This window comes from Bacillus sp. PDNC022 (assembly GCF_016919285.1).
Lineage (GTDB): Bacteria > Bacillota > Bacilli > Bacillales > Bacillaceae > Bacillus > Bacillus safensis.
This window is the reverse complement of the sequence record NZ_CP070345.1, coordinates 3,684,524-3,742,194: the sequence shown is the minus strand read 5'-3', so window position 1 is coordinate 3,742,194 and position 57,671 is coordinate 3,684,524. Positions and strand designations below refer to the sequence as shown.

60 protein-coding genes and 1 pseudogene (1 of these 61 cut by a window edge) are annotated in these 57,671 nt (G+C 41.0%); 23 read left to right on the top strand and 38 right to left on the bottom strand.

The window, feature by feature from the left end; translation table 11 throughout:
• Nucleotides 1-205: 205 nt before the first annotated feature.
• The 5 genes from JVX94_RS19025 (at nt 206) to JVX94_RS19005 (ending at nt 6,496) form a co-directional block, all read left to right on the top strand.
• Nucleotides 206-1,288, top strand: a complete 1,083-nt coding sequence (locus tag JVX94_RS19025; RefSeq protein ID WP_095409457.1) for a BMP family lipoprotein — start codon at nt 206-208, stop codon at nt 1,286-1,288.
• 159 nt (nt 1,289-1,447) lie between these two features.
• On the top strand, nt 1,448-2,983 hold the full coding sequence (locus tag JVX94_RS19020) for an ABC transporter ATP-binding protein (protein WP_039181099.1): 1,536 nt from the start codon (nt 1,448-1,450) through the stop codon (nt 2,981-2,983).
• Nucleotides 2,976-4,022 (top strand): ABC transporter permease, encoded by a 1,047-nt coding sequence (locus JVX94_RS19015; RefSeq protein WP_095409459.1) that lies wholly within the window; start codon nt 2,976-2,978, stop codon nt 4,020-4,022. Before JVX94_RS19020 ends, JVX94_RS19015 begins: the two co-directional genes overlap by 8 nt.
• A complete protein-coding gene (locus JVX94_RS19010; RefSeq protein ID WP_048237319.1) occupies nt 4,023-4,982 on the top strand; it encodes an ABC transporter permease in 960 nt (319 codons plus the stop codon).
• A 176-nt stretch (nt 4,983-5,158) separates the two neighbouring features.
• Complete coding sequence (locus tag JVX94_RS19005; protein WP_024425937.1) at nt 5,159-6,496, top strand: sodium/malate symporter MaeN; 1,338 nt, start codon at nt 5,159-5,161, stop codon at nt 6,494-6,496.
• Between the two features lie 74 nt (nt 6,497-6,570).
• On the opposite strand, the gene JVX94_RS19000 is transcribed toward JVX94_RS19005, so the two are convergent.
• Nucleotides 6,571-6,786 (bottom strand): hypothetical protein, encoded by a 216-nt coding sequence (locus JVX94_RS19000; RefSeq protein WP_048237320.1) that lies wholly within the window; start codon nt 6,784-6,786, stop codon nt 6,571-6,573.
• A 219-nt stretch (nt 6,787-7,005) separates the two neighbouring features.
• Between JVX94_RS19000 and JVX94_RS18995 the strand changes: the two genes are divergently transcribed.
• Genes JVX94_RS18995 through mnhG form a run of 7 tightly spaced genes read left to right on the top strand, consistent with a single transcriptional unit; the run spans nt 7,006 to nt 12,776 of the window.
• The gene (locus JVX94_RS18995) at nt 7,006-9,411 is read left to right on the top strand and encodes a Na+/H+ antiporter subunit A (RefSeq protein ID WP_205184127.1); all 2,406 of its coding nucleotides are present in this window, start codon (nt 7,006-7,008) and stop codon (nt 9,409-9,411) included.
• A complete protein-coding gene (locus JVX94_RS18990; protein WP_024423315.1) occupies nt 9,408-9,839 on the top strand; it encodes a Na(+)/H(+) antiporter subunit B in 432 nt (143 codons plus the stop codon). Before JVX94_RS18995 ends, JVX94_RS18990 begins: the two co-directional genes overlap by 4 nt.
• The gene (locus JVX94_RS18985; protein ID WP_048237322.1) at nt 9,839-10,180 is read left to right on the top strand and encodes a Na(+)/H(+) antiporter subunit C; all 342 of its coding nucleotides are present in this window, start codon (nt 9,839-9,841) and stop codon (nt 10,178-10,180) included. The genes JVX94_RS18990 and JVX94_RS18985 overlap by 1 nt, the downstream gene beginning before the upstream one ends.
• Nucleotides 10,173-11,651, top strand: coding sequence for a Na+/H+ antiporter subunit D (locus JVX94_RS18980; protein WP_095409462.1), 1,479 nt, complete (start codon nt 10,173-10,175; stop codon nt 11,649-11,651). Before JVX94_RS18985 ends, JVX94_RS18980 begins: the two co-directional genes overlap by 8 nt.
• 6 nt (nt 11,652-11,657) lie before the next feature.
• A complete protein-coding gene (locus tag JVX94_RS18975; protein WP_024425941.1) occupies nt 11,658-12,137 on the top strand; it encodes a Na+/H+ antiporter subunit E in 480 nt (159 codons plus the stop codon).
• A complete protein-coding gene (locus JVX94_RS18970) occupies nt 12,137-12,418 on the top strand; it encodes a Na(+)/H(+) antiporter subunit F1 (protein WP_039181117.1) in 282 nt (93 codons plus the stop codon). The genes JVX94_RS18975 and JVX94_RS18970 overlap by 1 nt, the downstream gene beginning before the upstream one ends.
• Nucleotides 12,402-12,776 carry a monovalent cation/H(+) antiporter subunit G gene (gene mnhG / locus JVX94_RS18965; protein ID WP_024423320.1) on the top strand — a complete coding sequence of 125 codons (375 nt, stop codon included), beginning with the start codon at nt 12,402-12,404 and terminating at the stop codon, nt 12,774-12,776. The genes JVX94_RS18970 and mnhG overlap by 17 nt, the downstream gene beginning before the upstream one ends.
• A gap of 104 nt (nt 12,777-12,880) precedes the next feature.
• Here the strand turns inward: mnhG and JVX94_RS18960 are convergent, their stop codons facing one another.
• From JVX94_RS18960 to degQ, 6 genes are all read right to left on the bottom strand, one after another.
• Nucleotides 12,881-13,270 (bottom strand): hotdog fold thioesterase, encoded by a 390-nt coding sequence (locus JVX94_RS18960; protein ID WP_095409463.1) that lies wholly within the window; start codon nt 13,268-13,270, stop codon nt 12,881-12,883.
• Between the two features lie 23 nt (nt 13,271-13,293).
• Nucleotides 13,294-13,935 carry a two-component system response regulator ComA gene (gene comA / locus JVX94_RS18955; RefSeq protein ID WP_095409464.1) on the bottom strand — a complete coding sequence of 214 codons (642 nt, stop codon included), beginning with the start codon at nt 13,933-13,935 and terminating at the stop codon, nt 13,294-13,296.
• Nucleotides 13,936-14,015: 80 nt separating this feature from the next.
• On the bottom strand, nt 14,016-16,328 hold the full coding sequence (locus JVX94_RS18950; RefSeq protein WP_095409465.1) for an ATP-binding protein: 2,313 nt from the start codon (nt 16,326-16,328) through the stop codon (nt 14,016-14,018).
• Between the two features lie 53 nt (nt 16,329-16,381).
• On the bottom strand, nt 16,382-16,552 hold the full coding sequence (gene comX / locus JVX94_RS18945; RefSeq protein WP_189310220.1) for a competence pheromone ComX: 171 nt from the start codon (nt 16,550-16,552) through the stop codon (nt 16,382-16,384).
• Entirely contained in the window at nt 16,549-17,463 is a 915-nt protein-coding gene (locus JVX94_RS18940) for a polyprenyl synthetase family protein (RefSeq protein ID WP_095409467.1), read from the bottom strand. Before JVX94_RS18940 ends, comX begins: the two co-directional genes overlap by 4 nt.
• Before the next feature lie 151 nt (nt 17,464-17,614).
• Complete coding sequence (gene degQ, locus JVX94_RS18935) at nt 17,615-17,755, bottom strand: degradation enzyme regulation protein DegQ (protein WP_003213123.1); 141 nt, start codon at nt 17,753-17,755, stop codon at nt 17,615-17,617.
• Between the two features lie 505 nt (nt 17,756-18,260).
• Between degQ and JVX94_RS18930 the strand changes: the two genes are divergently transcribed.
• Complete coding sequence (locus JVX94_RS18930) at nt 18,261-18,617, top strand: YuzC family spore coat inner layer protein (RefSeq protein ID WP_205184124.1); 357 nt, start codon at nt 18,261-18,263, stop codon at nt 18,615-18,617.
• Between the two features lie 33 nt (nt 18,618-18,650).
• Here the strand turns inward: JVX94_RS18930 and JVX94_RS18925 are convergent, their stop codons facing one another.
• The 9 genes from JVX94_RS18925 to JVX94_RS18885 form a co-directional block, all read right to left on the bottom strand.
• Nucleotides 18,651-19,877: an EAL and HDOD domain-containing protein gene (locus JVX94_RS18925; RefSeq protein WP_095409469.1), complete on the bottom strand. Its 1,227-nt coding sequence runs from the start codon at nt 19,875-19,877 to the stop codon at nt 18,651-18,653.
• 137 nt (nt 19,878-20,014) lie between these two features.
• The gene (locus tag JVX94_RS18920; protein WP_203128793.1) at nt 20,015-21,487 is read right to left on the bottom strand and encodes a nicotinate phosphoribosyltransferase; all 1,473 of its coding nucleotides are present in this window, start codon (nt 21,485-21,487) and stop codon (nt 20,015-20,017) included.
• A 17-nt stretch (nt 21,488-21,504) separates the two neighbouring features.
• On the bottom strand, nt 21,505-22,056 hold the full coding sequence (locus JVX94_RS18915; protein ID WP_095409470.1) for a cysteine hydrolase family protein: 552 nt from the start codon (nt 22,054-22,056) through the stop codon (nt 21,505-21,507).
• Between the two features lie 60 nt (nt 22,057-22,116).
• The gene (locus JVX94_RS18910; RefSeq protein ID WP_203128794.1) at nt 22,117-22,524 is read right to left on the bottom strand and encodes a YueI family protein; all 408 of its coding nucleotides are present in this window, start codon (nt 22,522-22,524) and stop codon (nt 22,117-22,119) included.
• Between the two features lie 27 nt (nt 22,525-22,551).
• Nucleotides 22,552-22,800, bottom strand: coding sequence for a YueH family protein (locus tag JVX94_RS18905; RefSeq protein WP_024423330.1), 249 nt, complete (start codon nt 22,798-22,800; stop codon nt 22,552-22,554).
• A gap of 96 nt (nt 22,801-22,896) precedes the next feature.
• The gene (locus JVX94_RS18900) at nt 22,897-23,118 is read right to left on the bottom strand and encodes a spore germination protein (RefSeq protein WP_095410048.1); all 222 of its coding nucleotides are present in this window, start codon (nt 23,116-23,118) and stop codon (nt 22,897-22,899) included.
• Between the two features lie 99 nt (nt 23,119-23,217).
• The gene (locus JVX94_RS18895) at nt 23,218-23,439 is read right to left on the bottom strand and encodes a spore germination protein (protein WP_197197724.1); all 222 of its coding nucleotides are present in this window, start codon (nt 23,437-23,439) and stop codon (nt 23,218-23,220) included.
• A gap of 66 nt (nt 23,440-23,505) precedes the next feature.
• Nucleotides 23,506-24,609: an AI-2E family transporter gene (locus JVX94_RS18890; RefSeq protein WP_095409472.1), complete on the bottom strand. Its 1,104-nt coding sequence runs from the start codon at nt 24,607-24,609 to the stop codon at nt 23,506-23,508.
• Between the two features lie 183 nt (nt 24,610-24,792).
• Entirely contained in the window at nt 24,793-25,029 is a 237-nt protein-coding gene (locus JVX94_RS18885; protein ID WP_034282580.1) for a YuzF family protein, read from the bottom strand.
• A 176-nt stretch (nt 25,030-25,205) separates the two neighbouring features.
• Between JVX94_RS18885 and JVX94_RS18880 the strand changes: the two genes are divergently transcribed.
• Nucleotides 25,206-26,693 (top strand): esterase/lipase family protein, encoded by a 1,488-nt coding sequence (locus JVX94_RS18880; protein ID WP_240193788.1) that lies wholly within the window; start codon nt 25,206-25,208, stop codon nt 26,691-26,693.
• On the opposite strand, the gene JVX94_RS18875 is transcribed toward JVX94_RS18880, so the two are convergent.
• From JVX94_RS18875 to JVX94_RS18840, 8 genes are all read right to left on the bottom strand, one after another.
• On the bottom strand, nt 26,690-27,223 hold the full coding sequence (locus JVX94_RS18875) for an HD domain-containing protein (RefSeq protein ID WP_024425954.1): 534 nt from the start codon (nt 27,221-27,223) through the stop codon (nt 26,690-26,692). The genes JVX94_RS18880 and JVX94_RS18875 overlap by 4 nt on opposite strands.
• A 266-nt stretch (nt 27,224-27,489) precedes the next feature.
• Nucleotides 27,490-28,233 carry a (S)-benzoin forming benzil reductase gene (locus tag JVX94_RS18870; protein ID WP_240193848.1) on the bottom strand — a complete coding sequence of 248 codons (744 nt, stop codon included), beginning with the start codon at nt 28,231-28,233 and terminating at the stop codon, nt 27,490-27,492.
• 99 nt (nt 28,234-28,332) lie between these two features.
• Complete coding sequence (essA, locus tag JVX94_RS18865; RefSeq protein WP_205184117.1) at nt 28,333-28,818, bottom strand: type VII secretion protein EssA; 486 nt, start codon at nt 28,816-28,818, stop codon at nt 28,333-28,335.
• Nucleotides 28,808-31,708, bottom strand: coding sequence for a type VII secretion protein EsaA (gene esaA / locus JVX94_RS18860; RefSeq protein ID WP_205184114.1), 2,901 nt, complete (start codon nt 31,706-31,708; stop codon nt 28,808-28,810). The genes essA and esaA overlap by 11 nt, the downstream gene beginning before the upstream one ends.
• Nucleotides 31,705-36,180: a type VII secretion protein EssC gene (gene essC, locus JVX94_RS18855; RefSeq protein ID WP_111292721.1), complete on the bottom strand. Its 4,476-nt coding sequence runs from the start codon at nt 36,178-36,180 to the stop codon at nt 31,705-31,707. The genes esaA and essC overlap by 4 nt, the downstream gene beginning before the upstream one ends.
• Nucleotides 36,181-36,231: 51 nt before the next feature.
• Complete coding sequence (gene essB / locus JVX94_RS18850) at nt 36,232-37,545, bottom strand: type VII secretion protein EssB (protein WP_111292720.1); 1,314 nt, start codon at nt 37,543-37,545, stop codon at nt 36,232-36,234.
• A 14-nt stretch (nt 37,546-37,559) separates the two neighbouring features.
• On the bottom strand, nt 37,560-37,799 hold the full coding sequence (gene yukD, locus JVX94_RS18845; protein ID WP_003213579.1) for an ESX secretion system protein YukD: 240 nt from the start codon (nt 37,797-37,799) through the stop codon (nt 37,560-37,562).
• 95 nt (nt 37,800-37,894) lie between these two features.
• Nucleotides 37,895-38,188: a WXG100 family type VII secretion target gene (locus JVX94_RS18840; RefSeq protein WP_003213769.1), complete on the bottom strand. Its 294-nt coding sequence runs from the start codon at nt 38,186-38,188 to the stop codon at nt 37,895-37,897.
• Between the two features lie 406 nt (nt 38,189-38,594).
• Here JVX94_RS18840 and JVX94_RS18835 point away from each other — a divergent pair, with 406 nt between their 5' ends.
• From JVX94_RS18835 to JVX94_RS18825, 3 genes are all read left to right on the top strand, one after another.
• The gene (locus JVX94_RS18835; RefSeq protein WP_205184111.1) at nt 38,595-39,824 is read left to right on the top strand and encodes a sporulation transcriptional activator AdeR; all 1,230 of its coding nucleotides are present in this window, start codon (nt 38,595-38,597) and stop codon (nt 39,822-39,824) included.
• 110 nt (nt 39,825-39,934) lie between these two features.
• Nucleotides 39,935-41,071: an alanine dehydrogenase gene (gene ald, locus JVX94_RS18830; protein WP_205184108.1), complete on the top strand. Its 1,137-nt coding sequence runs from the start codon at nt 39,935-39,937 to the stop codon at nt 41,069-41,071.
• A gap of 116 nt (nt 41,072-41,187) precedes the next feature.
• Nucleotides 41,188-41,784, top strand: coding sequence for a biotin transporter BioY (locus tag JVX94_RS18825; protein WP_095409480.1), 597 nt, complete (start codon nt 41,188-41,190; stop codon nt 41,782-41,784).
• 49 nt (nt 41,785-41,833) lie between these two features.
• Here the strand turns inward: JVX94_RS18825 and JVX94_RS18820 are convergent, their stop codons facing one another.
• The 3 genes from JVX94_RS18820 to JVX94_RS18810 form a co-directional block, all read right to left on the bottom strand.
• Nucleotides 41,834-42,610, bottom strand: coding sequence for a sporulation control protein Spo0M (locus tag JVX94_RS18820; RefSeq protein WP_095409481.1), 777 nt, complete (start codon nt 42,608-42,610; stop codon nt 41,834-41,836).
• Nucleotides 42,611-42,769: 159 nt separating this feature from the next.
• Nucleotides 42,770-44,098 (bottom strand): Na+/H+ antiporter family protein, encoded by a 1,329-nt coding sequence (locus JVX94_RS18815; RefSeq protein WP_205184106.1) that lies wholly within the window; start codon nt 44,096-44,098, stop codon nt 42,770-42,772.
• A 141-nt stretch (nt 44,099-44,239) separates the two neighbouring features.
• Entirely contained in the window at nt 44,240-45,730 is a 1,491-nt protein-coding gene (locus JVX94_RS18810; protein WP_111292716.1) for a leucyl aminopeptidase, read from the bottom strand.
• Between the two features lie 324 nt (nt 45,731-46,054).
• Between JVX94_RS18810 and JVX94_RS18805 the strand changes: the two genes are divergently transcribed.
• Nucleotides 46,055-46,531 carry a divergent PAP2 family protein gene (locus JVX94_RS18805; protein ID WP_024423347.1) on the top strand — a complete coding sequence of 159 codons (477 nt, stop codon included), beginning with the start codon at nt 46,055-46,057 and terminating at the stop codon, nt 46,529-46,531.
• 40 nt (nt 46,532-46,571) lie between these two features.
• Here the strand turns inward: JVX94_RS18805 and JVX94_RS18800 are convergent, their stop codons facing one another.
• The 4 genes from JVX94_RS18800 to JVX94_RS18785 all read right to left on the bottom strand — a co-directional run bounded on the left by JVX94_RS18800 (nt 46,572) and on the right by JVX94_RS18785 (nt 49,197).
• A complete protein-coding gene (locus JVX94_RS18800; RefSeq protein ID WP_144472240.1) occupies nt 46,572-47,216 on the bottom strand; it encodes a 3D domain-containing protein in 645 nt (214 codons plus the stop codon).
• A gap of 99 nt (nt 47,217-47,315) precedes the next feature.
• On the bottom strand, nt 47,316-47,636 hold the full coding sequence (locus tag JVX94_RS18795; protein ID WP_024423349.1) for a YuiB family protein: 321 nt from the start codon (nt 47,634-47,636) through the stop codon (nt 47,316-47,318).
• An 81-nt stretch (nt 47,637-47,717) separates the two neighbouring features.
• Nucleotides 47,718-47,843 carry a YuiA family protein gene (locus JVX94_RS18790; RefSeq protein WP_186318689.1) on the bottom strand — a complete coding sequence of 42 codons (126 nt, stop codon included), beginning with the start codon at nt 47,841-47,843 and terminating at the stop codon, nt 47,718-47,720.
• A gap of 136 nt (nt 47,844-47,979) precedes the next feature.
• Nucleotides 47,980-49,197 carry an NAD(P)/FAD-dependent oxidoreductase gene (locus JVX94_RS18785; protein ID WP_162473404.1) on the bottom strand — a complete coding sequence of 406 codons (1,218 nt, stop codon included), beginning with the start codon at nt 49,195-49,197 and terminating at the stop codon, nt 47,980-47,982.
• Between the two features lie 391 nt (nt 49,198-49,588).
• Here JVX94_RS18785 and yumC point away from each other — a divergent pair, with 391 nt between their 5' ends.
• Entirely contained in the window at nt 49,589-50,587 is a 999-nt protein-coding gene (gene yumC, locus JVX94_RS18780) for a ferredoxin--NADP reductase 2 (RefSeq protein WP_144472238.1), read from the top strand.
• Nucleotides 50,588-50,633: 46 nt separating this feature from the next.
• On the opposite strand, the gene JVX94_RS18775 is transcribed toward yumC, so the two are convergent.
• Nucleotides 50,634-50,840 carry a hypothetical protein gene (locus tag JVX94_RS18775; protein ID WP_024423352.1) on the bottom strand — a complete coding sequence of 69 codons (207 nt, stop codon included), beginning with the start codon at nt 50,838-50,840 and terminating at the stop codon, nt 50,634-50,636.
• Between the two features lie 238 nt (nt 50,841-51,078).
• Between JVX94_RS18775 and JVX94_RS18770 the strand changes: the two genes are divergently transcribed.
• Together JVX94_RS18770 and JVX94_RS18765 are read left to right on the top strand one after the other, a co-directional pair.
• Nucleotides 51,079-51,846 (top strand): MerR family transcriptional regulator, encoded by a 768-nt coding sequence (locus JVX94_RS18770; protein WP_186318688.1) that lies wholly within the window; start codon nt 51,079-51,081, stop codon nt 51,844-51,846.
• Complete coding sequence (locus JVX94_RS18765) at nt 51,830-52,726, top strand: DUF2268 domain-containing putative Zn-dependent protease (RefSeq protein WP_205184103.1); 897 nt, start codon at nt 51,830-51,832, stop codon at nt 52,724-52,726. The genes JVX94_RS18770 and JVX94_RS18765 overlap by 17 nt, the downstream gene beginning before the upstream one ends.
• Before the next feature lie 104 nt (nt 52,727-52,830).
• On the opposite strand, the gene JVX94_RS18760 is transcribed toward JVX94_RS18765, so the two are convergent.
• The 3 genes from JVX94_RS18760 to JVX94_RS18750 all read right to left on the bottom strand — a co-directional run bounded on the left by JVX94_RS18760 (nt 52,831) and on the right by JVX94_RS18750 (nt 54,628).
• The gene (locus JVX94_RS18760; protein WP_024423354.1) at nt 52,831-53,193 is read right to left on the bottom strand and encodes a HesB/IscA family protein; all 363 of its coding nucleotides are present in this window, start codon (nt 53,191-53,193) and stop codon (nt 52,831-52,833) included.
• Nucleotides 53,194-53,266: 73 nt separating this feature from the next.
• A complete protein-coding gene (gene dapF / locus JVX94_RS18755; protein ID WP_144472232.1) occupies nt 53,267-54,121 on the bottom strand; it encodes a diaminopimelate epimerase in 855 nt (284 codons plus the stop codon).
• Nucleotides 54,122-54,391: 270 nt separating this feature from the next.
• Entirely contained in the window at nt 54,392-54,628 is a 237-nt protein-coding gene (locus JVX94_RS18750) for a YuzB family protein (RefSeq protein ID WP_008346813.1), read from the bottom strand.
• A gap of 255 nt (nt 54,629-54,883) precedes the next feature.
• Here JVX94_RS18750 and JVX94_RS18745 point away from each other — a divergent pair, with 255 nt between their 5' ends.
• Nucleotides 54,884-55,951, top strand: a complete 1,068-nt coding sequence (locus tag JVX94_RS18745; RefSeq protein ID WP_095409489.1) for an NAD(P)/FAD-dependent oxidoreductase — start codon at nt 54,884-54,886, stop codon at nt 55,949-55,951.
• Nucleotides 55,952-56,000: 49 nt separating this feature from the next.
• Here JVX94_RS18745 and JVX94_RS18740 read toward each other — a convergent pair whose 3' ends face one another.
• Together JVX94_RS18740 and JVX94_RS18735 are read right to left on the bottom strand one after the other, a co-directional pair.
• Entirely contained in the window at nt 56,001-56,231 is a 231-nt protein-coding gene (locus JVX94_RS18740) for a hypothetical protein (RefSeq protein WP_095409490.1), read from the bottom strand.
• A 99-nt stretch (nt 56,232-56,330) separates the two neighbouring features.
• The gene (locus tag JVX94_RS18735; protein WP_048237352.1) at nt 56,331-56,660 is read right to left on the bottom strand and encodes a YuzD family protein; all 330 of its coding nucleotides are present in this window, start codon (nt 56,658-56,660) and stop codon (nt 56,331-56,333) included.
• Between the two features lie 121 nt (nt 56,661-56,781).
• Here JVX94_RS18735 and JVX94_RS18730 point away from each other — a divergent pair.
• A pseudogene (locus tag JVX94_RS18730) lies at nt 56,782-57,081 on the top strand (NifU family protein).
• A gap of 210 nt (nt 57,082-57,291) precedes the next feature.
• Here JVX94_RS18730 and JVX94_RS18725 read toward each other — a convergent pair.
• Nucleotides 57,292-57,671, bottom strand: partial view of a S9 family peptidase gene (locus JVX94_RS18725; protein WP_205184101.1) — the end only. Its footprint extends 1,591 nt past the window's final position; 380 of the gene's 1,971 nt are visible here — the last part of the coding sequence; its start codon lies off the right edge, out of view — the gene reads right to left on this strand; the stop codon is at nt 57,292-57,294.

The window sequence follows — 57,671 nt, the reverse complement described above, 5'->3', positions numbered from 1 at the left end:
TTTATTTATTCGATCGGAAATGATAAATTATGATTGATTAGTTCAACGAGATATAAGTCTGATGTCTTACATCTTCTCTCCTGCCCTCCATAAGTTTCATGAGAAAGCAGGATAAAATACCCTCTTCAGAAGGGTGAGAAGAGATAGATCGGTCTTTTTTCGCGAGACTTTTCTGAAACTTTTAAATTTTATAGGGGGTTATGTTTTGAAGAAGCGCAAAATTGGACTAGCATTGTCCTTAGTCGTAGCAGCAGGAACCATCCTTGGAGCATGCGGCAACTCTGGCTCAAACAGCGGTGAAAGCAAAAAAGATAAAGATCAATTCACTGTTGCAATGGTAACTGATGTCGGTGGTGTCGATGACAAATCGTTTAACCAATCAGCTTGGGAAGGTTTACAAGCATTTGGGAAAGACAACAATCTAAAAAAAGGTAAAAACGGCTTTGATTACTTACAATCTAAATCAGATGCTGACTATACAACAAACTTAAACACACTTGCTCGTGAGAAATTCGACCTGATTTACGGAATTGGTTTCTTAATGGAAGATGCTATATCTGAAATTGCGGATCAACGTAAGAAAAACCACTTTGCTATCGTTGATGCAGTCGTGAAAAAAGACAACGTGGCCAGCATTGTATTTAACGAAAACGAAGGATCATTCCTTGTAGGTGTTGCGGCTGCTCTTTCTACAAAATCAAACAAAATTGGTTTTGTCGGCGGCGTTGACTCTGAATTAGTCAGAAAATTCGAAGTTGGTTTCCGCGCAGGCGTTGAAGCAGCTAACCCGAAAGCAAAAGTTGAAGTGAAATATGCTGGTGCATTCGATAAGGCTGACATCGGAAAAGCAACAGCTGAAAGCATGTACAAATCTGGCGTCGACATTATCTATCATGCTGCTGGCGGCACTGGAACTGGTGTGTTCACAGAAGCGAAAAACCTGAAAAAAGCGGATCCTAACCGTAAAGTTTGGGTTATCGGTGTAGATAAAGACCAGTATGACGAAGGAAAAGTACCTGGAACAAAACAAAGTGTCACCCTTACTTCTATGGTTAAGAAAGTAGACACAGCGGTACAAGACTTAACAACGAAAGCAAAAGAAGGTAAGTTCCCTGGCGGCGAAGTGATCACATACGGTCTGAAAGAAGGCGCTCTTGACATTTCTCCATCTCAGGAAAACCTTGATAAAGATGTATTAAAGAAAGTTGAAGAATGGAAACAAAAAATCATCAAGGGTGAAATTAAAATCCCTGCAACACGTGATGAACTAAAAGATTTTAAAGCTTAATTTGAGCATCGGGATAAGCACACCTTATCCCCTTGCCTCTCCTTTACCTCCTCTTTATTCGTAAAAGGTGGTAAAAGAAAAGCTGCAGCCTCGTTTTGCAGCTTTTCTTTTGCTAGTTTTTATCTTCATCAGCACCCTAAAAAAGGAGCGGTTAAACCTGTGGATTATGTCATTGAAATGTTGAATATACGCAAAGAATTCCCTGGCATTGTAGCAAACGACAACATTACGCTGCAGCTAAAAAAGGGCGAAATTCATGCGCTGCTTGGTGAAAACGGCGCTGGAAAATCAACGCTCATGAACGTGCTTTTCGGACTGTACCAGCCTGAAAAAGGTGAAATCAAGGTACACGGAAAACCTGTGACCATCTCTAGTCCAAATGATGCTAGTGATTTAGGCATCGGAATGGTGCATCAGCACTTTATGCTTGTCGATACCTTCACTGTCGCTGAAAACATCATTTTAGGTAAAGAGCCCAAGAAGTTTGGAAAGATTGACAAAGAACAAGCCATACAGCAAGTACAAGAACTTTCTGACCGCTATGGTTTGAAAATAGATCCTGCCGCAAAAGTATCTGACATCTCTGTCGGCATGCAGCAGCGTGCAGAAATCTTAAAAACACTTTACCGCGGCGCTGACATTTTGATCTTCGACGAACCAACGGCCGTTTTAACACCTCAAGAAATCAAAGAACTCATACAAATTATGAAAAACTTAATCAATGAAGGCAAATCCATTATTTTAATCACCCATAAGCTGAAAGAAATTATGGATGCCTGTCATCGCGTGACCATTATCCGAAAAGGCCAAGGCATTCGTACACTTGATGTGGAAAGCACAAATAAAGACGAACTTGCAAGCCTCATGGTTGGCCGTGAAGTGTCATTTAAAACAGATAAAAAAGCTGCTTCTCCTGCTGAGGAGGTTCTTCAAATTCAAGACCTCACAGTAAAAGACGCCAGAGGAATTGAAGCCGTCAAACAGCTAAACCTCTCAGTGAAGGCTGGCGAAATTGTGGGAATTGCTGGGGTAGACGGCAATGGCCAGTCTGAATTAATTGAAGCCATTACCGGTCTAAAAAAATCAGAATCTGGCACGATCATGCTAAACGGGAAAGCCATTCAAAATCTCCCGCCTCGTAAAGTGACCGAATCTGGGATTGGACATATTCCTCAGGACCGTCATAAACATGGACTTGTGCTCGATTTTTCAATTGGAGAAAACATTTCCTTACAAACATATTATCAGCGTCCTTATTCAAAATTCGGCTTATTGAATATGAAAAATATTTATCAAAAAGCAAAACGAATCATTGCGGAATATGACGTCAGAACACCAAGTGAATATACAGAAGCGCGCGCTCTGTCAGGCGGTAACCAGCAAAAAGCCATTATCGGCCGAGAAGTTGACCGCAACCCTGATTTATTAATTGCCGCTCAGCCGACACGTGGACTTGATGTTGGTGCGATTGAATTTGTTCATAAACGTCTAATTGAGCAAAGAGACTCAGGCAAAGCCGTTTTGCTCATCTCCTTTGAACTTGATGAAATTATTAATGTCAGTGATAAGATCGCTGTCATTTTCGAAGGCAGCATTGTGGCCATTGTTGATCCAAAAGAAACAACAGAGCAAGAGCTTGGTTTATTAATGGCTGGAAGTACGCAACAGGAAGTGGGGAAAGAAGCAAATGTCTAATCGCTTAACAAATCTGCTGATTCCGCTTATAGCCATTGTACTTGGCCTTTTCGTTGGGGCCATTATTATGCTGGCAAGCGGTTATAGTGTCATCGAAGGCTATAGTGCCCTTTGGAATGGCGTTTTCGGTGAAACCTATTATATGGGAGAAACCATCAGGCAAGTGACACCTTATATTTTATCCGGTCTTGCTGTTGCCTTTGCATTTCGGACAGGCCTATTTAATATCGGTGTAGAAGGCCAAATGCTCATTGGCTGGGTAGCTGCTGTATGGATCGGAACAACTGTCCATGCACCAATGTATATCCATCTCCCGCTTGCACTCATCACAGCTGCTGCTGCTGGTGCATTATGGGGCTTTATTCCTGGGTTTTTAAAAGCTCGTTTTTATGTGCATGAGGTCATCGTCACCATCATGATGAACTACATTGCCCTTCATGTCACAAACTATTTAATCTCAAATGTCTTAACAGATAATAAAGATAAAACAGATAAAATCGATGCCACTGCCTCGCTCCGCTCTGGATTTTTTGAGCAGATCACTGATTTTTCCCGGATGCATAACGGTATTTTTGTTGCCATTATTGCTGCTGTCGTGATGTGGGTCATTATTCAAAAAACCTCTAAAGGGTTTGAATTACGAGCTGTTGGAATGAACCAGCAAGCATCACATTATGCTGGTATGAACGTTCGCCGCAATATCATTTATGCGATGCTTATTTCAGGTGCTTTTGCAGGTCTTGCAGGCGCTATGGAAGGCCTTGGTACATTTGAATATGCCTCTATTAAAGGCTCGTTTACAGGCGTAGGTTTTGATGGAATCGCCGTCGCTTTATTAGGTGGAAATACGGCTGTAGGTGTTGTTCTTGCCGCATTATTGCTTGGTGGATTGAAGGTCGGTGCTTTAAATATGCCGCTTGAATCTGGCGTACCGACTGAGGTTGTTGATATTGTCATTGCGATCATCATTCTTTTCGTCGCCTCAAGCTATATTATCCGTCTTGTGATTCAACAAATGAAGAAAAAGGGGGGAAAATAAGTGGGATTTCTGCAAATACTTGAAATCATCGTCCCAGCTACACTTGTTTATGCTGCACCACTTATTTTAACCGCTCTTGGAGGCGTCTTTTCAGAAAGATCAGGTGTTGTCAATATCGGTCTTGAAGGTTTGATGGTCGTCGGAGCATTTTCCAGTATTATCTTTAACTTATTTTTTGCTGATACGTTTGGAGCCTTGACCCCGTGGCTTGGGCTTCTCATCGGAATGGCCGTTGGCGGATTGTTCTCACTGATTCATGCAGTGGCGACCATTACCTTCCGAGCTGATCAAACGGTCAGTGGTGTGGCCATTAACATGCTGGCACTTGGCGCTACATTGTTTGTCGTTAAACTGATTTACGGAAAAGCACAAACTGATAAAATTACAGAGCCTTTCTATAAAGGAGATATTCCCCTTTTAAGTGACATTCCGATCATTGGTGATATTTTCTTTAAAGATGTTTATTATACGTCCATACTCGCCTTAGCGCTTGCAGTTGTTGCTTGGTTTGTTTTATTTAAAATGCCGTTTGGACTTCGTCTTCGTGCAGTCGGAGAGCATCCAATGGCAGCTGATACAATGGGAATCAAAGTGTACCGGATGCGTTATATCGGCGTCTTCATTAGTGGACTGTTTGGCGGTCTTGGCGGAGCTGTATATGCGTCAACGATCGCGCTTGATTTCTCCCATGCCACCATTACTGGACAAGGCTTCATCGCACTAGCTGCGCTTGTATTCGGTAAATGGCATCCGTTTGGCGCAATGGGCGCTGCGTTATTCTTTGGATTTGCTCAAAGTTTAAGCATTATTGGCTCTCTCCTGCCGCTGTTCCAAGATATACCGAACGTGTATATGCTCATAGCACCATATGTGCTCACCATCTTAGCACTTACTGGCTTCATCGGACGTGCTGATGCACCGAAAGCACTTGGTACGCCTTATCTAAAAGGAAAACGATAAATCCGATGTATGATCAATCCCCTGAAGGACAAACTACCTTCAGGGGATTTTTGTATGATAAAAAACTCAAAAATTCCTGTTTATTTTACTTTTATTACACTTATTTTAGTTTAATAAATAGATGAGTGTCACAGAATCTTCTACAATTGAGACAAATAGCATTTGGGGGTGTTTATGTGGCTAATGCACAACAATTGAAATCGATTACAGACGATTCTGACAATAATAAAAGCGTTTTCCGTAAGATCATGTCTTGGAAAATTGGTGTTATTGATCTACCTGTGTATTTAGTACTTGCAGCGATTATTTTAACTGCCGCTTATTTTAATAAAATTCCAGCAAATATGCTTGGTGGTTTCGCTGTTATTATGATTTTGGGGATTTTCCTTGGAGATGTAGGACAACGTATTCCAATCTTAAAAGATATTGGAGGACCGGCGATTCTTTCTTTATTCGTACCATCGTTCCTGGTCTTTTTTAATGTTCTGAATCCGAACTCATTGGAAGCGGTTACGTCTCTTATGAAAACGTCGAACTTCCTTTACTTCTATATTTCTGCTCTTGTAGTAGGTAGTATTCTTGGGATGCAGCGAACTGTTTTAGTACAAGGCCTTATTCGTATGTTTGTTCCTCTAGTTGCAGGTACAATTGCAGCTGTGAGTGCTGGAATCCTTGTTGGCCTTTTAGTTGGTTTCACACCGCATCATTCATTCTTCTTTATTATTGTACCGATTATTGCCGGTGGTGTTGGAGAAGGGATTCTGCCATTATCTATCGCTTATTCACAAATTCTTGATGTATCAGCAGAGTCATTAATTTCTCAATTAATTCCTGCGGCTGTCATTGGGAACGTCATTGCCATTATCTGTGCTGGCGCATTGAAGAAGCTTGGTGAGAAACGTCCTGAACTAAACGGGAATGGCCGTCTTGTGAAATCTAAAGAAGCAAACGAGATTTTCGAGCAGCCAGATTTGGATGCAAAAGTTGATTTCGGGTTAATGGGTGCTGGTGTACTTGTTGCTTGTACAACCTTCATCTTTGGTGGTTTGTTAGAAAGCTTTGTTCATATTCCAGGTCCAATCTTAATGATTGTTCTTGCCGCTTTAATCAAATACTTAAACGTGATGCCTCAACATCTTCAAAACGGCTCACAACAGTTCTACAAGTTTGTATCAAAAAGCTTTACATGGCCGCTAATGGTTGGTCTTGGTATTCTATACATTCCACTTGATGATGTAGCAACTGTCATCTCGATTCCATTCGTATGCGTATGTATCGCTGTTGTACTCGCAATGGTTGGTTCTGGCTACTTCGTTGGAAAACTAATGAACATGTATCCAGTAGAATCTGCTATTGTCACTGGCTGTCACAGCGGACTTGGCGGTACTGGTGACGTTGCAATTCTTTCAGCTTCTGGAAGAATGGGTCTTATGCCTTTCGCACAAGTATCTACACGACTTGGCGGAGCAGCAACTGTTATCTGTGCAACGATCTTACTCAGAGTGTTTAGTTAAACTACCACACATAAAAAGCATGAGCTCTCACATGGGCCCATGCTTTTTTTATATTTCTTTTCTCCTATAGGATCTTATTCATCAGCATCAGCTAATACAATTCGTAAATATTCTCTGGGCTGAAAAGGATACAGCTTCGTTTCTTGATAGCTCATGTGAAGAAGATGCTCAGAAAACAGCGGCCATTCACTCCCGGCTTGCCACCTTTTTTGATCATTTCGGTCAATCAAGAATGCTCCTCCTAAAATCGTGCAGAATAGGCTTAAGCTGATGGCGATCTTTCGTTTCATTTGATCAGCTCCTTTAAGAAAAGCATGTACGAAAAACAAAACAATATACAATGAGTATCATTTTTGATAAAATTATTTTTGTGGTCAAAAGAACCTAAAACAAATACAGTTTGCTTGAAATCGTTTCAAACCAATGCACTATGGCTGTATTTACGCTATAATTTTAATTACCAGTTCTTTAGAACGTGAATTTATATTGATCAAAGGAGGTTCATTTTCTTGCAGCTTATTCACTTCGCCATCCTATCACCTTTTTTACTCGCTTTTGTTGTACCTTTCCTTTACAAATATGTGAGGCGTATACATACAGGATGGTTTGTTCTCATCTTGCCGATTCTTTTATTTACCTATTTCATCCAAATGATACACATCACTTCGAATGGACGAACGCTTTTCTCACAGGCTGAATGGATTCCATCATTAGGGATGAATTTCACTGTGTATGTCGATGGTCTCAGCTTGTTATTTGCTTTATTAATAACAGGTATCGGTGCACTTGTGGTGCTGTACAGTATTTTCTACTTATCAAAGGAAAAAGAACAGCTTGGCTCTTTTTACACGTATTTGCTCATGTTTATGACCGCGATGCTGGGTGTCGTTCTTTCTGACAACATGGTGGTTCTATACTTGTTTTGGGAGTTAACGAGTATCTCTTCCTTCCTCTTAATTGGGTATTGGTATAAGCGGGAACGCTCTAGGTACGGAGCAACGAAATCACTGCTTATTACTGTTTTTGGCGGATTAGCTATGCTTGGCGGCTTCATCCTCATTTACCTGATTACTGATTCATTCAGTATTCGTGAAGCAGTGAATCAGCTTCAGCTCATTATGGCATCACCTTACTTTATCCCTGCCATGATCCTAATCTTACTAGGTGCCTTTACGAAATCAGCTCAGTTCCCATTTTATATCTGGCTGCCTGATGCAATGGAAGCACCGACCCCTGTGAGCAGTTATCTGCATTCTGCTACGATGGTGAAAGCCGGTATTTATCTTGTTGCCCGCTTCAGTCCAATCTTTGCTATATCAGAGGTATGGTTCTGGACCATTTCCATCGTTGGACTTGTCACATTATTCTGGGGATCATTCCACGCCGTCCGGCAAAACGATTTGAAAGCCATTCTGGCCTATTCAACAGTGAGTCAGCTCGGCATGATTATGCTCATGCTTGGCGTCGGCGCAGCTGCAATTCATGAAAACAATCCTGCCTTTTTTGGCGCAGCCGTTCTTGCTGCTATTTTTCACCTCATTAACCATGCTACGTTTAAAGGCAGTCTCTTTATGGCAGCTGGTATTATTGATCATGAAACAGGAACTCGTGACATTCGGAAATTAGGCGGATTAATGACGATCATGCCGATTACCTTCACGATTACGTTAATCGGTACATTTTCAATGGCCGGACTACCGCCATTTAATGGCTTCTTAAGTAAAGAACTATTTTTCACAAGTATGATACGAATTTCTGACATCAGCTTTACGGACGTTTCAACATGGGGTGCAATCTTTCCAGCACTCGCTTGGCTCGCTAGTGTCTTTACGTTCATTTACAGTATGATGCTCCTCTTTAAAACATTTAGAGGCCGTCTGAATGTAGACCAATTGGAGAAAAAACCGCACGAAGCACCGATCGGCATGCTTATTCCGCCAATCATTCTAGCTGCACTTGTGGTCACTTTCTTCTTTTTCCCTAATATTCTTGCCTATTCTGTCATCGAACCTGCAATGGCGGCGATCATTCCTGAAGCGATTGAAACAGGAAGCCGTTTTTCTGTGAAAATTGAAGCATGGCATGGCTTCCAGCCAGAGCTCTATATGACAATAGGTGTTGTTGTACTCGGCACAATCGGCTACTTGACGCTTTCAAAATGGCGTCCAATGTACAACATCTTTAAGGAGAAATGGTCATTTAACGCTTTATACGACCGCTCTCTTATCGGTTTGGAAAAAGGTTCATACCGCCTGACAAACAGTTATATGACTGGTTTTCTTCGTGATTATCTTGTTTATGTGTTTGGGTTCATGATCATCGTCATTGGCGGTGTGATGTTTTATCAGCAGGCCTTTTCATTTAAAACAGATCAGGCTGCCTCAATTGGCACGTATGAGATGATTCTTTCACTTGTGATGGTGGCGGCGACGATTGCAACTGTATTCGCAAGTTCACGATTAACAGCTATTATTGCTCTAGGTGTCATGGGCTACACGCTGTCATTATTCTTCGTGATTTTCAGAGCACCTGACCTTGCGCTGACGCAGCTCATTATTGAAACGATTTCTGTCGCACTGTTTTTGCTTTGCTTCTATCATTTGCCGAAGCTGAGCTTAAAGCAAAAAACGAGAAGATTCAAAATGACCAATTTCATCATTTCATTAGGTGTTGGGGTAGTTGTCACTTGTCTAGCTTTTGCTTCCACAAGTCAGCAGTCACTTGACACCATCTCAACTTACTTTATTGAAAACAGCTACAAACTTGCTGGCGGTGACAATATTGTCAATGTCATTCTTGTAGATTTCAGGGGCTTTGATACCCTCTTTGAAATTACCGTGCTCGCCATTGCGGCACTTGGTATTTATGGTTTATTAAAAACGCAAACAAAACGGAAGAGAGGTGTGCGGCGATGAGAAAGATTGATACGAATGATATGCTTTTGCAAGTTACAACAAAAATCACAGCATTCATCATCTTGCTTTTCTCCCTTCACCTATTTCTTGCGGGACATAACAATCCTGGCGGCGGATTCATAGGCGGTCTGATGAGTGCTGCGGCTGTCGTTCTTCTGCTTTTAGCCTATGATCTGAAGACAGTAAGACGCATTTTGCCATTTGACTTTATTTATGTAACTGGAGCTGGTTTGCTCGTTGCGATCCTGACAGGTATGGGATCCTTTCTATTCGGTGCACCTTTTCTATCCCATGCATTTGATTATTTCCAATTACCGTTTTTAGGGAAAACAGAACTGGCGACAGCTGTCCTGTTTGATATCGGTGTGTATTTGGTTGTTGTCGGTGTCACCATGACCATTATTCAAATGATTGGAGAGAAGGAATAATGGAATTTCTAATGTCTATTATCGTCGGAATTATTTTTATGGCGGCGACCTATTTGATGCTGTCAAAAAGCCTTCTGCGGGTCATCGTCGGTACTGCTGTTTTGAGTCACGGCGTCCACTTGCTGCTTTTAACAATGGGCGGCTTAAAAAAGGGAGCGCCTCCCGTTCTAAAAGAGGGGATCACATCCTATGTAGATCCATTGCCACAAGCATTAATTTTAACAGCCATTGTCATTGCTTTTGGTGTGACATCCTTATTACTTGTCATGGCCTTCCGTGCCTTCCAAGAGCTGCGAACAGATGACATGGATCAAATGAGAGGAAATGATCAGCATGAATAATCTCGTGATCCTGCCTATTTTAATTCCATTACTAGCTGCTACACTATTGATCTTTATGAATAAAAACATCATGCTGTCAAGAGTTTTTAGTGTCTTGGCATCTCTCTCAGCCATTATATGTAATGTATATTTGGTTCAAACGATTTTCACAAACGGGATACAAACCCTTTATTTAGGCGGCTGGAAAGCCCCATTTGGGATTGCCCTTGTCGCCGATCAATTTGCTGCACTCCTTGTGCTGACCGCATCCGTTGTCGGGCTTGTAACAGTCCTCTTCTCCTTTCAAACAATTGGGAAAGAAAGAGAGCAGCTCTTCTATTATTCTGGCGTTCAGTTTTTGTTAGCTGGCGTGAGCGGAGCCTTTTTAACGGGAGATATTTTCAACCTGTTTGTATTCTTTGAATTACTGCTGATGGCGTCTTATATGCTCATTGTGTTAGGCGGATCAAAGCCTCAGCTTCGTGAATCACTCAAATATATTGTGTTTAATATCATCTCGTCGGCATTATTTATTGTCGGAGTTGCCTGCTTATATGCAGTGACGGGCACGCTCAATATGGCTGATTTAAGTGTGAAAATAGCTGAATCAGGGCAAACAGGGTTAATCACTGTTATTTCCATCCTGTTCCTCATTGTGTTCGGCTTAAAAGCTGGGATCTTCCCGCTTTATTTCTGGCTTCCAGGATCGTATCACGCACCGCCTGCCGCGATTTCAGCTCTATTTGGGGCTTTGCTGACAAAGGTTGGCTTATATGCGATTGCCAGAGTCTTTACATTAATTTTTATACATGATACAGGCTTCACCCATACACTCATGGCGTGGCTTGCCGCACTGACGGTGATATTCGGTGTGATTGGTTCGATCGCCTATTCTGATGTGCAGAAGATTGTGATTTATAACATTGTCACAGCTGTTGGGGTCATTTTGTTTGGATTTGCAGCCAACACACCTGCATCACTCCAAGGAGCTATTTATTATCTCATTCACGACATGGTGATCAAAGGGGCTTTATTTATGCTGGCAGGTGCCCTCTTTGTGTACGCTGGTACAAACCAACTGAAAAAAATGGGCGGACTGATTCAATCTCAGCCTCTATTAGGATGGATGTTTTTCATATCGGCTTTATCACTGGCAGGAATTCCACCGCTGAGTGGCTTTGTTGGAAAACTAAAAATTGTGGAAGGTGGATTTTCTGCTGGATACATGACGTTTTCTATCTTGGTCTTACTGTCCAGCCTCCTTGTCCTCTACTCTATTATGAAGATTTTCATGTCCGCATTTTGGGGCGAGGAACAGGATATGCGAAGAAGAAAGCCGTCAATTAAAGGAATGGTGTATCCTGGCGTACTGCTTGTCGTCTTATCTCTTGCTATTGGGTTAGGAACTGAGTTCATTGCCCCTTATATCAATCAAGCAGCGGAAATGCTCTCCACACCAGAAAAATATATTCAAGCTGTGCTGAAGGAGTAGATGAACATGGCCTTTCAAATATTACTAAACGCTCTCCTCGCCTTTACATGGATGTTTATGAATGATACATACAGAGCCGCAGACTTTGTATCAGGCTTTGCCTTAGGGATGATCGCCATTTTTATGCTGCGGCGATTTTTCCCGCAGCGTTTTTACGGCTATGCTCTTTATGCGATTTTCAAGCTCATTATCATTTTTATTCGGGAGCTGCTTCTTGCCAATTTAAGTGTATTAAAGACGGTATTATCTCCAAAGCTCACGATTAAGCCCGGTATTTTCGCCTTTCGTACGGACTTGAAAACAGATTGGGAAATCACCATACTAGCAAATATGATTACTTTGACACCAGGTACACTAGTGATTGATATTTCCGATGATCGTTCCATTTTATACATTCATGCGATGGATATTGAAGATGCTGAAAAAGCCATTCACGATATCCGGGTTTCATTTGAGAAAGCGATTCAGGAGGTGAGTGGTAAGTAATGGAACTCATTTTGCAAATTTCACTTGGCATTCTTGCTCTGTCTACTTTGCTTTTTGTGATACGAGTGATCAAAGGTCCCTCAATTCCTGATCGTGTGAGTGCACTTGATGCGATAGGAATCAATTTAATTGGGATGACAGCCATCGTTTCAATTTTACTGAAAACCACTGCATTCTTTGAGATTATTTTACTGCTCGGCATCCTTGCCTTTATCGGTACTGTCGCTTTTTCCAAATTCCTTGAGAAAGGGGAAGTGATTGAAAATGATCGTCATCGCTAAAGCCATCGTGATTTTCTTTATCCTGCTAGGCGCTATCCTCTGTTTGATTTCAGCCATTGGTGTCCTTCGCCTGCCGGATGTTTACACACGTATGCATGCTGCATCAAAAGCATCGACCCTTGGCGTTGTTCTGATTTTAGTAGGCGTGTTTTTTCACGAATGGTTTCTTGCAGGCGTTATTTCTGCAAAAATCCTTCTCGGGATCGTATTCATCTTCCTGACAGCACCAGTCGGCGCACACTTGATCGGAAGAGCAGCCTACAATACTGGTGTTAAGCTTGACAAGCGCAGTGTCCAAGATGATTATGGCGGCTTCCGCAACTTTGTGATTAAGCGAAAAGAAGACTCTTATTTATAAAAAAAGCGAAAAGAATGGCCTGATATGTTGGGCCATTCTTTTATTTCTCTCAATTTATCGCTCAACAGCATATAAAAAAAGCTTCCGCTGCACCGGGAGCTTTTTTATATGCGATCAATGACAGCAAGTGTGCACCTTGACGTACAGATGTGCCGGTCTCGATCATCTTTTATATCGATTTGAAATACCATTGTACGCCGTCCTACATGTACAGGAACAGCTGTCGCTGTCACCACTCCATCACGTACAGATTTTAAATGATTGGCATTGATTTCAATACCTGAGCAAACTTGCTGCGTTAAGTCTAAATGAGCCGCAGCCCCCATGCTCGCCACTGTTTCTGCTAGAGCAGCAGACGCTCCTCCATGCAGCAGCCCAAATGGCTGTTTTGTTCTGTGATCGACTGGCATTGTTGCAACGCATCGTGACTCATTGCACTCTACAATCTCAATGCCTAGTGCCTCAAGCAGTGTATTTGATCCGCTCACATCCATTAAGGCCCTCTCCCTTCACACGTTTACAGCACACTTTCAGACTTGGCAATTAACACCGCTTCTGTACGAGATCCAACATTCAGCTTATTAAAGATGGATGTCAAACTGTACTCAATTGACCGTTTGCTCAAATGAAGCACATCGGCAATCTCCTGGTTCGTGTATCCTTTTTCTACTTCTCTAAGGATCAAACACTCCCGTTCGGTTAAGAGGTCGTGATCAGTCTGCTGCGCCTGTTCTGGCTTTTCTTGCTGCTGTGAAATTAATTTCTTTAAATAGGACAGCTGAATGACAACTTCTCCTTGTAATGTGCGGTGTATGTATTCAATAATTTTGTCTTTCGTCTCTGTTTTACTAATTGCACCGTGTAATCCAGCCCGAATAGCCTCTTCAAAATAATCATCTACTTCATACCCTGTATAAATGATAATTTTTACTTGCTGGTTGGTTTCTAAGATTTGCTTCGCAATGTCCATTCCATTGATATCCCCGAGATTTAAATCCATCAAAATCACGTCATAGATGGAAAAGTCATGCGTCTTTAAAAAGGCGGCTTCTGCATCAGGACTTAAACAATCGACTGATAGCTGCTGGTCTGATTCTAATATGCTTTTTGTCCCTTCCATGACAGCCGGATGATCATCAATGACCAATATCTTCTTCATGTCTTCCTCCCTTTAAATCACTCACTTCCATTTTATATAAAAAACTTGGCTAATGCCAAGTCTTAATCCTTAATAAATCGTTACAATTCCATTTCAATTTTCACCTTAAGCCCTTTTTCCGGTGCTGTGTGAATTTGAAGCTTTCCATTTAACGCTTTGACTCGTTCCCTAATTCCCGATAGCCCCATGCTCATTGTGTGCTGATCAAGATGACTTGCATCAAAACCGACTCCATCATCCTCATAGTGAAGAACAACCTGATCTTTAATACAAATCAGCATCACTAACACTTGGGTGGCTTGGGAGTGCTTCAGGGCATTGGATAACAGCTCCTGGACAATTCGGTAAATATTCAGCTGTGAATCAATATCAATGTCCAGCTCTTTATCAAAGCGTGTCGTATTCAGCCTTATATGAAACGGTGCTTCCTCTTGAATTTGAGAAGTCAGCTTCGATATCGCCTTTACTAAACCTAAATCATACAGCAGCTGCGGCCGAAGCTCATGACACGTTTCTCTCGTCGTCTGAATCACTTTAGACATTTGATCGTTCCATGAGACAAGCGAATTTTCAATGGATGTTGGGCATTGGTTGTTTTGGAAATTCGTTAAAAACATCTCTGACTGCCTTTTTAGGGATATCAAGTCCTGCAGCACGGAATCATGAAGATCCCTCGCTAAATCTGAGCGCTGCTTTTCTTCCATGGCAAACATGATTTTCTTCAGCCAGGCAGGATTGGACTCGCGCTGTTTCAAATCGTCAAGATGCTCCATCAATTCTTCGATCTTGACGACATTTTCTAAACTGACACTTGTATAAAAGGCCAATGTTTTCAACCAAGAAATCTCATCACGCGACAATTTCGGTGTCTGTATATTGGATAAGCAGCAAATGATAAACGAGTGACCGCCCCGTTCGCCAATTTTCATCATAAACCCTTTATCAAGCTCAATAATTTTCCCGACTTCACCTAAAATATCTTGAAATTGATCCACGTATTCTTTCCATAGCTTACTATCATTTGTCGATTCATCAATTTCAATAATTTGTCCGTCAGCTTTCACCTCAAGCACAAAGGCTTTATTCACAACAAGCACTTCTAAAATGGTGTATTTCAAATGATACAGCACTTGATGAAGTGAGGACGCCTCACGAATGAGCTGCGTGAATTTAAACACACTGTCCTGGTAATTATGCTTTTCTGAAAAACGCTTCAGACGGAAGCGGAAATCTAGAATTTCTTTGAAATAGAATACAGCCAGCATGAGTGTATAGGTGATTAATGCGAGCTTCAGTGTGTACTTCAAATCTTCTGGTTTTTGCAGAATGTAAAACGTGACAACAACAAAAACGGTCGGTGTAATGGCAAGAAACCCATAGTATTTCAGTCTGCTTATCAAAAAATCCATATTGTAAAGCTTGTTCGTCATAAATTGATACACGAGTGAAAAAGGAATGAGCAAGACAAAAGAAGTTAAGAAAAAGGGATCTACCACATAAATACGAAACAAAACATATGGAATTGCAAATAAAAAGATAAATGGACAAAATGCTATGATATTTATCATGACAAAAAACTTTAAAACAGACCCCTGCTCTGTCTCTTTATATTTCCGCATTCCATTGATAATCACTTTGAATGACATGATAATAGAAGCGAAAAAGAATAAAAGATTTAAACTTGGCATGTATCTGGCTATCGCCGAATCAATCGGAACAAATAACTCTATTACTAGATTAATTATAGGAAGACTATATAAAAAGCGAATTGTTTTTTGAGTCGTTATATGCAGGTCAAACTCTTTGAAATATTGATAAATGAAATGAATATAAAAGACAAATACACTTGATAAACAAAATGTAATTACATAATGGCTAAATCTTTCACCAATACCTGAAGTACCTGCACTAAGATATCCGATACAAATCGTTAATAAAAATACAACTAAAAGAAATGCTGATTTTCGTTGGGCCTCTTTGTTAATTCGAATGATAAAGAAGATACAAAATAAACAAATTGAATACAGGATGAGAGGAATTATATAGACAAATAAACTTTCTTGACCAATCAATGTCTTATTTTTTAGGGTGATCATTTGGTTGCCTCTTTGAATATCAATTCTTTGCACATTCCTAAGCTCACCATTGATCAAATGATCTTTGTTGTTAGCAGGTTCCCCATTGATTTTAAGTATAATATCTCCTTCTTCTAATCCTGATGTGTAGGCTAAAGAAAGATACTCAACTTTGACAACTTCTGCTTGACCGTTCTTGTTCTCCGCTACACGTGCTCCATTAAAAATATCAAATACATAAATATATGAAACATAGATCAGAAATAAAAAAGACAGAAAAACCAAAAAAGCAGATAGTTTCGTATAAGTTATCTTCATGTAAAAAACATCCTTAACTGGAGAACTTTTAAATCATTTTTAAATGAATAGTATCATTTATAGTACCATATATAATCTGCAGACATTTGCCCTTTTTTAATCCCCTGAATGATTGCTTGCATGGTTTGCTCATCTGTGTGAATTAAATTTGCATTCCCTAAGTCTAATTCATTCACAACACCAGGATTTTTGACTAAATATGCAATAACATTTTGAATGTTCAACCATTGCCCTCCTTTGTCATAAATGCACATAATTGTTCCTTCTTCTTCCTAGGTAAATCAAGTTGTTCAATTCCTTGCTTCATTTTTAACAGCATAATCTCTCTCATCGATACCATGTACTGAGTCAAACCAGCTTCAAGTAACTTCTGCTTCAGTTGAAACGGCTTTTGCTCTGACTCATCCAGCCGGTTAGAAAAGAAGGAAAGAAGCTCTTGACTGGCATCGTTAAAACGTCTTTGTAAATAACTGAATGCCAGCGTTTGTTTTTTTTGAAAATCTCCGTTTGATTTTGAAAATAACGCAAAAAAATCGTTACTGATCTGTTCAGCAACACCATAATATATCGAATAAGATTCCACAGTGGCGTTTATTTTTCCTGTCGCTAAATAAACACCCAATACGCTAGAAATAGCTGTTAAAGATCCTGACTTTTTCTTTAAAACCTCTACACACTCTTCTTCTGTTCCATGCAAATGACGCAAATCCTCGTGCTGCCCTTCCATTGACATTTTAATGAAATGGAACAGTTTCTCTAATAGTTGAGAATTATTTTCACATATTGATGCGATGAATTGGATACTCACCGTATATAAATACGTAGAAGCATTGATGGCCACTCCTTGGTCGACGTTCATCCAAGGATACGAATCATTGTCCTGATCTTCAATATCATCTAATATATCGGCAGATAAGATAAGAAGTTCAATCCCTGCTGCCAGTTTTGTAATCGCTTGCTTGTCTTGTCCGCCAAATGCCTCATAGTGCTGGTAAGCTAATTGACCAAGAGGAAATTCTTTTTTTCTATCTGTAAATTTTAGAAGCAGCTTTTGTAAATCATTCTGCCTGACTGCATGTTGAATAAAATCAGACATATTCTGCTTGATTTTTGTATTCTCTAGATAGTTTAGCATACTCGATCTTGTACCTCACCCTTTCGTCTTTTATTTTACTAAAAAGACATGAGCAAATGTCCACTGACATCGCTATTTAACAATTATATAATAATATATCCTTTTTTTGTATGTATTTGGATAAAAAAAAGACTTGATGATTATCAAGTCTTTAAGAAATTTTCACATATTCATATTTGTCGTATTGATCAATGCTTTTGTTAATGTTATGAAGAGAAGCCGTTGTTTCTCTAATTTCGTTTTCAAGTTTCCATAATAATTGTTTAAGTTCTTCGATTTCATACTTTTCCATCGATTCCACTCTCCTTTTTTGGAAGATCAATGTATTTGTGTATGGTGATTGGGTCATAAGTATTTGATCTGTTACTAACAGTGTAAATGTAATTGAGTATTTTTTCACCGAAAAGTATGCACAAAACATGTGCGTGATACCGCAAAATTCAATAGGTCTTTTTTCATCATTTTCTGACTTTTCAAATCATACTTTTATCTCAATTTCAAAGGAAATGCGTCATTTTTGCTACAGGAATAGGCATCATTCGTCACACTTCTCTCCCTGAAGAACATACGATCCCCTCTATATCTTTGGTTTTGCGTGTTATAGGTCAGACGACAGACGCTATTGTGGACACCGCAATTTTTTGGCGACATCCACCGAAATTGACCGCAAAAGTACCTATTTTTATGTTGGATTTACAAAGATAGAAAGATCATTTTGATTCTTTATTCTGATTTTCTACATACATTTAGAACAGATATCCGTCCAATTTCACGTCAATGAGAGAAGAGGTGACCATGTGTTTTACTATGTTCCTTATCCTGCTTTGCAGGTTCCCGCAATGAGCCACGCATACCCGCCGCGCACGCCAATGACTTTTCCTCCAGTAGATGCCCACTCATTTCAACGAGCCGCAAAGGAATCAGCCCGTCTCGTTGCTGATGCGTCACTCATCACGCAGCAAATTTCCAGCTCCCTTCCGTTTGCCAAGCGCATCATGGAGGCTGCTGAGCGCTCTGATTCCACAAGTGTCATCCGAATGCTGAAGCAAATCGGTGTGAAAAGCGGCATCGATATCCGCTTTAGTCCAGAAGGCATTCGGATCTACTTGTCTCTTGCCTCCAGCAGAATTTTTCTTCTTTTACAGTGGTCATGACAAAGAAAAGCCGCTCATTCAGAGCGGCTTTTCTTAAGATTCAAACATTTTATGGCACCATTCAATGGCTTCTATATAACAGCCATAAGCTTCCTGTTTCGGGAGATTTCCATCTAACATCTCATCATCCCATTCATTTCGTTCAATACGTTTGGCCACATCCAGCACAGAAGAATAATCATTTTCATAGCCAAGAAGTGCCTCGCCAACTTCATCAGAAAGCGGCAGCTCCTTCACTAGTTCTGTGATATCTGCTCTGACAAGTGTATCAATAAGAGAAAACATACCTGTCAGCATATAAGAGGCTGGGTGCTCTCGTTCAGTACGATAGGCAATCAGTTCACACGTTTTGGCGCGAATGAACGACATTTTGATAATTTCTTTTTGACTTGAGTTAGCTTGGACATTCAGTTCTTTAAATGAAAGGATAAAGATCCAGCGCCGAATCTCATTAAACCCAAGCAGGATAATCGCCTGCCGGATACTTTTAATTTGATAAAGACGTCTCATGCCGCCTGAATTCAGCATTTTTAATAATTGATATGATAGCGAAAGGTCACTTTCAATAAAATGGGTCACGGTCTGGATATTCGGCTGGTCCTTGCTTAACTCATTTAAAAGCTGATGGTATGCATGGAAGCTGGTCGATAAGGCTCGTCCCGATATCACATGCGGCTCACTAAAGAAATACCCTTGAAACAAGTGGAAGCCCGCTTCTAGCGCTTCTTCATATTCTCTTCTCGTTTCTACTTTTTCAGCTAAGAATCGAAGGCGATACTTTTTATACGTATTCAGAATAGCTCTTCGTTCTTGCGTTGTCGTTTTCAGAAAGTCAATTTTTAAAATATCAATGCAATAGAGGAGTTCCTCAAGCAGCTTGTCACAATAATGTGTTCCGTTTAGGAAGAAATCATCGAGTGCAATCGTATATCCCCATTTTTTTAACTGCTTACATCTCATAATAAGTGCCGGGGTAATCGGTACATTTTCTAATATCTCGATCACAAGCTGATGCGGATCAAAATAGGTGAGCAGATCAGATGAAAGCAAGCTTTCGGTGAAATTAATGTAGCATCGTTTTCCTTCTGTCAGTGTTTCGATGCCGATATTTAGAAAACTGTTGATAATGAGGTCCGTTGTCGCTTGATCACCGTCTTCAGCGCTATATGTATTGGTTTCACTATCTCTATAAAGCAGCTCATATGATACGACTTGTTCTTTTCTGTTAAAAATAGGCTGTCTCGCAACAAACACCCTCAACTGCTCCAATCCTCCTTTATGCCATGACAAACAAGATGTGCTTTCAGTATACCAAATGATTGCGCTTTTAGTTCATTTTCAATCGGTCAAAATAAAAAAAAGAGATCATCCGGCTTGATGATCTCCCTTTCTTCTAATCATTCGCTTTCATAAAGCTCTTTTTTGATTTTATTTTTCACATCATGGATAAACTGCATTTTATTATCCCAGCATTTTTGACTCAAATCGACTGGATATTCTTCTGGTTTGCTGATTCGTTTGTATTCCTCCCAGAAAAGTCCAAGACTGTCCTGCACATAGGCTTGAATCGTTTGAATATCCGGATTGTCATAGACAAGTTTACCTTGTTCAAAAATCGGGACGTGAAGATCTTTCGCCACAAAGTTCGTAACAAATTTACTAATAAATGTATGCACAGGATGGAACATTTTTAGTTTATCCTCACTATGAACATCTTCCTCTTCAAGTGCAATGTAGTCACCCTCAGAATGATGATTCAATTGATTAATAATGCGGTACACCCGTTTACGGCCTGGTGTTGTCACTTTCTCTGGGTTGGATGAAATTTTGATGGTATCATTCATTTTGCCGTTTTCTTCAATGGACACCAGCTTATACACTGCACCGAGGGCTGGCTGATCGAATGCTGTGATCAGTTTTGTCCCAACACCCCACACATCAATTTTGGCACCCTGTGCCTTTAAATTCATAATGGTGTGTTCATCAAGATCGCTTGATGCAATGACTTTTGCATCATGGAATCCTGCTTCATCCAGCATCGTTCTCGCTTTTTTAGACAAGTATGCAAGGTCCCCGCTATCAAGTCTGACACCAATGAAGTTGATTTTGTCTCCAAATTCTTTCGCTACCTTAATTGCATTCGGAATACCTGATCTGACGGTATCATACGTATCGACTAAAAAGACGCAGTCTGTATGTGTTTCAGCATATTTTTTAAATGCTGTATATTCATCCCGGTATGCTTGTACAAGTGCGTGGGCATGTGTTCCTGATACTGGAATGTTGAAGCGTTTCCCAGCACGAACATTACTTGTCGCCTGAAAACCGCCGATGAGTGCAGCTCTTGCTCCCCACATCGCCGCATCCATTTCATGCGCACGTCTTGTTCCGAATTCTAATGCTGTCTCATCTTCAATGATGCCTTTAATCCGGGCTGCTTTTGTTGCAATCAGCGTCTGGAAATTCACGATATTGAGCAATGCTGTTTCGATTAACTGAGCTTCAACAAGCGTTGCCTCGATGCGCATAATCGGTTCATTCGCAAAGACAATTTCCCCTTCTTGCATTGAATGAAGTGTACCTGTAAAGGACAATCCGCTTAAATAGTCAATGAAATCGCTTTTATAACCGAGTTCATCTTTTAAATACGCTAGATCGCTTTCAGTGAAGGAAAAGTCCGATAAATATTCAATCGCTTTCTCTAAGCCAGCAAATACAGCGAAGCCATTGTCAAATGGAAGCTTTCTAAAGAAGAGTTCAAAGACTGCCTTCTTCTCATGTATGCCGTCTCTCCAATACGTTTCTGCCATGTTAATTTGATAAAGATCTGTATGTAGTGATAAACTGTCGTCAATAAACCGATGCTCCAACTTCCATTCTCCTTCCCTTACTTAACCACTTTCGCACCAAGCGACTGCTCAAAGTGAGAAAGTGCCCACTCGTGCCCCGCTTCATTAAAACTCGCCACAGCATTCTCGTGAATCACAAGTTCAAAGCCTTTATTGTACGCATCAACAGCTGTATGAAGTACACAAATATCGGTACATACGCCGGCTAAGTGAAGTTCCGTGATGCCGCGCTCGCGCAGTTTCATTTCTAATTGAGTGCCTGCAAAAGCAGAGTATCTTGTTTTTTCCATATAGTAGACATGTTTTAAATGTTTTGACGTGTGAAATAGTGAACTTAGTTGTCCATAAAGTTCAATGCCCTCGGTTCCGCGAATATTATGGGGCGGAAATAACTTTGTCTCTGGATGATAAGGGTCCTCTTCTTCATGATGATCGACAGCAAAGACGACAAAGTGGCCTTCATCAATAAATGAAGAAGTGATCTCTGTGATCTTAGATTCAATCGCCTGTCCAGGCTTTCCGCATGTCAGTTTTCCATCGTCTGCAACAAAATCAACTGTATAATCTATACAAATCAACGCTTTGCCCATCCGCATCTCTCCCATATGCTCTTTTGAATCATTATATCTTATTCATTTCACTAGGGAAACCTATTCAACAGATTCATGAGAAAAAGCTTTTTGAAACAGCTCATCCTCTATATAGATGTGCTCCTCATTGACCGCACCTGGCATCTCTATGACAAGACCAAAAGGAGAGTGCGATTCGTGATGATTCACCACTTTAAAGGAACATCCAGCGGTATTGGCCATTTTGACATATTGAGAATAAGAAGTATAGGAAAGTTCACCATTTAAAAGAACTGTAGCCTGGCGATTGGCCTTCAATATTTGTTCGACCTCTTGATACGGTTTATTTCTTGATACCTGTCCCTTTGTCAGGGCGAGAAGCGCTCGTTCCCTTAATGAACCAAGAAACATTCTTCGTTCATCGGGTTTTGTTTCAGCATGTCCAAATATCCCTTGCTGCAAATAAAAGTCTACGGATTCTTCTTTCATCGCTGTTTTCACTCCTGGTTTCTAAATTTACATTTCTGTGACCCAGTGCACAATCTTGAGTGCGAGGTCACGGGCTTCGTCTGTTTCTACTCTTTCCATTAAGGATTGTTCAAGCGTATGGATGAGCTGCTCCTTTTCGTCCTCATACGCAATGGAAATACTCCATTCAATGTCAGGTACGGCAACAAGCGTTTTATATTCTTTTTTATTTTCATGTAAATATACATTGTAGGTCTTTGGTTGTCCGCTTGTGATGTGTGCTTTTCTAATTTTCATTTGACTCTGTTCACACCTCTTTTTTCTTCTTACATCCATATCCATTGTACCATAAAAAAAGACAGCTTCTGAAAAGGAATTCCCTTTCAAAGCTGGCTACGCATTAAAGCTCTTTTGCTGGCCGATCAGGTCTATATCCCACACAAACGTAACGTTTGGACTGTTAACAAATTGGCCAAAGTCCCCTGCATTATACGTACCTGAACCGCCGGCGGAGTGATCGACACTTTTTGGCGAAATGGCAAAAACATCACCGAAATGTGCAGAACCATTTCCAATTACACGGTCTATATGAATAGGTCCAACAATCGCTGGCATCTTTCCACCACCTTTTCTCCCCACATCATATGCCCAGCTCAAAAATACGTGTATGAAAAATAAAAAAGACAGCTGATCTTTGATCATCAGCTGTCTTTTTTATGCGTTAAATGATTGAGGCTGGCCAAACAATGTAAAGTCCCAAAGCATCGTAGCATTCGGATCACTTGAAAGTGACATATAATCACCTGAATTAAAGGCTCCCGCACCACCAGTAGAGTGGTCTACAGCCAAAGGGGCAATGGCCAGGACATCACCGAAAGTAGCTGCACCGTTTCCTCCTAACGACTCGATATGAATAGGTCCAACGATTGCAGGCATCAGAATCTCCCCCTATCTGCTTATCTCAATCATCTTATGCAAAAAGGGAAAAGGTGTGCATCTGTCCTAGACGTTTAAATGCTGTTCCTTACGAGATCGCTGACGCAGCTGAACCAATCTGACAATATTCAAGGTGATGGCTTTGAGCAGTGCATAGACAGGAACCGCAAAGATCATGCCAAGGATTCCGCCAAAGCTTCCTGCCCCAATTAATAGCAGAATAATGGTCAATGGATGTGTGTTGAGGCGTTTCCCAATAATCAATGGAGAAATGACATTTCCATCGATTTGCTGAACGATAAGAATGACAATAACTGTCACCACCGCTTTTCCAGGCGAATCAAGAAACGCAATAAGTACAGCTGGTGCCGCGCCAAGATAAGGCCCAAGGTATGGGATCACATTTGTGACCGCAATGATAATACCGAGAATGAGCGCATATTTCACACCAATTAATAAGTACCCGATAAAACAAGCCACTCCAACAAATAAACAGACAACAATCTGCCCTTGTATGTAAGCCGCAAGTGTATCGTTTAATTCTTTAAAGATTTTCAATCCTTCCTTACGGTAAGGCATTGGCAAAAATTGAACGAGCTTGTCCGGAAACTTATGTCCGTCTTTCAACATATAAAACAAAATGAACGGAACTGTGATCACAGCTAAGGCAATATTGGCAATCACGCCAAACACCGCAGACATGCTTGAAGCAATGTTTTCCGGCAAACCTTTTAATGTCGAAACAATTGTCTGTTCAAATTTCGAGACGGAGACATAATCTTGGTTCATCATCCAAGTAAATGTTTTAGAATGCGAGAAGTCGTTCATAAATTTCTGCATGTCCGTCACATAACCAGGGAAGCTTTTAACAAGTCCACCTACCTGCGTGACAATAATCGGTCCCGCAGCATTCACAATGAACGTGATGAGTCCGATGAACAAGAGATAAATGATCAGGATAGCAAGTGTCCTAGGTATTTTCTTGGACAAAAATCGAACAATTGGATTAAAGATGAAAAAGAGAATTCCAGCCAGCAAGATGGGAACAAACAAGGTTGAAGCAAATAAAATAATCGGCTGAAATAAAAACGAAACCTTTGTTGATACATAAACAATAAGTAAAACAAGTAATATTTGGAATGTCCAAAAATGAACTTTAGATTTTAACAAAGATGCTCCTCCTGTTACGTATTGATCTTATTAAAAAACTACTATTCAACCCACCTTCTGTCAACTGCTTCTTGTTTTAGAACCTTATTTTTTGAAAAAAAAAGAACAATTGGTATATCATGCACTTTTTCCAGATATACATTCTATAAGCATGAAAAAAGCAGACACCTATGCGTCTGCTTGTTACACTCTTTCACTGTGATCAGGCATCACCGATACAATTTGCTGGATCCGCACATAAAAAACTGATTTTGTCCCCGCCTCAATGACAATATGATCCGGCATGACTTCCTTCAATTTTCCACGCACCGTATCTTTCACTGTTTGAACAATTAATCTCATACCAATCACTTTCTGCAATGTTTGATAAACATATGGATCAACTAATGAAACAAGCTGCGGACTTCCTTGTTGTGCCATCCTACCTGCCCCTTTACTTGTGTATTTACCCACAGCGTATGCAATGACCCATGTGAATGTCACTCAGGGCAAACCCACAACTCAAATACCATATTTTTACATTTTATATATTTTTACATCTTTTGGAAGTATAATAGATTGGTGCTGCCAACAACTTAAATCATTTGAAGAGGTGAATGTTCTTGAAAAAACTCATCTGTCTCGCTGCTGTCATGCTCTTTTTTTCCTTTGCAAGTTATGCATATGCAGGAACAATTGGAGATGAACCTGGGACACCAGGGAAGTGGTTTAAAGGAGAAGAGCCGGTTCAAAAAGACGAATCAAAACCGCCGCTTGTTTTTGTACACGGCATTAACAGCTCCTCCTCCACATGGTTCGACCGAAACGATATGGCAAAGCAAGCTGTTCTGAACGGATTCGAAAGCGCGTTCATAGATTTGTATCCAGATCAGGATACGAAAATGAATGGCAAACTATTAGCAGAAAAGTTAAAAGAAATCTATGATGTGTTCGGTCGAAAACTCATTGTGATTGGTCATAGTAAAGGCGGGGTGGATACACAGTCCGCACTCGTGTATCACAATGCCCATCCATATGTAGAGAAGGTCATTACACTCGGCTCCCCTCATTACGGGACGCCGCTGGCAGATTTAGCGTATAGCAAGGGCGGAAGCTGGCTCGCGGAAATTCTTGGACAAAAAAGCGACGCGCTCTATTCTTTGCAAACGGGGCTCATGGCGGCTTTTCGAAGTGAAACCGACAAGCTGGAGAAGTTTCCTCATAAATACATCACGTATTCGGGATCGGAATGGGGAACATTTGGCGGGGTGCTGTACTTAGGAGGCATGTATTTAAAGAGCTTTGGCGCAAACGATGGCGCCGTCACGGTAAGCAGCACAAGACTATCATATGCAAACAATATTTTAACAGGGAAATGGGATCACAATTCAATTAAAAACGGCACAAGCATGTTCCCTGTATTCCAGCATCAGCTGCTGGCAAATGTCGCAAGCGCTGAAAAAGAAAATATAGAGACCCCGAACTCTACTGAGCTGAATACAGATGTTTATGTGAAAGGCGGAGAAAGTGAAAAGGATAAAACAGAAGCGTTCTATGTAGAGGAAGGAACGAATGGCTTATCGATTCAGTGGTTAAATGAAAGACAGGAGACGCGGCCAGAAATCATCGCCCCAAATGGAGACGTCTTAACAAATCTGAAGACATCGAAAGCATCTTTCCCATATGAAGGCGCATATACGCACCATGTGCAAATCAATAAACCCGTTCCTGGAAAATGGACGATTCGATCAAATTCAGGAAAAAAGGCTCCTTATTTGCTGCTCGTATCCTTTGATTCACCATTAAATGAAGAAATCAAAGCAGAGGCAGCGAAATCAGGGGATGATGCATCGACCCATTCAAGCGGTCTGATTAAACGGTTAAGCAAGAAAGTAGAAACCTTTTACTTTAAGGATGCCCAAAAAGATCATCCACTCAAAACAACTGATTCATCCGCTGTTCAATTGAAAAAAGAAGGTGCTTATTCTGTCACGGTTCATTACACTGGACTCACTGCATCAGGTACATCAGCATTTAACCGTACCGTTATTCGCACATTGTATGTCGATCAGCATGGAAATATTCATGGAGACATTCCATACTAAACAGAGCGTTTCATGGGCTGAAGTGCCTGCTGCACTTTTTGATCCAATTCCGTGATTTTTTTCATTGCAAGTGATTCGTCTATTTGTCTGTAATGATGATGTCCGCCAGGCTCTTCATCCATTTCATCTGCTTTCTTGACGATTTGCTGGAGTGTGTCCTTATGAAGGTCGCCCTCTGGCAAATATGAATCCGTATGAAGCAGAATCGCAAGCGCAATATCTTTGGCTGCCTTCGGTTCCTCACCGAGCCGTATGAGCAGTTTGTGAGCCCGCTCTGCGCCTTTAATGGCATGAATATCATTCCGTCTATATGTCTCGTAATCCCATTCTCCGCCATCTGTATACCATTCATAGTGGCCGATATCATGCAAGAGGGCTGCTTTCACAGCGAGATCTGGATTAATCCCAGCCTGCACCGCCAGTTTGAATGCGTGATAAGCACAAGCAATTGCATGGGCTTTTCCTGAACGATTTAAATATTTTTGAGCGACTGGATGGGTGTAAACATCCATTAATGTAACCTTTCTCATGGAAACCCCTCCTTATCTATATTTTTAGCATCCTAACATATTCTGAAAAGAAACTCAAATGTTCTGTTATATTTTCTATGAGTCTCAAGAATAGCTTATGTCAAATAAGCTGTGTTTGCTTGTACAATACGAAAAAAGCAGTCGTTATGACTGCTTTTTTTCTTCTTTAAAACCATTGAAGTCTAGGAGCACGGAGCGAATTTGAGATTCGTGAGCACCGGCACGCAGGCCTGGTACCGCATGCGAGGGTTTGTCTTCATGCTTCATTATGACTGCTTTTTCATATACTCACGTGCATCGTAGACACATCCGCCAGCTGGATCATCCGCTAAAAGATCGAGCAAAATACGTGCGACTTCATCTGGGCTCTTCAACGTGCCTGTTTCATATAATTGCTGAAAACGGTCTATTTGTTCAAAGTCTTGTTTTGATGATTTCCGAATTTCCCCCTGCATATCTGTATCGATCGTGCCGGGTGAAAAGGAAAACGTGTTGATCGGATGCGCCTCGTCCTGCTGTTCCTCATGAAAAGTCCTCATAAACATATCGAGTCCTGCCTTTGAACTGCAATACGCACTCCAGCCTTTGTATGGGTTTTTCGCCGCTCCAGAAGAAAGATGAACGATCGTTTTCTTTCCGTTAAATGATTGAGTCTGCTTGGCAAACACATGGCTCAGCAAAACAGGAATGACAAGATTCAACGTATAATGCTGATGAAGTGTATCCTGTCCGCCTTGTCCAACGCGCTTGATAGGTGTGACCATTCCTGCATTATTGACGAATAAGATGTCATCAGCATTTGCCAGAGTTTGCGGCGTGAGACTATTTTGAAGCCATTTGGCTGCTGCCGTTTCATCGGTCAGGTCAACCTGAGTATGTGTGAGCTTCGGATGGGATATCGGCGATGCACTTCTTGCTGCTGTGTACACATGATCCCCGCGTGCAAGCAGCCTGTTCACAAGTGCTAGGCCAAAACCTTTTGATCCGCCTGTAACGATTGAAATTCGAATGACAATCTCCTCCCTTGATATCACTATTTTACGTAGTGAAACGGTATGACATCAAGCAATCTGCATAAAGAAAAGCCTGCCTCTTTTAAAAGAGACAGACTATTTCTTTTCAGCCTTCACATTCACCTTTGGAATCAGGATGATCATCACGATGAGTCCAAGGGCTATCAAGAAACCAAAGATAATCGGAAGCAGAGCCGATGTCTGCTTCTCATGATCATCGTCAGAAGGTGCTGATACAGCCGAATCACTAAAAGAGATATTCATCTCTTTCATCATGCGAGCCGGTGTTTTGGGCGGGTTCTCTTTGAGATCACTAAAAAGCTGCGGAGAAAGAGATCCACCCGGGGCTTTAGGCGGTTCAGCAAAATGAATGTCTGTTTTGATTTTTGACGTCGTTTTGCTTTGTTCGTATTTCGTTTGATCCCTCAATATACTTGAGTTAATATTGAGCTCCTTTTCCTGATATTCATTCGGCTTGACATTCGTATCCGTATCTTCACCAGCAGCGAAAGCAGCAGGGATGAGGAGAAAAAGGGAAACGGCAACGAGCACCGTCCCTTTCACGAATAGATTAAGCTTCATGAGTCACATCACGTTCCTCTGTTTTATCTTTCCATAGCTTTTTCATAAGCGGTACGACCATGAAAAGAACAGTTAAAATCACTAACCCCGTGACGCCCATTCCAAACGTGTCTCCATTTCCATATTGGATCGACAGGTACACATCTGTCACTGGATTGGTAAAGTGGAAATTCGGCATCACCAAATCAATTAACGGTGCAACAAAGAAGAAAATAAGCGCCGTTGCTGCCATCCATCCGGCAATGGAACCAAATAGGAAGGCCGTGCGAATAAAGGCAGAGCAAGCAACTAATAACAAAATGGTGAAGATCGACCATTGAATGGCTTGATCATCTGCAAGTTTGTAAATGTTCAGTCCAAACAAACTGATCATGAGTCCGACTAATAGATTTAAGATGCCAAACAGTGCACCTTTGACGAGCATCGGAGCTGACGCATAATACGAGCTGAAAAAGCCAATTAACAAACTGCTGATCATCACAATGACCAAAATGACGACCGGCGGTACAGTCTGTGTTTTTTCTTCCGGCACATCGCCGCTGATTTTCAGCGGATTGGCTAAATGGTTATACACATAATTGCTGTTGCCTTGATCACTTAATGTATTTCCTAGAATCCCCTTTAAATCTTGCTGAACAAGCTTCGTAGAGCTAACATTCTTGCTCCAGTTTTCATTCAGTGTATCTGCTTTTTCTTGAACTGTTGTGACACTCTCTTCAATGTTATTCGTATAATCCGCCACCCCTTTTTGGCGATCGGTTAACGAACTCATATTTTCAGAAAGACGAAGCACTTCCTGACCAATTGAATCCTGTGCACTGACAACAATTGAACTGCCTGCAAGATCTGCCGTATACACCGCATCTCCTTGATCAGCCATTTGCTCAGCTACATTGTCGGCACTTTCAGAGATTGTCTGTAACTCCTGTTCCATGCTTGCCTGCTGAGTCGTAATGTACTCCGCATAACCATCTGAAAACTTCTGCATCTCATCAATAAAAGTAGACACATCAGCATTTGATGTCAGCATCTGGTTTTTGAGCTTATCCCAGTTTTCTGTTTCTTCTTTTTTGATGGAGAGGATGGACTGGATATTCTCTTCTTTTGCATCATATAGAGAAGAGTTATTAGATGGTTGATAGACATTTGCGATCATCAGCTCTAGCTGAGAGAGTTGATTTGAATAGTCCATTAATTTTTTAGTTCTTGTTGATTTTGTTTCGAACTTTTTCTCAAAAAGATGATCACTAAAGGCATTACTAATCGGTGAGTTCCTGCGCTTCAGCTCTTTTACTTTGCTTACAATGGATGATTCTTGATTTTTGATTTCATTCGGAATGACGTTATATCGGTCTTGTAACCGTAGGATAGTCTTTTCAAGCTTTTCTACTTTTTTCGTAAGGGTCTCAAGCTCTTTACTCATCTGACTCACTTTGTCTTTTAATTCGTCGTTATGAGCGTCCGCTTTTTCTTGTATTTTCTTTTTCACTTCATCTAAGCGAGTTGAGAGTGCTTTTAGGTCATCCTGCGATGAATTCTTGCTGCTGGTATCTGGCTGAGCAGGATTTTCACCGCTTTCACCTTCTTGCCCATCTTCAGTCGAAGGCGGTGGTGTCTCCTGTTCTCCTAATTGATCGGCAAGGTCGTTCATTTCTATTGAAATTTGTGAGAGCTCATTTGTTTCTTCATCTAGGTTAATCCCAATCTCTTCTGGGTTTTCATTATCTTGATCTGATTGCCCGTCTTCATCAGAGTCAGCTGGCGGTTCCGGCTCGTCCATTAACTCTTGCCTTTTTGCCAATAGCTTTGTCTGCAAGTCTGATATTTTATTTCGATAATCTTCTAAGTAACGATCTTCATAGTTTTTAATCAGTTCCTTCTGAGACGCTATCACAAGTTCCGTTAATCCCGTGGATTGCTTAGGAATAGCGTCTTCTCTCGACTTTTGAACAGATTGGATGGCGCCGTCAGTTGTTTTCAGCTGACTTTGTACCCCGTTGATGTCTGTTTTTAGTCCGCCCATTTGGTCACTAAAGCTGCGGGCATTTTGGTTTTGAATGTCAGCGAGCTGTTTGAGCCCTTGCTGGATTTGCTTTTGGCTTGTTGATTGCGCTTTGATCAAGAGATCCTTTTGTTTGTCTTGATACTGCTGGTATTGATCGACTACTTTCACAAAGTCCTTTAATTGGTTCTTTGCTTCTTCTGTTGTACTCAAGCCGTCTTTATATTGTTTCTGTGAATCGGCCATCGCATTTTTTAATTCTTCTATTTGTTTCTTCTGCTGCTGTACGGCATCTGATAGTTTGTTTGAGTTCGGCTTATAGAAGTTGTACATCGTGTTTTGGAATTCGACTTCTTTACCGACAATATGCTCAAACTCTTCTCTTACATTGCCGATTTCCTGTGATACAAAACTCCAATATAGCGTCGACATCTGTTCATTCATTTTCTTTTGTGCATTTTCCAGCTCTCTTTGCACTTTCTCTTTATTGACTGCATTGAGCTGATCTTGAATTGAAAATTGAATGGACGCCTTTTCGGGATGGTCTTTATCATAGCTCAGCACATTTTTAGAGAAGTCAGACGGAATATAGAGGACAGCGTCATACTTTCTGTTTTTCAGTCCATTTTCCGCCGCACTGCGATTCACTACAGTCCATGTATAATCAGGACGCTCTGACAATGCTGCCACAACATCCTGTCCGAAGCGAGCCGTGTTTTCACTTTCGCTCGCTCCCATATCCTCATTGACCACCGCAATATTTCGTGTCGCATTCTTCTTCTGTTTTGCCGGATCATCTCCAATCAGGTGGAAAAATAAAACCGGCAGCACAAGAATCAATATCATGGTGGAGATGATTTTGATGGAGCTTTTTTGCTGCTCTGTCATTGAACACTCTTCCTTTCTACCGCACATAAAGGAACCTGAATTTTCTTCTCTTTCCCGTTTTCAACCAAATAGCCGAAGCCTGGCTGAATCTCTGGTTCTTGTCTTGCATACGGAAGCGGTATGATGTTTTGCTCTGATTTTTTCATGAGTAACATAGCATGACGAACTTGTTTGATTTCGTTTGTGAGTGCATCATAGCCCTTACTGAACTCGGTATGATTCCCTGATGCAATCAGGCTGAAGCCTAGGTGTGCATATGACTTCATGAAATCAGCCAATTGATCTTGAAGACGCGGATCGATCGTCTGCTGAAAACGCGTAATGCCATCAATCACAAGCACAATTTGAGGAAATGACAGCTGATCGGTCTCCCCTCGGCGTACAGCTTCGACGTACATCTCTTCCCGCACCTTGAATAAGCGGTCTATTTCTTCTGCCCATTCGGTGATATCATCCTTTGTTTCAAGGTAATCAATGTTCTCTTCTTTTGCATAATGGGATAGACCCCGATCAATTGAATCAAAGACGGCCAGCTTTTCAGGCTTTGCCACCAAAAGCTGATCAAGCATCAGTTTTGTCACATTTGTTTTTCCGCGCTGCGTTTGACCGATGATGAGGCAATGTTTATTCTTTTTCAAGTCAAAATAAACAGGTGCCACAGATTCCTCATCTAATCCGACTGGAATATCATAAGGCGTTTTTTGTTCATCTAAACGGCTCTCAAGCTCCCAAACTGTCAGCTTATCAGGAAGCATTGGCACAGGCTTTGGTTTTTCAGCCGCTTCAAAGCGGTCATGAAGAAGCTGTATCTCTTGTTTCAGATGCTCAAACAATTCGAGATCGTTCTCTCCTTCCACTGGCAGGAACATTTGCGCAAAATAAAGCTCTTCTTTGTTAATAATGACTCGTCCTGGGATCGGCTCTAAGCTGAATTTCGGTCTGCCAATAATCGAGTACGCCTCTCCTTGATCCATTAAGTAATGGACAATCTTTGTTTTCAGATTGTTCATCAGCGATTGACGCACTGCATTTACCCGTGTCGCTGTAATCAAGAAGTAAATACCTAGTGATTGTCCGTCACGGCTCAGCTGAATAAATTCAGATTCGAGCTCATGCATTTCGTCTTTGACAATGTCAAAGTTGTCAATCACGATAAAAATGAACGGAAGCTTTTTCTCATTTAAGGCGTTGTACATTTTGATATGACTCATTTCTTGCTGTCTGAATAACCGCTTGCGATATTCAACCTCTTCCCGCAGACGCTTCATTGATTTTTGGATCTTTCTCATCTGATCCATTAAGAAATAATCCGCCGTATGCGGCAGTTTGGCTAACGGAAGCAATGTCCCGTTTCCGAAATCATAAATATATGCGTGCCATTCTTCAGGTGAATACCTCTCCGCAAAGCTCATCAACAGTGTTGTAGCAGCAAGTGATTTGCCGTATCCGGAGGAACCGAAAATGCCAATGTTCCCATCTTCCATCATTTGATAAGAAAGTGGATGCTGGCTTTGCTGATCTGGTTCATCGACAAGTGCAAAATGGAAGACATGCTCTTCACTCGACGCATAACGTGTTTTTGGAATCCGCTCTTCAAGCGGTGGAAGCCATGGACTTGGCAGCTTCTCAATTCCAAGCTCCTGCTGCATACGTTCAATTTCATCCACAACAGCGGAAATCTCCGTCACTGTCTCTTTTTTCACTGCCGGCTCTGTGCTTACCCCTGATAACGGAATAAGACCAGTATCTGTCACAATGGCAATGTCATCTTCTGAGCCGTAGCCATCTTCCATATATGGTGCACCGCTCCAAGCCGATTGGAACAATTCATAAATTTCATTGTTGCCAACTTGTAAATAGCCGCGGCCTGTGACGGTAATGGACGCTGCATCACTATTTTTCAAAATTTCCTTACTGTCTGACGCATCTTGCACTTTTAGTGCGACCTTAAAGCGGGAGTTACTCCAAATCTGATCATCAATGACTCCGCCTGGCTTTTGGGTAGCCAAAATGAGATGGACCCCTAGGCTTCGGCCGATACGTGCAGCACTGACAAGCTCCCTAATAAAGTCTGGTTCTTCACTTTTTAATTCAGCAAACTCATCAGAGATTAAGAACAAGTGAGGCATTGCCTGCTCAGCCTTTTTCTCCTTGTAGAGCTTTGTATAATCATTGATGTGATTCACATGATACTGATCAAACAGCCGCTGCCTTTTCTTCAATTCACTTTTAATTGAGGCAAGCGCTCTTTCACTAAAGTTCTTGCTGCCTTCAATATTGGTGATCGTTCCAAGTAAATGAGGAATATTTCGAAACGGCTGCGCCATTCCTCCCCCTTTATAGTCAATCAATAGGAAAGCAACTTCGTGCGGGTGAAAGTGTACAGCGAGCGATAAAATATATGTCTGTAAAAATTCACTTTTCCCTGATCCCGTTGTTCCCGCCAACAATCCGTGCGGGCCGTGTGCTTTTTCATGCAGGTTCAGATCGACAATGTCGTTTTTCCCTTTATAACCGATTGGCACCGATAATGACTTGGCCGTTTCTGAAGTCAGCCATTTTTCACGAATGCCAATGTCGTCCACCTGTTTGGCATGAAAAAGATCAAGGAATGAGACCGTTTCAGGAATCGAATTGGTCATACCGACTTGATGGTCTAATGTTCTCAGTGTTCTGGCAAACAGTTCATTGTCTCCGCGCTGATGTGTATCAAGCTGAAACGGAATTCGTACTGCCTTCTTGTGCTGAATGAGAATATCTCCTTCTTCTTCGTTAATATAACGGACAAGCGTCGAGATATTTTCAGCCAAGCTTTCCTTTGTTTCTGCAGCAAAGATAATGGAGATACCAAGGTCTGTACGGCTGCCTTCTAAGTATTCTAAAATCACATGCTCAGCAATGAGCTCATGATTTGTCACGATGAACACAAAATGAGGCGTAAAGATTTTCTTCTCTTTTTCTTCTTCTAAATCACGCTCACGTAAAATTTCATAGATCGAAGACAACAGCTGATCACGTGTTTGTTCATTGTAAATAAACCCTTTGCCATATGTATGAGGCAGCTGGAAGTGCGGAAGCCATTTCATCCATTCCCAATTCTCATACTCCTGCTCATGAAAGATAAAGACAAATCTCAAATCGTGATAGCTGTGTGAGAAAGCAAGCTGTCCGACAAGCTGATGAAGCTCATTTTTCACAATCGCAGGCTTCCCAATTAACCCTGTTGGACCATCCGCAAGACCGAATGTAATCGGGACATTCTTCACTTCACGATATACTTTTTGCATGTGCTGCGTTTGTTCCATTAAGTCATCAATATCTCGATTGGCCATATCGCCGCCGCTCATTGATAACTCATAGCTTGATGGGACTGCGCCTGTTCCAAGACGCAGGTGTAAGAAGTCGTCACTCACAAGCGTCTTTTCCCAAATGCGTCCGCTGATTTCTGAAGTTAAATACTTCATTTGTTCAAATGACGGATAATGATACGTCAAAATATATTGCTGGCGGTCATACAGCTCCTGCAGCTCTTTTCTCTTATTTTCCAAATAAAGAGAATAGACTCGCTGCCGCTTCTCTTCTCGTCTTTTGCGCTGTGATTTTTCTTTAAAGTATTGAACGGACGATGTAATTAACGTCATGATAAACATCGCCATCGACACGACAATAAAGATTCCGCGCGGCTGGATAAGGGCGACAATCCCCATCACAAGGAGCATTACAAGCGGCGGAAGGACGACAAGCCAAAGCCCTCTGCTGTTATTTTCACTCTCCTGCGAAGGAAAGCTAAAGGATACCCGGTCATCTGGTAAATCATAAATCAAACGCGGTGTGCGTCTGTATGAAGGGTATTTTTGTTTTGTTTCTGTACTTGGTGGTCTTGTTTTTTCCAAACGTGTTTGAAAGGGTTCGTATGCTGTCACCTGTAATAAATCATCATCTTTAAATGTCACCGTCAGAAAGTTCCAGAACAGCTCATCTCCGGCATAAATCTTCTCTGGACCGTGGATTTTTTTTCCGTTTACGTAAATCGTCTCGTCCTGAGGCATGATATACCATGTTCCTTCGATTTTCTCTAAAGTGAACTGGCTGGCATCTTGAAACATGGAATGTGCTTGTTCTTTCCACACATCAATTTCATCCTTCTCCTCACGTGAAAAAGACAACTCGACTCTATTTCCTAGGTAATAAATATGCTGATCATGATGTGCATCCATTAAAATAAGTGTGAGTGAACCAAGCTGATATGGTTCATGTGGATGTAATTTGCCTTTCTTCTCATCTCCCTGATAAACATAAAAACCTTCATTCGGTTCATCGGGTGATAAACGAATTGCCCCTTCATCAAATGAAAGTGAAGGGATTGTCACCGTATGCTCTATTTCAGGTCCAATCAGAGCTTCTCGATTGAACTGCTCATCTAAACGGACGGTTTGATAATCCTCCTCATAAAAAACCCAAAGAAGACTCAAACGCTCCACCTCCTCATGGGACAGCACCTACTGTCAGTTGTATCGAAAGAATTATTTCTTCTCATCTTTTTTTGTCTGAGAGGTTTTCTTTTTTGCTTCAGATTCTTTCTCTTTTTTCTCTTGATCGGCTTTTGACTGCTCTTTTTGTTCAGCTGTTTCATCTGTTTGGCTTGCGCCCGAGGAGTCACTCGTGCTTGTCTCCGTTGTTTCTTTTTCTTCATATTTCGCCATTTCCTTAATGATCGGATCTAGCTGTTTTTGTTTTTCTTCAGCAGAAAGGCTGTCATCGTTTTGAATTTCATTGCGGTAGGCGACGAGTGCCGTAAATATGTACCTGTCGTCTCCTAGCACCCTTGCAATATCAAGTGCTTCCTTGCTATTGCCTTGCCCAATATGAATCCAGAATAGGAAGTATTGCGGATCTGTCTGTAATGTGTACGTCTCTGTGATTTCTTTTTTATGCTGATCAAGTAAGAGGCTGCCTTGATTCGTTTGTACATACGAAATGGCCAGTTCATATTGAAGAGAGACTGGCATTTTATTGGCTGGATATTTTTCTAACGTATCCACCACTTGACTGTACTGCTTGTTGAGATAATATTTGTTTGCCTCGACGTATGCTTCTTGTTTTGGCATGGCAAAAAAGAAGGTGTAAATGGTGTACACCAATGCAGGGATTAACAGGACAAGTAGACCTAGTCCGATGTATCGCTCGATCTTCCATTTCTTTTTAGGAATGGTTAAGAGCGTTTTTTCTTTCGCATCAATTGCTTTGATCTTTTGCTCAATCAAAGCTGACAATTCTTCCAGCGACTTCGTTTCACTGATTTCTTTTGCCAGCTCAGATAATTTCAACGTTTCATTGTAAGCCACATATTCTTGAAATTGATATTCATGGTCAACCACTCGAAGAACGACGGCCTTGACCTCTTTTAACAGGCGATGCTCATCGGTTTCATATGGCGGAATGCTTTCTTTAACCCCATAATGCAAAAATGCAGGAGCTAAGCCTTGATGAAAAACAATGTTTTCAGGAGAAACAATAGGATGCAGCCGCTTCACGTCGTGTTTAAGAACTGCATCGACAAGCTGGTATGAAAAAATCCATTTGCTTTTTTCATCCTTTGCATGGATGAAACGAAATTCCTGATAGGCAGGAGGCGGTTGAATAGAAATAATGACCTCATCTTCGGTTAATTGAATCTCTTTCTGAAATGAAGGATTGATGTCTTTGATCGGTGCCGCTTCTAAACCGTCTAAGAGTTTAATCGTCTCTTTTTGAAAAATAAAGGTATAGGTGTCTCCCTCTTTTTTCATGACTGCTTCTAATTGTTCTTCTAAATAGGAACTCTTTTTATCTGCCATTTACAAAAGTCCTTTCATAGTATTTCCAGCCTGTCTCCTGTGGTAATCCCACAGTCTGACAGCTTATATTCGCCTGAAAACACAGCTTTCTTATTGACTACTCGCACCCATCCGCCTTCCCGCTTTGGAAGTGAGATTTGTTTTGCCTGCCAGGCGATATGGATGACTTGTTTAATATGTAAATAATTTGATAGTCTCAAATCAAACACACTGCCATCATAATTTTTTAAGTCGATGGTAATATCGATATACACAAATTTCCACCTCACAAAATAGAAAGAGCGCCGGCATCCATTGACAGACTCGGCGCTTTTTCTGCATTTCACACTTAGAAAGGAAATCCCTTTGATTAGCCGCGGATTTGGCTTGCGATGTCTTGGTCAGTGCTTTCAAGTGTATTTGCCGTTTGATCAAGCTGATTGCTGACATCTGTTAATAGATCAGACATTTTGATAAATGAAGGCTTAAGCTGCTCGTATTGATCAGCAAATGCTTCACTAGAAGCACCTTCCCACATTCCTTTTAAATCAGAGATCATTCTATTTAGACGATCAACTTGGTTTAACACTTCTTGACTTTCAACACCATATTGCTTAGCGGTCGCTCTTAGTTCTTCTGGGGTTACGCGAATAATTCCTGACATATTCCTCATTACCTCCCGTGCATAGCCGCCATATAATGGGCTAATCCACTTATTTTTTGACGTTATTATTATAAAAACAGAAATGATACACAGTCAAACAAATCTGTTTTTATTTTACAAAATGAGTCTATAGAATTACTGTTTTTTCGCTTTTTATCTAGTATTTAACAGTTTTTTGGTCATATATTCTTAATAAGTGTCCACCCACTTCGATGAACCTTTCCGCCTATTGATTTTTTACTACGTTATTATTGTACTATTTCTTTTTCATCGTGCTTCAACATCCATGTGCTTGCTTCTCACACTTTTTGTTTTTTTTAATTTATGGCAGTTTTTTATTGATTTACACACCTTATTCTCTTCATAATGTAAGTACGTGAAATATTCGAAAAAGCAGGGGTTTTTTATGACAAAAAAGACAGATCCGTTTAAGTATAGTCTTGATCGTTTAGAGGATGTGGCAGACCAAATTAGTGATGTGCTTAATTGCCCTATTACTATAGAAGATACTCATCATCGATTATTGGCATATAGCACACACAATGATTTTACTGATCCCGCCAGAACTTCAACCATTATCTCCCGCCGGGTGCCGGAAAAAGTGATCAATCGGCTTTGGAAGGACGGCATCATTCCTACACTCCTTAAAACAGACGAACCGCTTCGTGTCCCTCAAATTGCAGAGGTGGGTTTATCTAGCAGGGTCGCCATTTCCATCTGGAAGGACAAAGAAGTGCTCGGATTTATTTGGGCGATTGAATCTGCACAGCCTTTTTCAGAAGAAGAAATGGACCTTCTCAAAATGGCAGCACATGCCGTGAAAAACAAATTACTCAACTTACAAATTCGAAAAACGAAAACAGAAGAACGCAATCAGGAGCTTTTCTGGAAGATGCTCACGGGTCATATTCATGAAAAGGATGAGATGCTTGACCTATTTTTAAGACTTGGCATTAGATGTCCAGACACATATGCCATCATCATCTTCCGTCTCCGTGACGAACTCACAGAGGAGACAGAAAAAAAGCTGTCCTATCTGCTTGAGACAACACAGCAAGTTCAGGTACTGTTAACGACTGTTGATTTTCACGAATTCATTATTCTTGTCTCACCAAAAACAGAACATCCGCTTCAAGATATTAAACAATTCACAAGCGGCATGCTGCATCAGCTGGCGGACAGGTATCATATTCAGCATGTTCAGGCAGCGATTGGAGGAATTTACGATAACATCTCTCATATTCAGCCTTCCTATAAAGAAGCACTGGCTGTATTAAAGACGAAAGAACGCTTTCCAGTTGAAACAGAACGTTTAAACAGCTTTTCTGAACTAGGCATTTATCAATATCTTGATGTGCTTGCTGAGAAGCGAAAGGGCTCTTCTTACTCCAGTTACTCTTTATCGAAGCTGGAGGATTACGACCTGAGGCATCATTCCAACCTCGTCGAAACCCTCGAACGGTTTATTGACTGTGACAGCAATGCCAATATTGCCGCAAAGCAATTGAACATCCATATTAATACGTTGAATTATCGATTAAAACGGATTACAGACATCGCAGAAATTGATTTAAAAAACATGAATGAGAAAATGACCATCTACCTTGATATGAAGCTAAAAAACGTCGATTTGTGAAATTTCACAAAGAGGCGTTTTTTTATTTTTTATTTCAACCGAAGAATTTTCTAAACTTTCAGGATACACTAGACATACAATATCAATAGATAAGCATAGGGGGAATAAACATGATCATCGGCATTCCGAAAGAAATTAAGAACAATGAAAACCGAGTGGCATTAACACCAGGAGCAGCTTCTCAATTGCTTTCAGCTGGACATCAGATTTTAATTGAAACAAACGCTGGTTCTGGAAGCGGATTCACTGATGACGATTATGTATCTGTTGGTGCAGAAATTCTTGATCAGGCGAAAGATGTATGGGCATCTTCTGAAATGATCATGAAGGTAAAGGAACCATTACCTGAGGAATATCCTTATTTCAGAGAAGGACTCATCTTATTTACGTACCTGCATCTTGCCGCAGAGCCCTCCTTGGCTGAAGCTTTAAAACAAAAAGGTGTTACAGCCATTGCTTATGAAACAGTAACGGACGGAAAATCACTCCCTCTTCTCACACCTATGTCAGAAGTAGCAGGCAGAATGGCTGCTCAAATTGGGGCACAATTTTTAGAAAAACCAAAAGGCGGAAAGGGTATTTTACTTGCAGGGGTACCAGGGGTATCAAGAGGAAAGGTCACCATTATTGGCGGCGGTGTTGTTGGAACAAACGCTGCGAAAATGGCGATCGGACTTGGCGCAGATGTCACCCTGATTGATGTAAATGCAGAACGCCTGCGTCAGCTGGACGACCAATTTGGACATCAAATGAAAACGTTAATGTCCAATCCTGTCAACATTGCCGATTCAGTCAGTGAGGCAGACCTTCTCATTTGTGCTGTGCTGATTCCTGGTGCCAAAGCACCAACGCTTGTGACAGAAGAAATGGTGAAACAAATGAAGCCTGGTTCTGTCATTGTGGATGTAGCGATTGATCAAGGCGGTATTGTCGAAACCATTGATCACATTACAACCCATGATCAGCCTACTTATGAAAAACACGGTATTTTGCATTACGCTGTCGCTAATATGCCAGGCGCGGTTCCGCGGACATCAACTGTTGCTTTAACGAATGTGACTGTCCCATATGCGCTGCAAATTGCGAATAAAGGCGCTGCAAAAGCCATTATAGAAAACAATACCATCGCAGAAGGTGTCAATGTCATGAACGGACATATCACGTACGAAGCAGTCGCTCGTGATCTCGGCTATGATTACGTACCTGTCAGCAAAGCCATCGATGCCTCTTTTATGACCGAAGCTTAATCAACTACCCGCCCTATTGATGGGCGGGTTTTATTGTTAACCTAAAACAAAAACAAGTTGACAAAAATCCCTCTTCCCCTTAATCTATTTGTACAGATAAGACAGGGGGAAACATCATGCAAAAGAAGACAAGAACTGCTGACTTTGTGCTAGTCGGAATGTTTGCTGCACTCATGGCTATCGGAGCCAATATCACATCCATTGTGCCGTTTTTACAGGTCGGCGGAATTCCACTTACGATGCAGCCGTTTTTTTGTGTGCTTGCTGGTCTCTTACTCGGCAGACGGCTCGGGGCATTAGCTATGATTGTCTATGCCTTGGTTGGAATTGCTGGTGCACCTGTATTCGCCCAGTTCTCTGCGGGCTTTGGGGTCATTTTAGGTAAAAGCGGCGGCTTTGTATTATCGTATATCCCTGCTGCCTGGCTTGCTGGATTCATTCTAGAGAAAAGAAAAAACCCTGGCTTTGGCCGCTTTTTGCTTGCAGCCATTGCTGGTACGACCGTGATGTATGTGATCGGAACGACCTATACATACCTCGCACTAAATGTATGGCTCAATGCCCCGATTTCCTATCAAACCACGTGGTTCTTTATGATTTGGTTTATGGTAAAAGACTACGCATTGACCATATTACTTGCGATGCTGGCACCTAAAATTTATCGCTCTGTTTCCAAAGCCACATCCTTTCGAAAACAAGAAGCCGCCTCATAAATTGATCATAAAAAAAGAGCCTGTTTTCATTCAGGCTCTTTTTTCATCATTACTCAGCGTATTGATCTATGATTTCTTCCAGCATTCCTTCAAGCACTTCTACATTTTCAAGATCTGATGGACTGAAGCGGTAGCGCACAAGCTGTTCTCCATCATTATACATCTCCTCAAGCCATCCTCTCAGGCCTCTTGCTCTGCGGTCGACTTCGAACACAATGTCTAAGCCGCCTTCATCTATCAGAAAAATCATCTCTAATTCATCAAGCATATAGCGATAGTAGTCTGATGTCGGAATGAACTCGAATTCTTGGACAAATGGCAGGCGTCTCTGAAAGTAAGGTGCTTGCTCACAGTCTGCTTCGCTCAGGTGGAAACCTAGATTGCTAGTGGCTTCCAGTACATTTCTCACCCAAGGATGTGCTTCAACGAAAATGCGGTCATAATCAGATTTATCGATTCCTCCTTGGATATCAAGGTCTGTCATTACTGCAATTTCTACTTTTCCGATCGTCATCGGGGTATCAATAGGAAGAATAAATGAAAACGGAAATTCATGCTTTTCACCAGGCTGGATGGTAAAAGAATCCGTCACCCGTAAAGTAAAGATATTTGCATATTTTCTATGCTCTTCATCATCTTTCACAATCACATACTGTGTTTGAATCTTGACATTGATATAGCGGATGTCCTGAGCAATTTTCCCGCCCTTTACATGGACAGTTCCCGTTACTTCTTGTCCTGGATAATAAGCGTTTTTCTCTAAAATGGTATCTACCTTTGCCGCACCAATTCCTGCACTGGCCGCTAGTTTTTTAAAAAATGACATGTCCCATCTTCCCCTTTTCATTTTTATCAGCATATATACGTAAGTTAGAGGAAGAAAGATTCATTTAATTCATACTTTTGTCCTAATTATTTTTTCATCTACGAACAACAAAAAAGCTTATAGAAAAAACATCATCGTTTTCTCTACAAGCTTTTCATTTTACAAAATAATGGCCGCAAGCCAGCCGAACAGAACAAGTGGAATATTATAAAAGATAAAAGTCGGGACACAAGTTCCCCAAATGTGGTGATGCTGTCCATCCATATTCAATCCAGATGTTGGTCCAAGCGTACTGTCACTTGCAGGTGAACCTGCATCTCCAACAGCCGCAGCAGAGCCAATAATGGCAATGGTCGCCATTGGACTAAAACCTAAGTGTAAGCAAAGTGGAACAAAGATGGTTGTAATAATCGGAATCGTTGCAAATGATGATCCGATCCCCATTGTCACAAGCAGGCCAACGAGCAGCATTAAAATCGCTGCAAAGCTGTGGCTGTTGCCGATAAATTGGGAAGATGCTTTGACAAGAGATTCAATGTCTCCTGTTTTTGTTAAAACGTTGGCAAATCCAGCCGCAACAAGCATGACAAAACCGATAAATGCCATCATATTCATTCCAGATGTAATCAGTTCATCTGCTTCACCGCGTTTCATCATTCCAGTCACAAACAAGACAAGCAGTCCTGAGAGTGCACCGAAGATCATTCCTTCCACACCAAGGCTTTGCGATAGATAAAGCTGGACAATTAATGAAACGAGAATAGCAAGACCGGCAAAGAATAAGCTTTTTTTCGTATAAGCCGATTTCTCTACGTCTGTAATTTCACGATCCTCATATACCTTCGGCTTGCGATACACAAAAATGGAAACGATTAAACCAAGAACCATACCCGCAACAGGAATCAGCATTGCATATGGAATATCTGCTAAGTTTACAGTCAGACCCGCTTCCTTCATATTGTCACGAAGCATTCCGTGGAAAATCTGTCCAAAACCAACTGGAAGTAATATATATGGTGCAGTGAGTCCGAAGGTCATGACACACGCTAGCAGTCTGCGGTCAATTTGAAGCTCGTTAAACACCTTTAATAACGGTGGAATTAAGACTGGGATAAAAGCAATATGAACAGGGACGACGTTCTGTGAAAAACAGGACACGATCAAAATGACAAGAACGATGAGCACTTTTGATAGTGTTTTCCGTCTTGAATCGCCTTCTTTTCCTAGAAGCTTCACTGCTCCTTCAACCATGGCATCTGGTAGACCTGTTTTCGTCAGCGCCGCAGCAAAAGCCCCTAATAACGCATAACTAATCGCCACTGTTGCATTTCCTCCGAGACCGTCCGTAAATGCGTTTACTGTTCCTCCCAAGCCTAATCCACCTGCGAGTCCGCCAGCTAAAGCGCCTAGTGCCAGCGCAATCACGACATTGACCCGCAGCAAGCTTAATATCAACATTAAAATAACCGCTAAAACAACTGCATTCATGGTGAAACCCCCGAAATCCTTTAGTTTACTAATGTAGTAGATAATTAAAGTACCAACGTATGTTACCATAGAAAAAAAACTTCGTCAAATGGCGTATGTCCTACATAAAAAAAGCCCTGCCACTTGGCAGAGCCTTATCCTTTATTTCTTTCCTTCAAATCGTTCCACAAATGTAGCAAGTGATCTCACCATCACACCTGTGGCCCCTGTTGGTCCAAAGCATGAAGGTTTTTCTGTTGTTGCAGTTCCTGCAATATCTAAGTGAACCCAAGGGGTATCCTCTGCGAATTCTCCAATGAAAGCACCTGCCATGATCGCATGACCATCACGGCCTGGTGAGTTATTGAGATCAGCCATTTTGCTGTTTCGTACTCGTTTTTTATCTTTTTCCGTGATTGGCAGCTGCCAGATCATTTCACCGCATTCTTCTGATGCTTCTTTAAACTGAGCGTACAGCTCATCGTTATTGGTCATCACGCCTGTTGTCTCATTTCCAAGCGCCACAATGACACCGCCTGTTAATGTGGCCACATCTACAAGGACAGAGGCACCGTGCTGCTTCGCATATGTCACCCCATCTGCTAAAACAAGACGGCCTTCTGCATCCGTATTAAGCACTTCGATCGTTTTACCGCTTAGTGACACGATGACGTCATCCGGCTTCATAGCGTCTGCTGAGATCATATTATCGGTTGAGGCAATGACCGCAATGACATTTTGCTCTGGGCGCAGTTCTCCGATGATTTCCATTGCACCTAAAACAGAGGCTGAGCCGCCCATATCTGTTTTCATGCCAACCATACTAGCTCTTGGCTTTAAAGAATAGCCGCCGGTATCATATGTGATGCCTTTACCGACAAGGCCGATGACGTCTGTCCATTCTTCCTTGCCTTGATATTTCAGTACGATAAGTTTTGGAGGTTCTGTTGAGCCTCTATTGACGGCTAAAATACCACCCATTCCGAGCTCTTCCATTTGTTCTTTATCTAAAATTTCAATCTCAAATTCGTATTTATATGCAAGCTCTGCCGCATACGAAGCCAGATCAGAGGATGTGAGCATATTCGGCGGCATATTCACAAGGGTACGGGCCGAATTGACTGACTGTCCGTACACTTCGCCGACTTTCAAACTCGCCTGAATTTCAGCTGTATCATGATCCGTCATTGCATAAACAAACTCGATGAAGCGATCAGGTTCATTTGTTTTATGTTTAAAATCCTGTAATTCATATGTAGCTAAAAGACAGCTTTCAGAAAGGGCATGGGCTGCATCTTGAGCAGGCAGATCCTTTCCAATAAACGTATCCAGCAAGACAGAAACCGCTTGCTTTTTATCTTGATGAAGCTTTTTAAATAAATGGGCAAACACTTCTTTTGCCTCTTCAAACGTGTAATCTGATTCCTTCCCAAGCCCGACAAAATAAATGCGTTTGATGCCTGTTTCAGGGGATGGGAAAAACTTCGAAAGCTGATTACGTTTGGATGAAATGTCGCCTTCTTTTAATAATTCAGTGATTCTTCCTTCAAGTAATTCATCCATTTCTTTTGCTTTTCCTGATAATTGGCTCTTTTGAAAAAGTCCGATCGCCAGTGTATCTTTATGCTGCAATTCATTTGTCGAGAAAAACATATTTATCACACGCTCCTTAATGAACTCCATTTTTCACATTGGAACTTCTATTATATCAAAATTTGCGTGCCTATACGATCATTGCCAGTCTGTCTTTACTTGATGAACATTTATATTTTCACAAGTGGAAGGGCAACATGAAAAAGCGGCGAAAACCTGAGCAGCCTGTCCTTGTTCTCCTCGTTCCACATCTACTTTCTTTAATGTTATAATGAACATGGACTTGGCATCATTTTTTACTGCTATCATTTTTTCATCATACTAGGATCTTTAGTCCAACATTTCGCACGATATTTTTTCTTAAAGAGAGGATGTTTCTTGTTCATGAGCGTACTGACGAATTTTCCGCTGCTTGCCAGCCTTGCAGCCATCTTTTTTGCTCAATTTGTAAAAGTACCGATTCAATTTATCATTTCTAGACGACTAGATTGGTCGCTCATTACAAGCACAGGCGGAATGCCAAGTTCACACTCCGCAGCAGTAACAGCACTCTCAACAGCAGTTGCTTTAGAGCACGGGCTAGATACATCTATCTTTGCCATTTCCGCCATCTTTGCCATTATTACCATGTTTGATGCGACAGGCGTTCGCAGACAGGCAGGAGAACAGGCGACTGTTCTCAACAAGCTCGTAACAGATTTTAACCGATTTGTTTCCGAAGCAAAGAATTTCCCAAATGCGGAAGAAAAAGAAAAGCAAAAAAAATTAAAAGAGCTTCTTGGTCATAAGCCGATTGAAGTCTTCTTCGGCGGCTTAACAGGGATCTTGCTGACACTCATCTTAGATTATTACTTCATGTAGAAGCGAAAAAGCTTTGGACCTTAAATGGCCCAAAGCTTTTTCATTCTTTATTAGCTTGAAATTGCTGACGGAATACTTGCATCGATTCTGCTTCATTGAGCTGATTTAAGTCTTTTTCCGTTAACGTCCCTTCACCCTTTTTGATGATATACACATCGAGCACTTTTTTACCCCATTCTCTATACACATCATCAACGGTTTCATAGTATAGATCAAGCTTATGACCTTTAATGGCTTTCCCAGTATCTGCAACCACACCGTAGCCATAGTTTGGGATATACAATACCGTTCCAATCGGAAAAACAGATGGGTCCGCTGCCACTGTTGAATATAAATCACGTTTCACTTTGACGCCTGAATATGTAATGCCATATGCATGATGTTCCTTCGTTTTGCCTGTTGATTCCACACCTGCTGTATAGCCGGTTGCAACAACCTTCTGCTTCGGGTAATCGTTCCAATTAAACGCTTCTTCAAGAGAAACAGCCCGCATGTCTTCACTTTTGAGTGCCATCGTTTCCCTTTTTGGCTGTTGAAAAAAAGAAGATACTTGCTTGCCCGCATCGGTCTCTTTCATCCATGCAGCTAAATCACTTGGTTCGACTCCAGATATGCCCGTAAAGCTTGTCAAAAGTGCAAGCATGAATAGGGCGGTCATGAACAATCGTTTCATCCATGTTTTCATCTCTATTTGTCACTCCTCTACCCATCTATTTGTTTCCAAACAAAATGGAAACTATGCAAAGGAGAAACAAAAAAACCCACTTGCGTGTCCACAAGTGAGTTAAAACATTTGATACCCTCTTTTTCGAAGTGCATTAATGACAAAACCTGATGTGATCGCACCGATCAGGCCGCTTAATAAGATGATGATATCTGCCGCAGCGAGTGAGACGATCCGGTCTCCTATTCCTGAAAAAGCGGTGCCAGGTTCTCTTACATAAGCTATCATCTTTTGATTGTTAATAATGAAAAGGCATACAATTGGATATAAAATAGCCATAATCCATGACATTCTCAGCAGCATATTGAGCAAAAAGCCAATGCCGAAGAATAACACGAAAAATAAAATAACTGAAATGATAACGACTGGTAAACTGATCACTTCATCTCCACCCCCAAATATCCCATCATTAGTTTAACTTGGAAATAGAGATGAAGTCAATCAATGGAAAAAGCAGATCAATTAATGCTTCTTTCCTGTCCCTTTACATTCCTCACACGTTTCAGATCCGCCGAGCAATAGCTGAAAATACCCTTTTCCTGAACAATATTGACAGGTTGATGTTTTTTCCTTTGTTTGTGCATTCATATTGCTCACTCCTTAATCTAAATTTTCTGATAATTTATCATAACATATTTTGCTGTCCATAACCAAGTGAGAAAATATACCACAACACATAAAAAAAACGCGTATCACGAGGATACACGTTTTTGTCTATGATGGTTTAGAAGAACTTGAATTTTCCTTTTTTCAGAACAAGTCCTGGTCCGCCAACCATGAATAAAGAACGGTTGTCGATGATTTTCTTCATTGCAGAAGCTTTTGTTCCTTGAAGTTTTTTACCAAACGCAACACCTACAGCGTCGTGTTCACCAAGAGAAGCAACTGTTCCTTTGATGTCTGGCTTAAAGCTTTCAAGAGAACCGCCTTTTACTAGTGCTGCAAGGTTTTTCGCTACTGTTTCACCTTGCTGCATAGCAATTTGTGCAGTTGGTGGGTATGGACGGTTGATTTCTTCATTGATAATCAATGAACAGTCACCGATGATGAAGACATCATCATTTTCTGGTACACGAAGATCTGGAGAAACTTTTACGCGGCCGCGCATGTTTTCGAAACCAGCTTCTTCAACGATTGGGTTACCGCGTACACCTGCAGCCCAAACAACAGTTTCAGCTTTGATTTCTTCTGTATCATCGTCTTTTCCAACAATGATACCTTCAGGCGTACATTCTTTGATCGCTGTACCGATTTTGAACTCAACACCTTTACCTTGAAGGTAGTTCATCGCATAGTCGATCAATTCTGGATCGAATCCAGGAAGAGCTGTTGGCGCAGCTTCTACACAGATGATACGCACGTCTTTTTGATCAATGTCATACTCTTTGCAAAGCTCAGGCACACGGTTTCCAAGCTCACCAAGGAACTCAATACCTGTGAAGCCTGCACCGCCGACAACGATCGTCAAACGCTCTGGACGTTTTTCAGCATCTGTATTATACGTCGCAAATTGAAGCTCAATGTGCTCACGAAGCTGACGCGCAGAGTTGATGTTAGAGATTGAGAATGCATATTCTTTCAGTCCTGCAATACCAAATGTTTCAGGAACAGCACCAAGTGCAACAACAAGGTAGTCATAAGAAAGTTCGCCATCTGATGTCACAACTTTCTTCGCTTCCTTATCAATGCTTTCAACTGTTGCTTGTACAAAGTTGACACGGGAACTGTTAATCACATCTTTGATTTGATAACGACAGCGGTCATGATGAAGTGTACCTGCACTTGCTTCATGAAGCCAAGTTGTTTCGTAATGATAATTATGCTTGTTCACAAGAGTAATGTCCGCATCATTTGTGCCAAGCTGTTTTGTTAATCTTGTTACAGTCATTAATCCGCCATAACCTGCACCTAATACAACGATTTTCGGTTTATTCACTGGAATCACATCCACCTTTTTTAAATTTGCTGTAAAACGGATAAAGAATTACATATCGTTATTCTCAACCGCTTTGCGGCATTTTATGAAATTTAAACAAAAAAATAAGTATGTGAAAATCTGAACTTTCACCTACATAAAACGAAAGCATTTGACCGTATCCGACAAAAATTCATAAAAAATTAATATTTAGTTCCCTTAACAATAATAGCGAGTTCTGCTCCAATTTTCAAGGCTTTAAACTGAAAATCCTTATGATAAACGGTCTTTCTCACTTTTTCCTTCTTTTCAAAGCTTCAGCATCAAAAAACGACAAGTTTTTCAAAACAAGTCAAAGGGCGATATGTGGTATGATATGATATAGTGATAACAATTTTCATTTGGGAGGATTAAAGGAATGCAAGAAGATTCTAAGGTATATGACATTACCGTTATCGGGGGCGGCCCAGTTGGATTGTTTACTGCGTTTTACGGAGGCATGAGACAGGCAAGTGTAAAAATCATTGAAAGCCTTCCTCAGCTCGGCGGTCAACTATCCGCTCTTTACCCTGAAAAATATATTTATGATGTGGCTGGTTTTCCAAAAATCCGCGCACAAGAATTAATTGATAACTTAAAGGAACAAATGGATAAATTTGATCAAACCATTTGCTTAGAGCAGGCAGTTGAAACGGTTGAAAAGCAAGCAGATGGCATCTTTAAACTTGTGACAAATCAAGAGATTCATTATTCTAAAACAATCATCATCACAGCTGGTAACGGTGCATTCCAACCGAGAAAGCTTGAACTTGATTCAGCAGAATCATTTGAAGGAAGCAACCTGCATTACTTCATTAATGACTTGAACCAATTTGCCGGCAGACGTGTGGCCGTTCTCGGCGGCGGAGACTCTGCGGTGGACTGGGCACTTATGCTAGAACCAATCGCAAAAGAAGTATCCATTATTCACCGCCGCGATAAATTCCGCGCGCATGAGCACAGTGTAGAAAACCTGCATAACTCAAAGGTCAATGTACTGACACCATTTGTACCAACTGAGCTCATTGGTGAAGACCGCATTGAACAAATCGTGCTCGAAGAAGTCAAAGGCGACAAAAAACAAGTGCTTGATGTGGACGACGTGATCGTCAACTTCGGTTTTGTTTCCTCCCTTGGACCAATCAAACAATGGGGCCTTGAAATCGAAAAGAACTCCATCGTGGTGAAATCTACAATGGAAACAAATATTGAAGGCTTCTATGCGGCAGGAGACATCTGTACGTATGAAGGAAAAGTCAAATTGATTGCAAGCGGATTTGGTGAAGCACCAACTGCTGTCAACAATGCGAAAGCTTACATGGACCCGAAAGCCCGTGTACAGCCTCTCCATTCCACAAGCTTATTTGAAAACAAATAAGATCGGATCAAAAAAGGAGTTCCCATTTGCGGAACTCCTTTTTCGTTTATTTAAAAACCCCAATATAGGCATTTGCCATTCCAAGTACCATTGCAGCAAGCAGCACCACAACAATCCCTGCCACAACCAAAATCACCCGATCCTTCACACGTTCCTTTTTCGGAAGCGGCTTCTCAATCCCGCAAGATGGACACGTTTTGGAACGATACGGAATCAGTTCATGACAGTTCCTGCAATTGATTTGTTCACTCAAACCTCAGCAACCTCTTTTCTGACTACAGTTTATGTTTGGTTTTCATGATACTCTTTTCGAGTGGAAATAGCCAGTTGTTCGGGCAAGCTGTAACAAAATTGAGCGATTTGCGAGACAAACATAGATCCTTTTCGCTGCTTCAAACAAGATCAACAATCTATGATGTAAACTTTTAAAAAGATGATTGACCCTAACGTAACGTCATATTTTATAGTGGATATCAAGAGAGGTGATTGAAATGAAAGTAAAAGAAGTAGCTGAATTATTTAGTATTAGCATTCGTACACTTCATCATTACGACAAGATCGGTTTATTGACTCCAAGTGAAGTAACAGATAAACGTTATCGACTCTATTCAGAAGAAAACCTTGAAACATTGCAGCAAATATTATTTTTCAGGGAACTTGGATTTCCATTGAAGGAAATCCAAAAGATGATGCACAATCCTTCATTTAACAAGAAAGAAGCATTTATGCTACAAAGAAAAATGTTAATAGAGAAACGAAACAATCTTGATAAAATGATCGGAAATATTGATAAGACGCTAGAGCATTTGAAGGGAGAAACTCAATACACCTATAAAGAAAGGTTTGAGAATATGAATATGAAATTTAGTCAATATGAAAAAGAAGCTCGTCACCGTTGGGGAAATCAAGCTGTTGATGAAGTCAGCTCAAAACTAAATAATTTATCTAAAGAAGAACAAATTGAATTATCTGATAGCTGGGATAGCATCTTTAATAAACTAGCCTCACTTCGCAACCATTCCCCTAGATCCAAAGAGGTGCAAATCGTCATCAAACAATGGTACGTCTTTTTAAACGAAAACTTTCATTATTACTCTCTTGATGCTTTTTACGGTTTGAGCCAACTCTATATTCAAGATGAACGTTTCACAAAGAATATAGATCGATATGGTGAGGGATTGGCATCATTTATGAGCGAATCGATGAAAGTCTTTACTACTCTTCATAAAAGAGAGAACAGCTATGAAAATTATGATTGAGAATACAATTGATCAATACGAGAAGTTATTCTCAACGAAACACAATCAAGAGCATTTTTTCCGGCACACCATGATGAAACCTTTTGAAAAGATGTGGAATATGATAAACGTTCCGCTAAAAGCTAAACAGCAAAATGGCTATGATGTAATCATGGCAACCAAGATGCTTGGCTATCTTGATGTAACAGATACACAAACTGGACAACAAGCATTAAAAAAACTACAAGAAATTCGGGCTCTTCAAACAGCAGATATGACCTTAAACCATTGTATGGATTTCATCAAAAAGCACAACCTTCAAATAAATGCTGATGAGTTGAGATTTGGTCTATATATAGCTGATCCGAAAAAGCTTGAACTGCAAAAAGGATATTGTGGCTTTGGAGGAATTCCTGGATTTATTCAGATATCACTATATCCAAATTCATATAATATCCCCAGAATTCCTGCTCTCATTGCACATGAATTCCATCATAATATCCGTTTTTCACATTTTGAATGGGATTACGGAAACGTCACGGTTGGAGATTATTTAATTATAGAGGGATTAGCTGAATCATTTGCAAAAGAGCTTTATGGTGAACAAGTTTTAGGGCCTTGGGTCACTTCTTTTGATAAAGAGGAATTAGACTATTCTAAAGAAGTGATGAAAGAGGCTTTACATATGAAAGGGTTTGGTGAGGTCAGTAGTTATATGTTTGGTGATGCCATTGCCAAAGAACAAGGCTTTCAACCTGTAGGATTATCACCCTTTGTCGGTTATGCAGTAGGTTATCAAGCTGTACAATCATTCATGAGAATTAATAAGGTAGGGATTGAAGAAGCGACCTTACTTGGTACAGAGGAAATACTAAAAAATTGCGGACATTTTTATACTTAATCTTCGCATCTTTAAAAACAACACAAAAAACCTCCTCAAAAAATGATCAATTGAGGAGGTTTTAATTATCGTAATGGATTTACAGAATTAATCAATACTAACCCTTAACACTCTTCCGGCGTACCGGTATTCGTCGCTGTTCTAAAAGAAGAACCGCATCCGCATGACGCGATGGCGTTCGGATTGTCGATGGTGAAACCGCCGCCCATTAGTGATTGTTTGAAATCAATGATGGTTCCGTTCATGATATCAAGGCTTTCGGAATCGACAAGGACATTTATGCCGTGCTGTTCGAACTGCGTGTCTTTCTCTGAAACTTCATGGTCAAAGCCCATGCCGTAGGAAAGACCGCTGCATCCGCCGCCTTTTACGCCCACTCGAAGGAACGCATTTTCTTCTTCATGCTCTTTCATCATATCTTTAATCTGCAGTGCAGCAGCTTCTGTAATGGTTACTGGTGTACTCATGATCATCCCTCCTTTTGACTGGATGTTTCTTTTCAATTATAAACGTGATGATGCCTTTTCTCAAATAAATGGTTTAGAGATAAAATGTGCCGTCACAAATCGTTTCAGCAGGTCCTGTCATGAGCACGTGGTCATTGTCCTTCCAACGAATGATGAGGTCTCCGCCTGCTAAATGAACGGTCATGTCTGTTTCTTTTTTCGCCTGACCATTCACAATTGTGGATACAGCCGCAGCACATGCCCCTGTTCCGCAAGCCTGTGTAATCCCTGAACCTCTTTCCCACACACGAAAATGAAGCTCTGTTTCACTGACAACTTCTACAAATTCTACATTGACGCCTTCTGGGAACATGTCGTGTTTTTCGATGATTGGTCCAAGTGTATGAAGAGGTGCTTTTTCAATGTCCTCTAAATAAAAAACGATGTGCGGGTTTCCCATCGAAACAGCTGTTCCATTTAATTTCGCAGTGCCAAAATCAAGCGGCTCATTAATTGTTGTGCTGGCCGGTTCACCAAGCATTGGCATCGCTTCTTTTTCAAAACGTGGTTTTCCCATATCTACAGTGACTAGCTGAACGTGACCATCTTGAGCGTGAACAGTCGCTTCAACAAGACCTGACAATGTCTCAATCTGGAACGTTGTGTCCGTCACAATTTGATGCTCATACACATACTTTGCAACGCAGCGCAGCCCGTTACCGCAGTTTTTGCCCTCTGAACCATCATTGTTGAAAATGCGCATCTTCACAGGTGCAACATCTGATGGGCAAATCAGGATCATCCCGTCAGAACCGATTCCTGTATAAACAGAAGAAACGCGAATCGCTATCTCTGATAGCTGCTCTTCTGGAAGCTGTTCCTTCATCTGATTGACGTAAATATAATTATTTCCTAATCCGTGCATTTTCGTGAATTGAAATGATGTCATGAGCTTCCTCCAAAAATGTTGTTTCTTTATAGTATAAAAGGAGTCGATTCAGGAGACAATCTTATCATCCCCCGTTTTTCATACATAGAAGCTCTTTGCTGCCATGGCAAAGGGCTTTTATTATGCATATGCCTCTTTTTCTCTCGTGTGATGCTTCACATTGGTGATATTTTATTAGCATAACATATTGGATGCGCTTTCTATTGATTTTCCTTAAAAATGGAAGATGGAAATGTGAAAAAAATGCACCTCATGACCCATGTGGTGCATTTAAAACATGTCGTTTTCCTCTATAAAAGCATAAATACGCTCGACTAGCTGCTCTGCATTTTCTCCTGAAACAAATTCTCCATTCACAAGTGCAAATGGGGAGTCCATACATTTGCCGCAATAGCTTAAACAGCCGTATTCCATTACGTCTAGGTTTGGGTCTTTTTCAAGCTTCTCTTTTGCTTCTTGAGACCCTTGTGCAAGATTACTTACACAAAATTCGATCAGTGGAAACACTGTGCTTCACCTCACATTGCCTTACCATCCTACCGAAATTCCTTGTATTAGTCAAAATATGAGCTTCATCTGTATCGTTACGCCTATTCCTCGTAAAATGTTTTACTATTTAGGACTAACTGATGAATATGTAGGTTATTTTGAAACAATTATTGTGGTTTCACAGTAAATTCGATATAATTTTATTTGGTATTTTAACTTAAAGTTTTTTAGTATAAGTGTTTTTCAATGTCTACGGGGAAAAGGAGAATCGTCATGAAAAATTTAGTCTTGATCGGCGGAGGTTACGGGAATATGCGGGTTCTCCACCGCTTATTGCCAAATCAATTACCTGATGATGTCACTATCACATTAATTGATCGAAATCCTTACCACTGTTTAAAAACAGAATATTATGCACTTGCTGCTGGAACGATCTCTGATCATCACATTCGAGTATCTTTTCCAGAGCATCCGAAGCTGGATATTCAATACGGGGAAGTAGAAAAAATTGATATTGAAAACAAACAGATCTTATTCAGCGACCGTGAACCGATTCCGTATGATGATACGGTGATTGGACTCGGTTGTGAGGACAAGTATCATAATGTCCCTGGTGCGAAAGAACATACATACAGCATTCAAACCATTGATCAGTCAAGACATGCGTATAACAAATTAAATAATTTGAGCGCAGGTGCAACGGTTGGCATCGTCGGTGCTGGACTTAGCGGGGTAGAGCTGGCCAGTGAACTAAGAGAAAGCCGTTCTGATTTAAACATTATTCTTTTCGACCGCGGAGAGCTGATTCTATCGAGCTTCCCAAAAAGATTAAGTTTGTATGTTCAAAAGTGGTTTGAAGAAAATGACGTAAAGATCATTAACTGTGCCAATATTACAAAGGTTGAAGAAGGCGTCGTTTATAACCATGATGACGCGATTGAAGCAGATGTCATTGTGTGGACAGCAGGAATACAGCCAAGCAAAGTCGTACGTGAGATGGATGTTGAAAAAGACGCACAAGGACGCGTCGTATTAACTCCTCATCACAATCTTCCTGGGGATGAGCATGTATATGTCGTAGGTGACTGCGCAAGTCTGCCGCATGCCCCAAGTGCACAGCTTGCTGAGGCGCAGGCAGAACAAATTGTCCAATCTCTGCAAAAACGCTGGAAAAATGAGCCGCTTCCTGAGGCTTATCCACAGTTTAAGCTAAAAGGTGTTTTAGGTTCTTTAGGGAAAAAAGCAGGCTTTGGCTTAGTGGCTGATCGTCCGCTTGTTGGCCGGGTGCCAAGACTCCTGAAATCTGGACTCCTTTGGATGTACAAGCATCACAACGGCTAAATCATGTGAATTTTTTCTCAAAGCTCCTTCGTGACGAGGGAGCTTTTTTCTATGAAACGGCATGTGCCGGTGAGTGGGTCCATTTGATCGGAGCAAGGGCAAGAATGCAGTCTTTACGAAAGGTTCTCATCGTCTTCTTCGATAAACAATACGCTTGGATGAGCTGATCGGTTTGACGATGGACAATGATTTTACGCTTCGTGCACTCTCCGTTTTTCTTCATATAAATCATCTCAATCGGTATTTGCTGATGAAGAGATTGTTTCAGTAAATAATTCATGTTGCTCACGCTCCTTTCATTTCATTATAAACGAACAAACGTTCCTTTTCAATATAAAAAAGAACGTTTGTTCGTTTTGTTTCTCGAAAAAAGAACAGCTTATTCACTGCTCTCCTTGTACCCGTATTTCTCCATTTCTTGATAAATGTCTTTTAATTTCGGATTGCCTTCTCCAACGATTTGATCCTCTACTAAGACAAGCGGATAAAAGAATTCATCATCAAGAATTCGTTCAGACAATTCCTTTTGTTGTTCGTTTTCTGGCGGGTGCTCAATATCAATATATGTGATGCGGAATGGCTGATTCGGATATTTTCGTTTTAATGCTGCATCTAACCATTCAAACGTATCTTTTGAAGAAGGCAGATTCACACAGCTAGCGCACAAGACATCTCTTCCATATACATAAAGATCGACGGTTTGATTCATTTGGCAAGCCCCCTATTCTAACTTCATTTTAGCTGAATTTTCTGTATGAAAAAAGCCAAAATCACTTTTTGTTTCAAGATGAGATTGTGCTATAATGAAAAGGAAACTTTGAAACCAATCAATAGATTTTTATCGTCCAGATGAATATAATGGTGATATGTTGTGAAAGGAGCGATTATATCTAATGACTGAAGTCGAAATGAAAGACCAAGTACAGGAAGTACTGGACAAACTTCGTCCATTTCTATTACGTGATGGTGGAGACTGTGAGCTTGTAGACATTGAAGATGGCATTGTGAAATTACGTCTTCTTGGTGCATGCGGCAGCTGCCCAAGTTCAACCATTACATTGAAAGCCGGTATTGAGCGCGCATTATTAGAAGAAGTGCCTGGCGTTGTAGAAGTTGAACAGGTTTTCTAATTCATATATGACATGAAAACGACCCAATCAGGGTCGTTTTTTTCATGATTGACAAAGGCTTTAGCCCTTTGTCTTCTTTTCAGCGTGATATGAAAACCCTTGAAATCTAGGAAGGTCGAGTACTGGCGCGGAGCGAATTTTCTATTCGTGAGCACCAGCACGCAGGACTGACACCGAATGCGAGGGTTTGTCAGCACGCTTCGTTTTTTATTAGGCTAGTTTTTCTCTAAACCATTCCTTTATAAAAGTCAGTCTTTGAATACGCTGCCCCGGATGGCCGCTTCTGGATAGATCATGAGATGCCTTCGGGAATTTGACCAATCTTGTGTCTTTCCCAAGCTCCTTCAATGCCACAAAAAGCTGCTCTGCTTGATCAACTGGACAGCGATAATCTTCATCGCTGTGCAAGATGAGCAGCGGCGTGTTCATTTGCTTCACATATTTTAGCGGCGAACGATCCCATAGTTTATCGACAGAATCATAAATATCCCCCTCAATCTGCCACCTTGTAAAGAAATAACCGATATCACTGATGCCATAAAAGCTAATCCAGTTTGAAATGGAGCGCTGTGTGACAGCTGCCCGAAAGC

What these genes read in the sequence shown, in the direction of transcription:
- JVX94_RS19015 (WP_095409459.1), top strand. Translation starts at nt 2,976, where the DNA reads ATGTCTAATCGCTTAACAAATCTGCTGATTCCGCTTATAGCCATTGTA.
- JVX94_RS19000 (WP_048237320.1), bottom strand. Translation starts at nt 6,786, where the DNA reads ATGAAACGAAAGATCGCCATCAGCTTAAGCCTATTCTGCACGATTTTA.
- JVX94_RS18990 (WP_024423315.1), top strand. Translation starts at nt 9,408, where the DNA reads ATGAGAAAGATTGATACGAATGATATGCTTTTGCAAGTTACAACAAAA.
- JVX94_RS18985 (WP_048237322.1), top strand. Translation starts at nt 9,839, where the DNA reads ATGGAATTTCTAATGTCTATTATCGTCGGAATTATTTTTATGGCGGCG.
- JVX94_RS18980 (WP_095409462.1), top strand. Translation starts at nt 10,173, where the DNA reads ATGAATAATCTCGTGATCCTGCCTATTTTAATTCCATTACTAGCTGCT.
- JVX94_RS18975 (WP_024425941.1), top strand. Translation starts at nt 11,658, where the DNA reads ATGGCCTTTCAAATATTACTAAACGCTCTCCTCGCCTTTACATGGATG.
- JVX94_RS18970 (WP_039181117.1), top strand. Translation starts at nt 12,137, where the DNA reads ATGGAACTCATTTTGCAAATTTCACTTGGCATTCTTGCTCTGTCTACT.
- mnhG (WP_024423320.1), top strand. Translation starts at nt 12,402, where the DNA reads ATGATCGTCATCGCTAAAGCCATCGTGATTTTCTTTATCCTGCTAGGC.
- JVX94_RS18960 (WP_095409463.1), bottom strand. Translation starts at nt 13,270, where the DNA reads ATGGATGTGAGCGGATCAAATACACTGCTTGAGGCACTAGGCATTGAG.
- comA (WP_095409464.1), bottom strand. Translation starts at nt 13,935, where the DNA reads ATGAAGAAGATATTGGTCATTGATGATCATCCGGCTGTCATGGAAGGG.
- JVX94_RS18950 (WP_095409465.1), bottom strand. Translation starts at nt 16,328, where the DNA reads ATGAAGATAACTTATACGAAACTATCTGCTTTTTTGGTTTTTCTGTCT.
- JVX94_RS18940 (WP_095409467.1), bottom strand. Translation starts at nt 17,463, where the DNA reads ATGCTAAACTATCTAGAGAATACAAAAATCAAGCAGAATATGTCTGAT.
- degQ (WP_003213123.1), bottom strand. Translation starts at nt 17,755, where the DNA reads ATGGAAAAGTATGAAATCGAAGAACTTAAACAATTATTATGGAAACTT.
- JVX94_RS18915 (WP_095409470.1), bottom strand. Translation starts at nt 22,056, where the DNA reads ATGGGCAAAGCGTTGATTTGTATAGATTATACAGTTGATTTTGTTGCA.
- JVX94_RS18910 (WP_203128794.1), bottom strand. Translation starts at nt 22,524, where the DNA reads ATGAAAGAAGAATCCGTAGACTTTTATTTGCAGCAAGGGATATTTGGA.
- JVX94_RS18905 (WP_024423330.1), bottom strand. Translation starts at nt 22,800, where the DNA reads ATGAAAATTAGAAAAGCACACATCACAAGCGGACAACCAAAGACCTAC.
- JVX94_RS18900 (WP_095410048.1), bottom strand. Translation starts at nt 23,118, where the DNA reads ATGCCAGCGATTGTTGGACCTATTCATATAGACCGTGTAATTGGAAAT.
- JVX94_RS18895 (WP_197197724.1), bottom strand. Translation starts at nt 23,439, where the DNA reads ATGCCTGCAATCGTTGGACCTATTCATATCGAGTCGTTAGGAGGAAAC.
- JVX94_RS18885 (WP_034282580.1), bottom strand. Translation starts at nt 25,029, where the DNA reads ATGGCACAACAAGGAAGTCCGCAGCTTGTTTCATTAGTTGATCCATAT.
- JVX94_RS18880 (WP_240193788.1), top strand. Translation starts at nt 25,206, where the DNA reads ATGTTCTTGAAAAAACTCATCTGTCTCGCTGCTGTCATGCTCTTTTTT.
- JVX94_RS18875 (WP_024425954.1), bottom strand. Translation starts at nt 27,223, where the DNA reads ATGAGAAAGGTTACATTAATGGATGTTTACACCCATCCAGTCGCTCAA.
- essA (WP_205184117.1), bottom strand. Translation starts at nt 28,818, where the DNA reads ATGAAGCTTAATCTATTCGTGAAAGGGACGGTGCTCGTTGCCGTTTCC.
- esaA (WP_205184114.1), bottom strand. Translation starts at nt 31,708, where the DNA reads ATGACAGAGCAGCAAAAAAGCTCCATCAAAATCATCTCCACCATGATA.
- essB (WP_111292720.1), bottom strand. Translation starts at nt 37,545, where the DNA reads ATGGCAGATAAAAAGAGTTCCTATTTAGAAGAACAATTAGAAGCAGTC.
- JVX94_RS18840 (WP_003213769.1), bottom strand. Translation starts at nt 38,188, where the DNA reads ATGTCAGGAATTATTCGCGTAACCCCAGAAGAACTAAGAGCGACCGCT.
- JVX94_RS18835 (WP_205184111.1), top strand. Translation starts at nt 38,595, where the DNA reads ATGACAAAAAAGACAGATCCGTTTAAGTATAGTCTTGATCGTTTAGAG.
- ald (WP_205184108.1), top strand. Translation starts at nt 39,935, where the DNA reads ATGATCATCGGCATTCCGAAAGAAATTAAGAACAATGAAAACCGAGTG.
- JVX94_RS18825 (WP_095409480.1), top strand. Translation starts at nt 41,188, where the DNA reads ATGCAAAAGAAGACAAGAACTGCTGACTTTGTGCTAGTCGGAATGTTT.
- JVX94_RS18820 (WP_095409481.1), bottom strand. Translation starts at nt 42,610, where the DNA reads ATGTCATTTTTTAAAAAACTAGCGGCCAGTGCAGGAATTGGTGCGGCA.
- JVX94_RS18815 (WP_205184106.1), bottom strand. Translation starts at nt 44,098, where the DNA reads ATGAATGCAGTTGTTTTAGCGGTTATTTTAATGTTGATATTAAGCTTG.
- JVX94_RS18810 (WP_111292716.1), bottom strand. Translation starts at nt 45,730, where the DNA reads ATGTTTTTCTCGACAAATGAATTGCAGCATAAAGATACACTGGCGATC.
- JVX94_RS18805 (WP_024423347.1), top strand. Translation starts at nt 46,055, where the DNA reads ATGAGCGTACTGACGAATTTTCCGCTGCTTGCCAGCCTTGCAGCCATC.
- JVX94_RS18800 (WP_144472240.1), bottom strand. Translation starts at nt 47,216, where the DNA reads ATGAAAACATGGATGAAACGATTGTTCATGACCGCCCTATTCATGCTT.
- JVX94_RS18790 (WP_186318689.1), bottom strand. Translation starts at nt 47,843, where the DNA reads ATGAATGCACAAACAAAGGAAAAAACATCAACCTGTCAATATTGTTCA.
- yumC (WP_144472238.1), top strand. Translation starts at nt 49,589, where the DNA reads ATGCAAGAAGATTCTAAGGTATATGACATTACCGTTATCGGGGGCGGC.
- JVX94_RS18770 (WP_186318688.1), top strand. Translation starts at nt 51,079, where the DNA reads ATGAAAGTAAAAGAAGTAGCTGAATTATTTAGTATTAGCATTCGTACA.
- JVX94_RS18765 (WP_205184103.1), top strand. Translation starts at nt 51,830, where the DNA reads ATGAAAATTATGATTGAGAATACAATTGATCAATACGAGAAGTTATTC.
- JVX94_RS18760 (WP_024423354.1), bottom strand. Translation starts at nt 53,193, where the DNA reads ATGAGTACACCAGTAACCATTACAGAAGCTGCTGCACTGCAGATTAAA.
- dapF (WP_144472232.1), bottom strand. Translation starts at nt 54,121, where the DNA reads ATGACATCATTTCAATTCACGAAAATGCACGGATTAGGAAATAATTAT.
- JVX94_RS18745 (WP_095409489.1), top strand. Translation starts at nt 54,884, where the DNA reads ATGAAAAATTTAGTCTTGATCGGCGGAGGTTACGGGAATATGCGGGTT.
- JVX94_RS18740 (WP_095409490.1), bottom strand. Translation starts at nt 56,231, where the DNA reads ATGAATTATTTACTGAAACAATCTCTTCATCAGCAAATACCGATTGAG.
- JVX94_RS18735 (WP_048237352.1), bottom strand. Translation starts at nt 56,660, where the DNA reads ATGAATCAAACCGTCGATCTTTATGTATATGGAAGAGATGTCTTGTGC.